Here is a 45,472-nt window from a genome sequence, read left to right as displayed (position 1 = left end):
GTCGATGATCGTTAGTGCTTCAGCACTTACGAGCATCCCACGCAGAGCGTCGAGCAGCGGAGCTGATCGATGCGGCGCGCCGGTTGAAGTACTGGCGACCTGCGTAGCAAGACGAGACAAGTTGGATTCTCGTGTGTGATACACACAACTCAAAATTACTGCTTCTTCCAAGATTGGTTGCGCTGCGAAGCAACGCAACAACCCCCTTTGCCTGATGACCATAGCGAGTCGGTCCCACCCCTTCCCATCCCGAACAGGACCGTGAAACGACTCTACGCCGATGATAGTGCGGATTCCCGTGTGAAAGTAGGTAATCGTCAGGCTGCCTAAGCCAGAAACCCCCGCCCGAAAGGCGGGGGTTTTTGCATTGGCGCGGCGGAAATGTTCGGTGTGCCTCGCGACACGAGCTGGGGCGTAAACGGCGTTATCAGGCCCGCTGGCCGGACTGATCCAACTCCGCTGTTTCCGCTGCAACCTCTGTTACCGCAGTCGGTAGCTCAATCCCATCAATTGCACGCGGTGAGCGATCTTGCTGCCATCTGCTCCTATCAGACCGGAATCCGCAAGATCGGAAAGAATCTACCCGGGATGACACCCGATTCTTTTTCGCCGATTTTTTCGGCTCCCAACGCCAGATAGAACGGTGCAGCATTGGGATCGGCTTCGATCACAAAGCGCTTAATTCCTCTCGCGGCGGCTTCGGTCCGAACTGATTCCCACAGAGCACGGGCGATGCCCTGGCCCATATGATCGGGATGAACGAACAGCCATCCGGGTGTCGGCAGATCCGAATCCAATGATGCTCGGATCCAGAACCCGATGATCGACTCGCCTGATTCCGCGACGTAGCCAATCGCCCCTTCGATCGTCTCCGGCGAAATCGTAAGATCTTTTTGCCACAAGTCGAGCCATTCCTTTGGATAGCCCCAGTGCGCTTTCGACAGGCGCGCCAGTCGCGCGAGTTCGTCCGCGTCCGCGGCACGCGCAGAACGCACGGCAAATAGGTTGTGCATTTCGTCTCTCATCACTGCCGACACCACGTCGGCCGGCGTCTTCATCAGTGCATCGTCAGAACCGCGGCGTAGCACTGCCCGATTGATGGCCAGCATGCTCGCGGGGGCTTTGCCCGACACTATTGATCCCCGCACGGCCGGCGCAATTACATGACCTGCGATGCATGTCCGGCAACGACCCGCCATTTGGCGTCCGATCGACGCCAAAGTCGCGTATAGGCAAACGTACCGGCGAATGCCGCGCCATCGAAATGGCCTGCGAGCTTCGCTCGCGTCGTGGTCAGGATCATCTCGTCGATCGCGCATGCACGCATTTCGTGGACGTCGAGTGTGTCGAGACGCAGAAGCTTCGCGCGATGCGCGGTGAGGTCGTCCTCCTTCGAGATGATCTGGCCGGTCGGGACAGTGAATACCAGATCGTCGTCCAGTAGCGCGTCGAGCGCTTCGACATCGTTGGCCAGCATCGCTGCGCGGAGCGCGGTTTCGCAGGGTTCGATGACGGTACGGATTGCATCCATGTCAGACCTCGCATCATTTCGGAAGGGAAGCGGCACGGCGGCGACAAACGCAGCCTACCGCGCATTTGACAACGACTGACGTCGGACCAGCATCACCAGGCAGATGCCGATCGACGCGATGAGATTGACGACCGGATAGAACGCGACCGCGACACTCCACGTGCTCAATGCCAGCAACGCCAGTGCGTACTTGAGCACGCACAGCGCGAAATAGGCGAAGCTCTCGCTCCACGGATCGCGGATCGTCTTGCGCACGGTCGGGCCAAGGCCGGCAAGCTCGATCAGCGTGACCAGACAGATCGACACCGTCGGATCGTCGGTCAGCATCCACAGCGGAATGGCCGACAGTGCCACGCACAGGAACAACCAGTCGAGGCCCGTCCAGCCACGCTCGCCGCGAAACAGGCTGGCGATCAGCGTCAAAAAGCACGTGACGGCAATCGCCGCCGTGCACCACGCGGACGGCCCCGCGCCCGCGACGAACTGGCCGGCGGCCGCGATCGCCGTGACGACCGACCACACGAGCCACGTGAACAGATGCGGGCGAACGGTGCGCCGGTAGATCGCGAGCGCGTAAGGGATCGCTGCCAGCAACGACACGGCCGTTCCGATCACGCCGAAGATCGAAGCGGCGCTCCCATCGACATTCACCATCGGCGCAACCTCGTTCAGACCGGCCGACCAGTATGTGGTCTGACGGATCGGGGTGCAACGTCATACGCGCGCTGCGGTGCGGCGAGCTTCATGCAGATTCGCACCGGAACGTGGGAGAAATCCGATCCAAACAAACGGCACCCGGACGGCGATGCTGCAGGCAAACCCACGGCGCATCGGCGCCTGCTTGACGTCAGCAATCGAATGTCCGCAGGCGCTCGGCGTGTTCTTCGAGCCCGTCGAGCCCGAGATAGTGGCTGAGCTTGCCGGCGCGAACCTTGCGGATGTCGGCCTGCAGCTTGTCCAGCAGTTTCTCGCTCGCCGCGCGGTAGGCAGCTGCTGTATCGACGCCATGGGCCGACAGCGCTGCGCCGATCAGCCGTGCGCTATCGGTGCCGCCGCCCGCGACGCAACGCGCCATTGCATCGGCATCCGGCTGCACGCCGGCGTCAAGCAGCATGCGCATCAGCGTGGCCGGTATGGCGCCGGACACGGATGCCAGCGCATCGGGCACGACCGGTGCGCCTGCTGCGAGCAACGCGGCGGCGGCGGAAAACTTCTGGCGTCGCAGCGCGTAATCCGTCGGAATCGAACTGCCGGCGAGCGCCACGCCGAGATCGGCGACAAGCGGCGCCAATCGCGCGATGAGTGCCGCATCGTCGTGATCGATCGCATGGCGCAATGCGTGACGTGCGAGCACCGGCTGCGCGCCGAGTGTGCCGTCGGCGAGCGGCGTGCGCCAGTCGATCACCGCTTGTCGATAGAACGCGATCAGCTTGTCCGCCAGCGATGCCGACAGGCCATGATCGTCGCGGCGTTCATCGACGTATTCGAGCAGCGTGACACCGGTGCCTGGTTCGCCGCCGGGCGCCAGCGGGTCGACATGAAGCTGCAGCGCGCCGAATGCCGCGTACAGATCGGGGGCGATCGTCGCGACACCGTCCTCGTGCATCGCGCCGCGCCACGCGGGCGGCAACCCCTGTTTCCACGCAAGTACATGGCCATAGTCGTGGGCGCCGGGCTCCGTCACGACGTAGATGCGGTCGCAATATTCGAAGCCGCCGAACGGCAGCGCACCGATTTTGCCGTTCCACGTGTGCGCGTTCTCTTCCGCGGCTTCTTCGGCCAGTTCGAGTTCATGGTCGATCCATCCCTGCAGGTCGCGGTAACCGTCGCTGCCGTTGTAGAACAACTCGCTCCAGCTGATCGCTTCGACATTGCCGTTCATCTCCAGCGTCAGGTCGTAGTCGAGGCTGCCGCCGGCCGTGACGCGCCATAGCTCGAGCAACGGGAGCGGAATGTCGCCGTGACAGCAGGCCTGCACGGCCGCGATCTGGTCGGCCGCCATCGCCGGTTGCGCGTCGAAGATCACGCGGCCGGCAAACAGCACGATACCGTGCGCGCGCAGAACGGCCAGTTCGGTGTCGGAAAAGTGGGTGGCTTGCATCGGAGCGTGAGCGGTGATGGTGGATCGGTGTTCGCCGCGGTCCGCGGACAACGGACGGCAGCCACGTGGGTGCATCGTATCAGCGGCGCGTGGCGAGACGCTCCGCGCCTGCATGCCACTCAAGACTCCGCGTTCGCCGCATGCACGTCGCGCCGAAATGCACCGGGGCTCGTGCCCGTCCATTTCCGGAACGCGCGATGAAACGCGCTCGGCTCGGTGAAGCCGAGTTCGGCCGCGATCTCCGCGACGCTGAGCGCGTGCCCGCGCAGCAGCGACTGGGCCAGCGCGCCGCGCAACTCGTCCTTGATCGCCGCGAAGCTTTGCCCTTCGCTGCGCAAACGCCGCCGCAGCGTCGCGGGCGTCGTGTCGAGGCGCGCGGCCAGCGTGTCGAAGTCGGGCCACTCGGCGGCCGGCAGCGCCTTCAGGTACGCGCGCGTCTTCGCGACCCAGCCCGTGTCGTGCCGGTAGCGCACGAGGAGGTTGCCGGGCGCGCCGCGCAGGAAGGTCTTCAGCGCCTGCTCCGAACGGATCGTCGGCAGCGCGAGATAGGCGGCGTTGAATGCGAGCCGGCTGTCGGGCCGGTCGAAATGCACGGGGACGCCGAAGAACTGGTGATAGTCGCTGCGCTGGCCGGGGCTCGGGCACGCGAAATCGATGCGCTGCAGCGGGATGCGCCGGCCGATCAGCCAGCACGCGACGCCGAGCAGGATCAGCCAGAACGTCCGGTATGCGAACGCCGGGTATGGCGTGCCCGATTGCGCCAGCACGATCTGCGCGTGTCCGTCGGCCACGACGAGCTCGCCGTGCGGTTCATCGAGCACGACCCGGAGGAACTGCAGCGCGCGCCGCAGCGCCTTATCGAGCGTGCCCGCATGCAGTACTGCGTGGCACAGCAGCGTGAAACTGCCGCGCCGCATCGGGCGCGCGGCGAGGCCGAAGAATTCGTCGTCGAGCACGCCCGCGATCGCGAGCCACAGTCGGCCGTACTGCTGCGGCGTGACGGGCTCGCGCACGACGGCCGGCAGCCCGGCGGTGCGCAGCACGGGCGCCGTCGGCAGGTCGCGCCGGCGCAGGCAGGCGAGCGCATCGTCGACGAAATCCGGCGAAATCATCTGCGGCCCCATTTTCCTGCGTCCTCCCGACATGGCAAAAACGATCACGATTCTAGATTCCGTTTGTCATTGATTGCAATGTATGGGCTGTCTACTATCGATGTATCCCCGTCGCGCCCCTGGCTCGCCGGCGGCCATAACGCACAGGAGACACGCATGCCAGAAGGAGCTACCGCCCGGGCGGTGCCGGCTTACGCCGACGCCGTGGCCCGATTCAGTATCGAGACCGCCGCCGCGCAACTGAGCGGCGACCTGGAGCGCGGTCTGAACGCGTGCATCGAATGCTGCGACCGGCACGCGAAGTCGGACGCTATCGCACTCGACTGGATCGACGCCGGCGGGCAGCACCATCGCTTCACGTTCGCGCAGATGCAGGCGCTCTCGGCCCGGATCGCGAACCTGCTCGTTGCGCAGGGCGTGAAGCCGGGCGACGTGGTGGCCGGGCTGCTGCCGCGCACGCCGGAACTCGTCGCGACGATCCTCGGCACGTGGCGCGCGGGCGCCGTGTATCAGCCGCTGTTCACCGCGTTCGGCCCGAAGGCGATCGAGCACCGATTGCGCATGAGCGATGCGCGGCTGATCGTGACCAACGTCGCGAATCGCGCGAAGCTCGACGAAATTGCCGAGTGCCCGCCAGTGGCGACGGTGCGCGAAGCAGGCGAGACGCTGTCGGCGCACGACATCGATTTCCGCGCGGCGCTCGACGCGCGGTCCGATACGTTCGAGCCCGTGCTGCGCAAGGGGTCGGACCTGTTCATGATGATGTCGACGTCGGGCACGACGGGCTTGCCGAAGGGCGTGCCGGTGCCGCTGTACGCGTTGCTCGCGTTCGGCGCGTACATGCGCGAAGCGGTCGATTTGCGCCCCACTGACCGGTTCTGGAATATCGCCGACCCGGGCTGGGCGTACGGCCTCTATTACGCGATCACCGGCCCGCTCCTCCTCGGCCATGCGACGACGCTCTACGAGGGCAGCTTCACGGTCGACAGCACGTATGACGTGATCGAACGGCTCGGCATCACGAGCCTCGCGGGTTCGCCAACCGCGTTCCGGATGCTGATGGCGGCCGGGCCGGAAGCGGCCGCGCGCATGAAGGGCCAGCTGCGCGTGGTGAGCAGCGCGGGCGAACCGCTGAATCCGGAAGTCGTGCGCTGGTTCCACGCGGCGCTCGGTGCGCCGATCCACGATCACTACGGCCAGACCGAGCTCGGAATGGTCGTGAACAACCATCACGGCCTCGCGCACGTGGTGCACGTCGGTTCAGCCGGCTTCGCGATGCCGGGCTATCGCGTCGCGGTGCTCGACGAAGCGGGCCGCGAGCTCGGCCCCGGCGAGCCCGGCAACCTCGCGATCGACATCGGGCGCTCGCCGCTGCTGTGGTTCCGCGGCTACTGGCAGCAGGACACGCCGGCGATCGCGGGCGGTTACTACCGGACCGGCGACAACGTCGAGCTGGAGCCGGACGGCGCCGTGAGCTTCATCGGCCGCGCGGACGACGTGATCACGTCGTCCGGTTACCGGATCGGCCCGTTCGACGTGGAGAGCGCGCTGATCGAGCATCCGGCCGTCAGCGAGGCCGCCGTGATCGGCGTGCCCGACCCGGAGCGCACGGAAATCGTGAAGGCGTTCGTCGTCCTGTCGAAAGGGTTCGACGGCACGCCCGAACTGGCCGAGGAATTGAGTCTGCACGTGAAGCGGCGGCTGTCCGCTCACGCTTATCCGCGCGCGATCGACTTCGTCGACGCGCTGCCGAAAACCCCGAGCGGCAAGATCCAGCGCTTCGTGTTGCGCAAGATGGAAGCCGAGAAGGCCGCTCAACCCTGAATACGGACTGCCAATGAATATCAAGGATCGCGTTTTTCTGATTACGGGCGCCGGTTCCGGCCTCGGCGCCGCGGTGGCGCGCATGGTCGTCGCGCAAGGCGGCAAGGCCGTGCTGCTGGACGTCAACGACGAGGCGGGAGCGAGTCTCGCCAACGAACTCGGCGCGGCCGCGCGCTTCGTGAAGACCGACGTGACGAGTGAAGCCGACGGTCAGGCGGCCGTCGCGGCAGCACGCGACACGTTCGGCCGCGTCGATGCGCTCGTCAATTGCGCGGGCGTCGCACCGGGCGAGAAGGTCGTCGGCCGCGACGGCCCGCATTCGCTCGACCGCTTCGCACGGGCGGTATCGATCAACCTGGTCGGCACGTTCAACATGATCCGGCTGGCCGCCGAAGCGATGTCGAAGCAGGACGCCGACGCGGAAGGCGAGCGCGGGGTGATCGTCAACACCGCGTCGGTCGCGGCGTTCGACGGGCAGATCGGACAGGCCGCGTATGCGGCGTCGAAGAGCGGCGTGGTCGGCATGACGTTGCCGATCGCACGCGAGCTCGCGCGCTTCGGCATTCGCGTCGTGACGGTCGCGCCCGGCATCTTCGCGACGCCGATGATGGCAGGCATGCCGCAGGACGTGCAGGACGCGCTCGGCAAGAGCGTGCCGTTTCCGCCGCGGCTCGGCCGCCCGGAAGAATTTGCGGCGCTGGTGCGCCACATCGCCGAGAACACGATGCTGAACGGCGAAGTCATCCGTCTCGATGGCGCGTTGCGCATGGCACCGCGCTGACACTGGAGGAAGCGAATCATGACGACTCAGGATCCGATCGTAATCGTGGGCGCGGCGCGCACGCCGATGGGTGGTTTTCAGGGCGACCTGGCGGCGGCCAGCGCCAGCGACCTCGGCGCGGTGGCGATTCGCGCGGCGCTCGAGCGCGCGAACGTGCCGGCCGAACGCATCGATGAAATCGTGTTCGGCTGCGTGCTGCCGGCCGGCCAGGGTCAGGCGCCCGCGCGCCAGGCCGCGCTGAAGGCTGGGCTGCCGCTCGCGGCGGGCGCGACGACGGTCAACAAGATGTGCGGTTCCGGGATGAAGGCGGCGATGTTCGCGCACGACCTGCTGCTGGCGGGTTCGGCGGGCGTGGCCGTGGCGGGCGGGATGGAGAGCATGACGAATGCGCCGTACCTGCTGCCGAAGGCGCGCGCGGGCATGCGAATGGGGCACGGGCAGGTGCTCGACCACATGTTCCTCGACGGGCTCGAGGATGCGTATGAAAAAGGCCGCCTGATGGGCACGTTCGCCGAGGATTGCGCGCAGGCTTACCAGTTCACGCGCGAAGCGCAGGATGCGTTCGCGATTGCGTCGCTGACGCGCGCGCAGCGCGCGATCGCGGAAGGGCATTTCGTGTCGGAGATCGCGCCGGTGGCCGTGAAGGCCGGCAAGACGGAAAGCGTCGTGTCGATCGACGAGCAGCCGGGCAAGGCGAAACTCGACAAGATTGCGACGCTGAAGCCGGCGTTCCGCGACGGCGGCACGGTGACGGCCGCGAACGCCTCGTCGATCTCGGACGGCGCGGCCGCGCTCGTGATGATGCGCCGCTCGGAAGCCGAGCGCCTCGGCCTCACGCCGAAGGCCGTGATCGTCGGGCATTCGACCTATGCGGACAAGCCCGGCCTGTTCGCGACCGCGCCGATCGGCGCGCTGCGCAAGCTGTCGGAGAAAACCGGCTGGAGCCTGCGCGACGTCGATCTGTTCGAGATCAACGAAGCGTTCGCGGTGGTGCCGATGGCCGCGATGCGCGACCTCGACCTGCCGCACGAGAAGGTGAACGTGCACGGCGGCGCGTGCGCGCTCGGGCATCCGATCGGCGCATCGGGCGCGCGCGTGATGGTGACGCTGCTGGCCGCGCTCGAAACGTACGGCCTGACGCGCGGCATCGCCTCGCTGTGCATCGGCGGCGGCGAAGCGACGGCGGTTGCGATCGAGCGGGTCGCGTAATACATCGCGTAACGCATCGCATCGCACGCACGCACGCTCGCACGCGGCATCACGGGCGGCGCGTATCGCACGGGACATCCCGTGTGGTGCGCGCCGCCCGTTTTTATTCGGCGGATCGTCGTGTCGCGCTACGGCTTCGCGTTCGGCGACACCGCGCCGCACGCACGAATCACGAGCTGCACGACCTGCTCGGTCTTTTCGTCGAACGCCTTCTTCGTGAACGCGCGCTTGCCGCTCAGCGCGCGAATCTGCGCATCGAAATCCGCATAGTGCTGCGTGGTCGCCCAGATCAGGTACATCAGTGCATGCGGGTCGATCGGCGCGAGCAGCCCGCGTGCGATCCAGCCTTCGATCACCTTCACGCGGGTGTCGAACCACGGCTTCACGCGTTGCGACAGGATGTCCTGCATGTGCTCCGCGCCGTGGATGATCTCGTTGGCCCACACCTTCGAGCCGAGCGGGCGTCGCTGCGACAGCGCCATCTTCGCGCGCACGTAGCCGCCGATCGCCTCGACCGGATCGTCGCCGGCCTCGAACGAGCCGGCCGCGCGATGCCAGTCCTCGAACAGGTCGTCGAGCACGCGGCGGTACAGCGCGAGCTTGGTCGGGAAGTAGTAGTGCACATTCGCCTTCGGCAGGCCGGCGCGCTCCGCGATCATCGCGGTGCTCGCGCCGGCGAGCCCGCGTTCCGCGAATACGGCCTCCGCGCACGCGAGCAGATGCGCTTCGTTGGACTCGCGGATGTGCGCCTTGCGTCGCCGCAAAGGCGCCGGCGTTTCGTCCCGGTCGGTGGCTTCGATCGTCGCCTCGTCATGTCTCATCGTTACCCTCGCGCGGCGGCCATGCCGCGTTGGGCTTCATTCTAGCCGCTGATTCGCGTCGCGCGCACGCAGATGGATGCCGCCACGCCGCGGGATGCTGCGTTGCGATGGCACGTTTCTCGCTCCGGTGCGTCGCGCAAGAAAGACGTTGCGCTGGTCATTTTGATCGTCTAAAACCTGTCCAATCGGACAGGATTTAACGCGTTTCGCGAACCGACAGGGCATGCACGGCATCCGGGCGGCGTGCCCCGAAACAGGTCTCACATGCACCGGCACAGACCGGGCCGACGACATCACCGACCCCACAGGAGCGATACGAATGAACGCGGTATCGGAAACAGTGAAACGGGCAGCTTTCGACACGTCGATCAAGGTCGACGGCAGGCGGTTGTGGGGCAGCCTGATGGAAGTCGCGAAAATCGGTGCGACCCCGAAGGGCGGTGTGTGCCGTCTCGCGCTGACCGATCTCGACAAGGCCGGCCGTGACCTGATCGTCGGCTGGGCGAAGGCCGCTGGCTGCACGGTGACGGTCGATACGATGGGCAACGTGTTCATGCGCCGCGCGGGCCGCGTGGCCGACGCGGCGCCGGTCGTCACGGGCTCGCACGCGGATTCGCAGCCCACCGGCGGGCGTTTCGACGGCATCTACGGCGTGCTCGGCGGCCTCGAGGTGATTCGCAGTCTGAACGATCACGGCATCGAGACCGAGCATCCGGTCGAGGTCGTGATCTGGACCAACGAGGAGGGTTCGCGCTTCGCGCCGGCGATGGTCGCGTCGGGCGTGTTCGCGGGCGTGTTCACGCTCGACTACGGGCTATCGCGCAAGGACGTCGACGGCAAGACGATCGGCGAGGAGCTCGCGCGCATCGGCTACGCGGGCGACGTGCCGTGCGGCGGGCGCAAGCTGCACGCGGCGTTCGAGCTGCATATCGAACAGGGGCCGATTCTCGAAGCGGAGTGCAAGACGATCGGCGTCGTGACCGACGCGCAGGGGCAGCGCTGGTACGAGATCACGTTCACTGGCCAGGAAGCGCACGCGGGACCGACGCCGATGCCGCGCCGCCGCGACGCGCTGCTCGGCGCGTCGCGGGTAGTCGATCTCGTCAACCGGATCGGCCTCGATCATGCGCCGTTCGGCTGCGCGACGGTCGGCATGATGCAGGTCCACCCGAACTCGCGCAACGTGATTCCCGGCCGCGTGTTCTTCACCGTCGATTTCCGTCATCCGGACGATGCCGTGCTCGCGAAGATGGACGCGGCGCTGCGCGACGGCGTCGCGCGCGTCGCGGGCGACATCGGGCTCGACACCGAACTCGAGCAGATTTTCTACTACAAGCCGGTCGCGTTCGACCCCGCCTGCGTGGCGGCCGTGCGTGATGCGGCCGACCGCTTCGGCTACTCGCATCGCGACATCGTGTCGGGGGCGGGCCACGACGCGTGCTATCTGGCGCAGGTCGCGCCGACGTCGATGGTGTTCGTGCCATGTATCGACGGCATCAGCCACAACGAGATCGAGGACGCGACGCCCGCATGGATCGAGGCCGGCGCGAATGTGCTGCTGCACGCGATGCTGTCGCGTGCGTGCGAGCCGGCTTCATGACGGATCGGGTATAGCGCGGCCAGTAGACCGCGCACAGTTCGACCGTAGCATTCCTAAGCATGACCGCCCCGACTGTGCATTCGTAGCCGGCGGGGACGGCTTTGTCTCCACCCAGTCGAAGGAACGCGTATGACCACCCAGCCAACCGGCGATATCGCCGCGCATCGCCTGTCGTCCACGCAACTCTCGTGCGAATTCGCCGATATCGCACCGCTGCTCGATCCGACCGCGGCGGCGGCTGCCGCCAGCCGCTGCCACTACTGCTACGACGCGCCGTGCGTGCACGCGTGCCCGACGCAGATCGACATCCCGAGCTTCATCCGCAAGATCGGCAACGGCAACCTGAAAGGCGCGGCGACCGACATCCTGTCCGCGAATCCGCTCGGCGGGATGTGCGCCCGCGTGTGCCCGACCGAGATCCTGTGCGAAGGCGCTTGCGTGCGCAACCATCAGGATGCTCAGCCGGTCGCGATCGGCGCGCTGCAGCGGCATGCGACCGACTGGGCGATGCAGACCGGCGCGGTGCAGTTCCGGCGCGCGCCCGAGACGGGCCGCCACGTGGCGGTGGTCGGCGCTGGGCCGGCCGGGCTCGCCTGTGCGCACCGGCTCGCGCTCGCCGGGCACCGCGTCACACTGTTCGACGCGCGGCCGAAGGCCGGCGGCCTCAACGAATACGGGATCGCCGCGTACAAGACCGTCGACGATTTCGCGCAACGCGAAGTCGAATGGCTGCTGTCGGTGGGCGGCATCACGCTGGAAACGGGTATGGCGCTCGGACGCGACGTCACGCTCGACGCATTGCGCGAACAGCATGACGCGGTATTTCTCGCGATGGGTCTCGGCGGTGTGCGCACGCTCGCGATCGACGGCGAGCAACTGGGCGGCGTGATGAACGCGGTCGATTTCATCGAGCAGGTGCGGCAGGCGGACGGGCTGGAGAACGTGCCGGTCGGGCGGCGCGTGGTCGTGATCGGCGGCGGCAACACGGCGATCGATGCGGCGGTGCAGAGCCGCAAGCTCGGCGCCGAGCGCGTGACGATGGTGTACCGGCGCGGCGTGGATGCGATGAGCGCGACGTGGGCCGAGCGCGAGTTCGCGCAGAAGAGCGGCGTCACGCTCGTCACGCACGCGAAGCCGGTGCGTATCGCAGGTACGGACGGGCAGGTCACGGGCGTCGAATTCGAGGCCGCGTCGGGGGAGCGTTTCAGCGTCGACGCGGACATGGTGCTGAAGGCGATCGGCCAGACGCTCGTGCCGGACGGCATCGCGGCGGAATTGCTGACCGCGGACGGTTCGCGTATCGCGGTCGATGCGGACGGGCGCACGGCGCTGCCGGACGTATGGGCCGGCGGCGACTGCGCGGCGACGGGCGGCATCGACCTCACGGTGCAGGCCGTGCAGGACGGCAAGCGCGCGGCCGCGTCGATCGACGCGACGCTCGCGGCGCGCGACGCGAAGGCGGCCTGAACGCGCGACGCACCGCACGCACACCGAACACGACCCCCTTCTCACGGAGCCGAACATGGCCGATCTCCGCTGCACCATCGCAGGCATTACTTCGCCGAATCCCTTCTGGCTGGCGTCCGCGCCGCCGACCGACAAGGCCTACAACGTCAATCGCGCGTTCGAGGCGGGCTGGGGCGGCGTCGTATGGAAGACGCTCGGGCTCGATCCGCACGTCGTCAACGTCAGTTCGCGCTATGGCGCGGTGCAGTGGAACGGGCAGCGCATCGCGGGGCTGAACAACATCGAGCTGATCACCGACCGTCCGCTCGACGTGAACCTGAGAGAAATCGCGCAGGTGAAGCGCGACTGGCCGGACCGCGCGCTGATCGTGTCGCTGATGGTGCCGTGCAACGAGCGCGACTGGAAATGGATTCTGCCGCTCGTCGAGGATACCGGCGCCGACGCGGTCGAACTCAACTTCGGCTGTCCGCACGGGATGAGCGAGCGCGGGATGGGCGCGGCGGTCGGGCAGGTGCCCGAATACGTGGAGATGGTCACGCGCTGGGTGAAGGAAGGCACGAAGCTGCCGTGCCTCGTGAAGCTCACGCCGAACATCAGCGACATCCGGATGGGCTCGCGCGCCGCATACAAGGGCGGCGCGGACGGCGTGTCGCTGATCAACACGATCAACTCGATCGTCGCGGTCGATCTCGACCAGATGGCGCCGATGCCGACCGTCGACGGCAAGGGCACGCACGGCGGCTATTGCGGGCCGGCGGTCAAGCCGATCGCGCTGAACATGGTCGCGGAGATCGCGCGCGATCCGGAAACGCCGAACCTGCCGATCTCGGGCATCGGCGGCATCTCGTCGTGGCGCGACGCGGCCGAGTTCATGGTGCTCGGCGCCGGCAGCGTGCAGGTGTGCACCGCCGCGATGCATTACGGCTTCCGGATCGTGTCGGATCTCGCCGACGGCTTGTCGAACTGGATGGACGAGAAGGGCTACGCGACGCTCGACGACATCCGCGGCCGCGCGGTGCCGAACGTGACCGACTGGAAATACCTGAACCTGAAGTACGACATCAAGGCGCGCATCGACCAGGACCGCTGCATCCAGTGCGGGCTGTGCCATATCGCGTGCGAGGACACGTCGCATCAGGCGATCACGGCGACGAAGGACGGCGTGCGGCACTTCGAAGTGATCGATTCGGCGTGCGTCGGGTGCAATCTTTGCATGCATGTGTGTCCGGTCGAGCAGTGCATCACGATGGAGCGCGTCGACGCGGGCGACTACGCGAACTGGACCACGCACCCGAACAATCCGGCGAGCGCGGAGGCGGGGCCGAGTGCAGGCGCCGCGGCGCCCGAGAAGCACGCGAAGCAGGCTGCCTGACCGGCGTCCGGCGATGCAGGGCATCCTGCACCGCCGCCTTTCGTTCCACCCGGGCCGGCATCGCACGATGCCGGCGTTGACGTTTTCGTGGAGTGTGTTCGATGAATCACGCAGCGATTCCCGCCGATCCCGACAGCGCCGCGGCGCACGGCGGTAGCCTGTACAACGACGACCTCGCGCCGACGACGCCGGCGCAGCGCACGTGGAAGTGGTACCACTTCGCGGCGCTGTGGGTCGGGATGGTGATGAACATCGCGTCGTACATGCTCGCGGCCGGGCTGATCCAGGAAGGCATGTCGCCGTGGCAGGCGGTGATGACGGTACTGCTCGGCAACCTGATCGTGCTCGTGCCGATGCTGCTGATCGGCCATGCGGGCGCGAAGCACGGGATTCCGTACGCGGTGCTCGTGCGCGCGTCGTTCGGCACGCAGGGCGCGAAGCTGCCGGCGTTGCTGCGCGCGATCGTCGCATGCGGCTGGTACGGGATCCAGACCTGGCTCGGCGGCAGCGCGATCTACACGCTGCTGAACATCCTGACCGGCAACGCGCTGCACGGCGCGACGCTGCCGCTCGTCGGCATCTCGTTCGGGCAACTCGCGTGCTTTCTCGTGTTCTGGGTGTTGCAGCTGTACTTCATCTGGCACGGCACCGATTCGATCCGCTGGCTCGAAAGCTGGTCCGCGCCGATCAAGGTCGTGATGTGCGTGGCGCTCGTGTGGTGGGCGACGTCGAAGGCGGGCGGGTTCGGCTCGATGCTGTCGGCGCCGTCGCAGTTCGCGGCGGGCGGCAAGAAGGCCGGGCTGTTCTGGGCGACCTTCTGGCCGGGCCTGACCGCGATGGTCGGCTTCTGGGCGACGCTTGCGCTGAACATTCCCGACTTCACGCGCTTCGCGCATTCGCAGCGCGACCAGATGATCGGTCAGTCGATCGGGCTGCCGCTGCCGATGGCGCTGCTGTCGGTGGTGTCGGTCGTCGTCACGTCGGCGACCGTCGTGATCTACGGCAATGCGATCTGGGATCCGATCGATCTGACGAGCCGGATGACCGGCATCGGCGTGGGCATCGCGCTCGTGATCCTCACGCTCGACACGATGTGCTGCAACCTCGCCGCGAATCTCGTCGGTCCTGCGTACGATTTTTCGAGCCTGTGGCCGAAGGCGATCTCGTACCGCACGGGCGGGATGATCACCGCGACGATCGCGATCGTGATGATGCCGTGGAAGATCCTCGCGACGACGGACGGCTATATCTTCACCTGGCTCGTCGGCTATTCGGCGCTGCTCGGGCCGGTCGCGGGCATCCTGATGGTCGACTATTTCCTGATCCGCGGCACGCAGCTCGACACGCGCGCGCTGTTCGACGAGCGCGGCGGCTTCAGCTATGCGCGCGGCTGGAACCCGGCCGCGCTCGTCGCGCTCGCGGTCGGCGTGCTGCCGAACCTGCCGGGCTTCCTGCATACGGCGTTTCCGGCGTCGTTTCCGAACGTGCCGGCGTTCTTCAACACGCTTTACACGTACGCGTGGTTCGTCGGCCTCGTGCTGGCGTCCGGCGTGTACGGCACCTGGATGAAGTGGCGCGCCGGACCGCGCGCGCAGATCGCGAGCGCATGACACGCGAGCCGGATGCGACTCGCGCGCGGCATGCGGCACCCGACAGTCAACGAGGAGGCAACGACATGGCAATCCTGATTCGTGGCGGCACCGTGGTCGATGCGGACCGCTCCTATCGCGCGGACGTGCTCTGCGCGGACCCGCAGGACGGCGGCACGATCCTGCAGATTGCGGAGCGGATCGACGCGCCGGCCGGCGCAACCGTCGTCGACGCGCACGACCAGTACGTGATGCCGGGCGGCATCGATCCGCATACGCACATGGAACTGCCGTTCATGGGCACGACCGCGAGCGACGATTTCTATTCGGGCACGGCGGCCGGGCTGTCGGGCGGCACGACGAGCATCATCGACTTCGTGATTCCGAGCCCGAAGCAGCCGCTGATGGACGCGTTCCGCGCATGGCGCGGCTGGGCCGAGAAGGCGGCTTCCGATTACGGTTTCCACGTGGCCGTGACGTGGTGGGATGAGAGCGTGCACCGCGACATGGGCACGCTCGTGCGCGAGCATGGCGTCTCGAGCTTCAAGCACTTCATGGCGTACAAGAACGCGATCATGGCCGACGACGAGGTGCTCGTGAACAGCTTCACGCGTTCGCTCGAACTCGGCGCGCTGCCGACCGTGCACGCGGAGAATGGCGAGCTCGTGTTCCAGCTGCAAAAGGCGCTGCTTGCGCGCGGGATCACGGGGCCGGAGGCGCATCCGCTATCGCGGCCGCCCGAGGTGGAAGGCGAGGCCGCGAACCGCGCGATCCGCATCGCGCAGGTGCTTGGCGTGCCGGTGTATATCGTGCACGTGTCGGCGAAGGACGCGGTGGACGTGATCACGCGCGCGCGTAGCGAAGGGCTGCGCGTGTTCGGCGAAGTGCTACCGGGGCATCTGGTCATCGACGAGGCCGTCTATCGCGATCCGGACTGGACGCGCGCGGCGGCCCACGTGATGAGCCCGCCGTTCCGCTCGGCCGAGCATCGCGAGGCGCTGTGGCGCGGGCTGCAGTCGGGGCAGCTGCATACGACGGCGACCGATCACTGCGTATTCTGCGCATCGCAGAAGGCGATGGGCCGCGAGGATTTCACGAAGATCCCGAACGGCTGCGGCGGCGTCGAGGATCGCATGTCGGTGCTGTGGCATCACGGCGTGAATCACGGCCGCATCACGCCGAACGAGTTCGTGCGGATCACGTCGACCAATGCCGCGCAGATTTTCAATCTGTATCCGCGCAAGGGCGCGGTGCAGGTCGGCGCCGACGCCGATCTCGTCGTGTGGGACCCGGCCGCGACCAAGACGATCTCGGTGAAGACGCATCATCAGCAGGTCGACTTCAACGTGTTCGAGGGGATGACGGTGCAGGGCGTCGCGACGCACACGCTCACGCGCGGCGCACTCGCATGGGCCGACGGCGACTTGCGCGCGGTGCGTGGCGCGGGCCGCTATCTGAAACGTCCGCCGGCGGCTGGCTACTACGAGGCCGCGCGGATCGCGAACCGGCTGCGCGAGCCGCATCCGGTCGAGCGCGCGGGTTGAACGATGCGTGTCGCGCGGGGCGTGTCCGTTCTGACGGCACGCCCCGCGCGTGTTTTAGCGGAGTAGATAGAACAACTGATCAAGTTCTCGAAGACGAAAACAGAAACGATCGATGCCATTGATCGCGGCGATTTTGGCGACGTTGCGGGCGTGCATATCGAGCGAGTAACATCCACCCACCCGATCACGCGGGTCGCGGGCACGGGCCGCCCGCCGGACAGTTCAAATAGTGAGAAAGGAGCACAAAGGTGGATATTCTGCGCAGTCTCCTCGGTATGCTGTTTCTGTTGCTGGTCGCGTATCTGCTGTCGAACAACCGCCGCGCGGTCAGCGCGCGGACCATGATCGCCGCGCTGCTCACGCAGTTCGCGATCGGCGCGCTCGTGCTGTTCGTGCCGTCCGGCCGCGCAGCGCTGGCCGCGGCCGCGAACGGCGTCAATCGCGTGCTCGACATGGGCAATCACGGCATCGCGTTCGTGTTCGGCGGGCTCGTCGACGCACGGATGTTCCAGTTGTTCGGCGATGGCGGGTTCGTATTCGGCCTGCGCGTGCTGCCGATGATCATCTTCGTCACCGCGCTGATCTCGGTGCTGTACTACATCGGCGTGATGAAGTGGATCGTCGCGATTCTCGGCGCGGGGCTCGCGAAAGTGCTGGGCGTGAGCCGCATCGAGGCGTGCTCGGCCGTCGCGACGATCTTCCTCGGGCAGAGCGAGATGCCCGCGCTCGTGAAGCCGTTCGTGCGCAACATGACGAGCGCCGAGATCTTCACGGTGATGGCGAGCGGGATGGCGTCGGTCGCGGGCTCGGTGCTGGTCGGCTATGCCGGCCTCGGGGTGAAGATGGAGTACCTGCTCGCCGCGTCGTTCATGGCGGTGCCGGGCGGGCTGCTGTTCGGCAAGCTGCTGTTTCCGACCGTCGAGCCGAGCCGCGTGGTGGTCGACGGCCTCGATTTCGACGACAAGCGCGCCGCCAACGTGATCGAGGCGGCTGCATCCGGCGCGTCGGTCGGCCTGCGCATCGCGATCAACGTCGGCGCGATGCTGATCGCGTTCGTCGGGCTCATCGCGCTGATGAACCTGATCGTCGGCGGCGCGGCCGCGTTCGCGGGCTTTCCGCAGGTCACGCTGGTCGGCATCATCGGCCACCTGTTCGCGCCGCTCGCGTGGATCATCGGCGTGCCGTGGCACGATGCGACGCTGGCCGGCAACTTCATCGGCGAGAAGCTGATCTTCAACGAATTCGTCGCGTACGGCGACCTGTCGCCGTACCTGAAGGGCGGCGCGCATGCGGCGGCGGCCGGCCTGCAGGTGCTCGACCCGAAGACGCTCGCGATCGTGTCGTTCGCGCTGTGCGGTTTCGCGAACTTCTCGTCGATCGCGATTCTCGCGGGCGGCTTCAGCGCGGTCGCGCCGGAGCGCCGCTCGGACGTCGCGCGGCTCGGCTTGCGCGCGCTGACGGCCGCGACGCTGTCGAACCTGATGAGCGCGGCGATTGCCGGCCTGTTCTTTTCGCTGCATTGACCCGTGCAGCAGACTCCGACCGTTTGACGCGAGGCAACGATGTTTCTACCGCAGGAATTCATTCGCAGGAAGCGCGACGGGCAGCCGCTCGATCGCGACGGGATGGCCGCGTTCGTGCGCGGCGTGACCGACGGCAGCGTGACCGAGGGCCAGGTGGCCGCGTTCGCGATGGCCGTGTATTTCAACGACCTGAGCACGGACGAACGCGTCGCGCTGACGCTCGCGCAGCGCGATTCCGGCGACGTGCTCGACTGGCGTGCGCTCGATCTCGGCGGGCCGGTGATCGACAAGCATTCGACGGGCGGCGTCGGCGATGTCGTGTCGCTGATGCTCGGGCCGATGGTCGCCGCGTGCGGCGGCTACGTGCCGATGATTTCGGGGCGCGGGCTCGGACACACCGGCGGCACGCTCGACAAGCTCAGCGCGATTCCCGGTTACGACGTGATGCCCGAGACGGACGCGTTTCGCCGCACGGTGCGCGAGGTCGGCGTCGCGATCATCGGGCAGACCGCGCGGCTCGCGCCGGCCGACAAGCGCATCTATGCGATCCGCGACGTGACGGCGACCGTCGAGTCGGTCGCGATGATCACCGCGTCGATCCTGTCGAAGAAACTCGCGGCAGGGCTCGACGGGCTCGTGATGGACGTCAAGGTCGGCTCCGGCGCGTTCATGCCGACCGCGGAGAAATCGGCGGAACTGGCGCGCAGCATCGTCGACGTCGGCAACGGCGCCGGCATGAAGACGACCGCGATCCTCACCGACATGAACCAGTCGCTCGCGCCGTGCGCGGGCAATGCGCTCGAAGTGGCGTGCGCGATCGACTACCTGACGGGCAAGTCGCGTCCCGCGCGTCTGCACGACGTGACGATGGCGCTGTCGGCCGAATTGCTCGTGACCGGCGGGCTGGCGCGCGATGCCACCCACGCACGCGAGAAGCTGCAGCAGGCGCTTGATTCCGGCGCGGCGGCCGAGCGTTTCGCGCGGATGGTCGTCGCGCTCGGCGGCCCGGCCGACCTGATCGACGCGCCCGCGCGGCATCTGGCGCGGGCGGCCGTGATCGTGCCGGTGGCGGCACCCGCGAGCGGCGTGGTGCAGCGCGTCGATTGCCGCGCGCTCGGGCTGGCGGTGGTCGCGCTCGGCGGCGGCCGCGCGCGCGCGGAGGACGCGATCGACGTCAGCGTCGGCTTGACGGCGCTTGCAGAGATCGGGCAGCGCATCGAGGCGGGCGAGCCGCTCGGTTTCGTGCATGCCCGCGACGAAGCGGCCGCGGCCCACGCGGCGGACGCCGTGCGCCACAGCTACGTGCTCGGCGAGACCGGCGAAGCGCCGCCGACCCTTTACCAGCAGATCGGCTGACCCTGCTCCCGGAGGCATCACCACGATGGAACGAGACGAACTGATCGAACAGGCGAAGGCGGCGCGCGAACGCGCGTATGCGCCGTATTCGCGCTTCAAGGTCGGCGCGGCGCTGCTGGCGCGCGACGGCACGGTGTTCCACGGCTGCAACGTCGAGAACGCGTCGTACGGACTGTGCAATTGCGCGGAACGTACGGCGCTGTTCGCGGCGATCGCCGCCGGCCATCGGCCGGGGGATTTCGCGCGGCTCGCGGTCGTCGGCGACACGGACGGCCCGATCGCGCCGTGCGGCGCATGTCGTCAGGTGATCATCGAGATCGGCAAGCCCGATATCGAGGTGATCCTCGCGAACCTGAAAGGGGCCGTCGAGGTCACGACGGCCAGCGCGTTGCTGCCGGGCGCGTTCACGCTGTAACGACACGCGCGGCGGCGAGCCGCCGCGCGTCGCATGCGTCACGTCACGCGCTGTCGCGCGCGTCGCGGATCGGGATCACGGTGCGCGCGCCGCACTGGCGCAGCAGGTCGCGCAGCTCGTTGATGACCGGAAACACCTCGTGGTTCCAGTCGGCGCCTTGGGCGTCGTGCGCTTCCTGCTCGCGCTCGACGATCCAGCGATCCTCGCGGAAGATCCGCTCGGTGAACCACACGAGCAGCGGCCACGCGAGATCGAGCGCGAACGGGATGCCGGGCTTGTGGATCGACAGCAGCCCGAACGTGCGGTTGGTGCGCTGTTCGGCGTCGAGCGGCACGTAGACGATCCACAGGTCCATCACGAGCGTGCCTTCGCTCGAGCGGATCTGCAGCGTCTGGTACGGGTAGCCGGTGCGCACCGTCATCACGCTCTTGTCGGACTGGTCGGCCGGCTTCTTGCTCGCGCCGAACACGAGCGCCTCGCCGACCGGCTGCTTGCCTTCCATCCGCGCGAACGTGTAGTCGACCTCGACCCAGTCGTCGCCGCGGCGGCGGCCCACGGAGCGCGCGCGCATCTGCCCCATCTGCTTGCGATGCAGGAACTGATGGTTCATGTCCATCAGGTTCTCGTGCATGAACGAGTAGTGGCACTTGACCTCGCGGCCGAAGCGGCGCGTCTTGTACGCGGGATTGTCCGCGGATTCGAGCGCGGGGAACGGCCGTTCGTCGGCGAGCGTCGCGTCGCCCGGGAACACGAAGATCAGCCCATGCGCTTCGCGGCACGGATACGCGCGCACGCCGTTGGGCAAGCGCTCGCGGCCGAGGTAGGGCACGTCGACGCAGCGGCCGCTGTCGCACGCGTAGGTCCAGCCGTGATAGCAGCAGCGCAGCGTTTCGCCGCTCACGACGCCCGCGTGCAGCGGCACCTGGCGGTGCGCGCAACGATCTTCGAGCGCATACACGGCGCCCGATTCGGTGCGCACGAGCACGATCGGATCGCCGGCGAAGCGCACGCCGAGCGTCTTGCCGCGCTTGAGCTCGCGCGACCACGCGAGCGGGTACCAGTGATCCGGGTGAATGGGCACGCGGCGCAGGTCGCGCACGACCGCGCCGGTGGACGGTTCTTCGAGGGTGTTGCTGTCAGGCAAAGGCACTGCGCGCATGCGTGACGCCTCCTGGCGGGACTGAATGTCGAACGCCGCAAGAAGCGGCGGGAATCAGGAGAGTCTACGCGAAGTTGCCGATCGCGGCGGATGCGATGCGGGTTTGCCCCGGCATCGCGTCCGCCGGTTCGTTGATCCGGCGCAAACGGGACGCCGCTGGTGCGTGGTGCCGGCGGCTCTGCCGGGCGACGGGCGGCAGCCCCGTCATGCCGCGAGCAGACGGTCGCAAGCGATTCATGAACGAATCATAAGCGGGCTTCGCGCCATAGCACCGGGTCGGCGCGGTACAGCGCCGGGAAGCGCTGCTTCAGCCCGGCGACCTTCGGCAGGTCGTTGAACGCGATATACGGCGCGTCGGGGTGCAGTTCGAGGTAGTTCTGATGATAGGCCTCGGCCGGATAGAAGCCCTTGTAGGCTTCGACACGCGTGACGACGGGCGCCGCAAACACATGCGCGCCGCCGAGCTGCGCGATGTACGCGGTCGCGACCGTGCGTTGCTGCGCGGTGGTCGGGAAGATCGCGGAGCGGTACTGCGACCCTTCGTCGGGGCCCTGCCGATTCAGCTCCGTCGGATCGTGCGCGACCGAGAAGAACACCTGCAGCAGCCGGCCGTACGTGACCTGGGTCGGGTCGTAGACGATGCGCACCGATTCCGCGTGCCCCGTCAGCCCCGAGCCGACGAGCGCGTAGTGCGCGGTTTCGGACGCGCCGCCCGCGTAGCCGGCGGTCACCTGCTTCACGCCCTTCACGTGCTCGAACACGCCTTGCACGCCCCAGAAGCAGCCGCCGGCGAACACGGCCGTCTCGTCGTGCGACGCGCCGGGCTTTTCGTCGAGCGTCGGCGCGGGCACGGTGCGCATCGGCTCGGCGGAATGGACGATGCGCTGGTAGCCGAACACGGCGGCCGCCGCGACGGCGATGGCGCCGATGCGGCGCAGCATGGCGGCGCGCCGGCGTCCGGCGGCATCGCGGATAGGGATCGGGTTCATGTTTTGCTCCTTCGGAATGCGTTGGGAAAAGCGGCGCCGGGATGGCGGTAGCGCGCGCGATCAGCCGAAAGTGAATGCGTACGCATCGACCCCCGGATCGAGAAACTCGATCGCGAACGTGCGGTCGGCGATCGTGCCGGTCTGCCGGACGAGCTGGTACAGGCGCTGGCCGGTGACGGTGCCGTAGCCCTGCGCGTCGACATCCGTGCCATGCGCGGCGCCGGGCGCGGCGCCGTCGAGCGTCACGCGAAAGCGCACGGGCCGGCCGCTCGTGCCCGGGCCGAGCACCAGGTGCAGGTCGCGTGCATGGAAGCGGTAGACGATCCGGCCATCCGGCGCGGCCAGCGACGCGCGCTCGGCGCCGACGTTCCACGTGCCCGCGAGGCCCCAGCCGTTCAGATCCGGGCCGGCCGGCGCGTCGTAGCGGTGCGCCGCATCGCGCACGACGCCGCCCGGCGACGCGAAGCTTTCCGCGCGCGCATAGCCGACATAGGTTTCGGGCGAGCGGACGTCCGCGCTGTCGGCCGCCGCGAGCGCACCCTTCGCGGGCGCGCCGGCGAGGCCGAGCGGTACGTTCAGCGCGTCCGGGTGGCCGGCTTCGGCGAGCAGCGACTGGATCGCGCGTTCCGATTGCGCGTATTCGCCTTCGCCGAAGTGGTGATGGCGGATCCGCCCTTGCGCATCGATGAAGTAGTGCGCGGGCCAGTATTCGTTGTTGAACGCGCGCCAGATCGAATAGCCGTTGTCGATCGCGACCGGGTAGTTGATGCCGAGGTCGTGCACGGCCTTCTTCACGTTGCCGATGTCGCGCTCGAACGCGAATTCCGGCGCGTGGACGCCGATCACGACGAGCCCGTACGGCGCGTACTTGCGTGCCCACGCAGTCGTGTACGGCAGCGTGCGCAGGCAGTTGATGCACGAATACGTCCAGAAATCGACCAGCACGACCTTGCCGCGCAGCCCGGCCGCCGTCAGCGGCGGCGAGTTCAGCCACTGCACCGCGCCGTCGAGCGACGGCAGCGTGCCTTCGACCGGCAGCGCGGACGCGGTGGCGCCGGCCGCGCGCATCATCGCGCTGCCGGCCATCGCACCGCCGCCGGCCGGTGCGCCATCGGCTGCGGCGGCCATCATCGCGCCGCCCGTCGCGTCGTCGGTAGCGGCGGTCGCAGCCGGCGCCGCCGGTGCCGGCGGCGCGCCGTTCGAGCGGCCGCCGAGGCGGTCGACGAGCTTCGTTTCGAGCCCGCCCGTGGTGACCGTCGACAGTTGCGCGAGGGCGCCGGTATCGAGGCCGAGCGCGATCGCGCCGACGCCGGCCAGGAGCGCCGCGCCGATCCCGCGGCGGATCCATTCGCCGGCACCGAGCGAGCGCTTCATCGCGGCGAACACCTTGCCGCCGATCACGAGCGCGACGCCGAGCGACGTCGCCGCGCCGGCCGCATATGCGACGAGCAGCAGCGTCGTGCCGACGCTCGCGCCGCGCAGCGCGGCGCCGGTCAGCACGAGGCCGAGGATCGGGCCCGCGCACGGCGCCCACAGCAGGCCCGTCGCGACGCCGAGCAGCAGCGACGACGCCGGGCCGGCCGGGCGGCCGTCGCGTTGCGCGAAGCCGGTGAGCCGGTTGCCGGCGGCGACGAGCGGGCGCGTCAGGTGTTCCGCGAAACGCGGCATCAGCAGCGTCAGGCCGAACACGGCGAGCAGCACGATCGCGATCCAGCGGCCGGCCTGGTTGGCCTGCGCGACCCAGCCGCCGCCGACGGCGGCGAGCGTCGCGACGACGGCGAACGTGAGCGCCATGCCGGCGAGCAGCGGCAGGCCGGTGCGCACGAACGGCTGGTCGGCGCGCGCGAATACGAACGGCAGCACGGGCAGGATGCACGGGCTCAGGATCGTGAGCACGCCGCCGAGATAGGCAAGGACGATGAGCAGCATGAGGCGTTCTCCAGTCGGATGGGCGTGGGGCCGGATCAGGCGGCAGCGGGGTGGAACGCGAGCGCGAGGCCGTTCATGCAGTAGCGCAGACCGGTCGGCGCGGGGCCGTCGTCGAACACGTGGCCGAGATGGCCGCCGCAGCGGCGGCAGTGCACCTCGGTGCGGACCATCCCGAACGACGCGTCGGTGTCGGTGCCGACAGCATGGTCGAGCGGTTTCCAGAAGCTCGGCCAGCCCGTATGGCTGTCGAACTTGGTGGCCGACGAGAACAGCGCGAGGTCGCAGCCGGCGCACGCGAACGTGCCGTGCCGGTGCTCGTCGTTCAGCGGGCTGGTGAACGGCCGCTCGGTGCCGGCTTCGCGCAGCACCGTGTATTGGGCGGGCGTGAGCCGGCGATGCCATTCGGCGTCGCTGAGCGTGATCTCGAACGGGGCGGCCTTCGGCGAGCCGGCCGGCGGCGCGGCGAACGCGCGGCCGACCAGCGCGCGGCGGCCGGCGGACGACAGCGCCGCGAGCGCGGCGAGGCCGGTGGCGCCGGCGAACAGCAGATGTCTGCGGGTGGGCATGATGGGCTCCTGGAAGCAGGTGCTGAAAACATGCGCCCATCGTAGGCGGCGGCCGGTGTCGAAGTCCTCACGGAAAGTTAAACGAATCGTGATTGTTTTTTGGGTGATCCGGCCAGGTCCGTTGAAATCCGTCAAAGCCCCATCCATCAAGGGGTTGCGGGAAGTTGGTGGTCCACCAACTTCTGCGGAAATTCTCCACGAGCCGCAACTTTTTAGTGTTTTTTTAGTGTTTGCGATGTGGGGTAGGCTCTGCGTAGAGATGCGCGGGCCAACCCGGTTGCAATATCAAAGGAGGGCGATCATGGGTGCTCTGACGGTTAGACAAATCGAAGCCGAGAAGGCGACCGGGAAGTTGTATTTCCTCTCGGATGGGCGCGGACTGTTCCTGCGCATCGGCCCGGATGGCTCGATGGAGCAGCCCCCTGAAACGCCGGACACAGTCACCCACTTACAATAACGGGTAGGCATAAGACTGTGTTTTTGACTAACACCAGGCAGGAAGTGATGGAAGTGTTGACGGGCCCGGGGCGTCGGCGGCGCTGGACGGCGGAGCAGAAGCTGGCGATGGTCCGCGAGAGCTTCGAATCAGCGATGGTGTTCCGATAGATTCGAGTTTCGCTGTGACAACGGCGAGCCGCTGCGCGTGACGTTTGCGCTGGACTGTTGCGATCGTGAGGCGATGAGCTGGGCGGCCACGACGGCAGGCCACAGCGGTGACATCGTGCGCGACGTGATGCTGGCTGCAGTGGAAAATCGGTTTGGCAACGAACTGCACACCCCGTCCGAAATCGAGTGGCTGAGTGACAACGGCTCGGGCTACACGGCCGACGACACGCGCCGGTTCGCAGTGGCCATCGGCCTGAAGCCATTGACCACGCCGGTGTGCGGCCCGCAAAGTAACGGGATAGCCGAGAGCTTCGTGAAGACGATGAAACGCGACTACGTCGCCTTCATGCCGAAGCCGGACGCAGCGACTGCCGCACGCAACTTGGCCATCGCGTTGGAGCATTACAACGAGAAGCATCCCCATAGCGCGCTGAAATACCGCTCGCCTCGCGAGTTCCGGCGCTCGATGGATTCAGCAACCTTAGTGTGATGCCGTGTCCGGTATTACAGGGGCAACTCCAGTTTTGACACCACCGAAGCCCAGAGGGCTGTCACGAGGGCCATAGTGGCTGCCCTCGCTTCATAAAATCGGCGGTGCTCAGGGCTTGCGTATTTCGAGCATTCTCATTTATTCGCCCCCGACTCGATAAATTCGAGATAAGCGTGCGCGGTGCCCGGTTAGAATCGGCGCGTCTACCTATGAGCACGGTACCGATTGACAGATCGGCGTGACCATCTGAAACGCGTATGGCCATCGAACCCGAGGATCTTCTACCGCATTTTGAGCGTGAGCTGGGTCTGCTGCGCCGTTCGACGCGCGCATTCGCCGAGCTTTACCCCAAAGTCGCGGCTCGTCTTGCGATGTCCGGTGAGCACTCGGATGACCCATATGTCGAACGGCTGCTGCAATCGTTCGCGTTGATGTGCGCTCGGCACGACATCCGACTCGAAGATGAGGTGCCGGAGTTTACGCACGCGTTGATTGACACGATCCACGGAGCGTTCCTGCGGCCGTTTCCATCTTGTGCGATGGCCCAATTTCGCGTGGATCGAGACAGCAAGCAGACTGAGCCGCGGCTTGTTCCACGCGGCACGCAGCTGGTGGCGCCGAATAGCCGTCAGGTGTTCCGCACCGCCGCCGACGTCACGTTGGTGCCGGTGGCTGTCTCCGGCGTACGTTACGCGACGTCGACCGTCGCGCCGATGCAAACCCCACTGCCGCCCGACACGACGGGGATTTTGTCTTTCACCCTTGAGCTCACATCGCCGTCAACCCAGTTCTCGGATGCTCCAGACATGCTGCGGCTGCATTTGGCGGGGGAGAGGGAGGTGGTGGCCGCGCTCGCCGACGGCGTGCTGTTGCACGCCAGGCGTGCCTTTGTTGAACTGGACGGCAACGGGCGCTGGCGTCGGGTGGACATGCCGCTGGCGGCCGCAGGTTTCGACGATGCCGACGCGCTGCTTCCGCCGCCTCCCGACAACACGATTGCTCCGTTTCATCTGTTGATGGAGTACGGCGCGTTTCCCGCTCGATTTGACAACCTCGATCTGAATTTGGCGCGGTTGAAACGGTTGGCGGTTGGCGCGCGCCGGATCACGTTGCATTTGGCCCTTGCCGGCATCCATCCGGACTCACGTCGCGCTCAACGGTTGGTCGGAGCGTCGGCCGACAATCTCCGGCTATTTTGCACACCAGTAGTCAACTTGTTCTCGAGCAATGCGGAGCCGATCGAAACGAAGGCCGGGCAAGCGTACTATCCGCTGAAACCGTTTTCGCTCAAGACCGCAGCTACGAGCGCGGTGTGGTCAGTTGACCAGGTTCGCATAACGACCGCCCGGGGCACCGCGATTTTGCCGCCCTTCGAATCTTTGCAGCACGCGTTTGGCGCAGCGCCAGGCCTGTATTGGGTTGTTTTGCGCGACGAAGCCAGGCGCGCGCCGAAGCCGCCTTCCGAGCCCGGGAAGACGGGACAGGAAACGCCGCGCGGACAGGCAACTGGAGCGCGCGCAGACGGGTTGCGTGGCTTGGAACTCGCACTTGTGAATGCTCGCGGCGAGCCCGTTGATCCGGCCGCGCAGCGCCAACTCGACATCGTGCTGTCTTGCACAAATGGCAACCTGGTGGACATACGCGAACGCCAGTTGGCCGTGCGCGATGGAGACGCCGGTGACGAAATCGAGTTATTGGCGCAGCCCAGCGCAAGTCCCGCGCCGATGCTTCGTCGCGGCGAGCTGTGGGAATTGATGTCGTGGCTGGTTCCGCAGGCAGTGCGGCTGAACGCCGAAGGCCTCAATGAATTCAAGCGGCTGTGCACCCGCTTCGGCAAGTTTGCCCCCGACGCCGGGCGGCGTTTCGACGCGCTCGTATCCCTGTCGACTGAACGGGTGCGGCGCTGGATGCCGGGCAAGCCGGCTTCAGCGTTCGTCCAAGGATTGGAGATCCGGCTCGTGATTGACGAGCCGCGTTTCGTCCAATTCAGTCTCGCCGGATTGGGGCGCGTGATGGATCGATTATTTTCCCCGTACGTTCCTGTCACCAGCTTCGTGCAAATCGTCTTGGTCTCGGCGGAGACCTGTGCGGTATTGCGACGCGGTGAACCCTGCGCCGGCACCCAACCACTTATTTGATTGGCGGGTGGAGAGGGTATCAGCAGGGAAATTGCAAAGGAATTTCAGGTATCTTTCGCTGGCAAACGTTTTGTCCTACAGTAGCGGGGCCTCAAGTTGGTGAGTCAATTGGGGACAGAACCTGAGACGAAAATAAAGGGAATTCAAATGAGTTTCGCCCCGAATGGCGGTATTCCGGCTGGTTCCGGCGGGAATCTGTTCGGCTCTCTGAGCGCGCTCGGCGGCCTTGCCGGGCCGGTTGCGTCCACGGTAGCAGGCCAGATTGGCCCGCTCGCCGGCGTCGCAAGTCATATCGACACCGTGCAACGCGCCGTCCAGCTCGCGCAGACCGGTTTCTCGCTGATGAACAAGACGCCGGCCGCGATTGCGGACGCGCTCAACAATGCGGCCGGCGGCGTTGCTCGACTGACTCAGCTAAATCGATACGTGACCATCGATTCGCCGCTCGGTCCGGACGTGCTGCTGGTCAGCACCGCGGTTATCGACGAACACGTCAATCGGTTGCCGGAGATCCACCTGGATTTGCTGTCACACCAGCATGATCTGGTGCCCGACCAACTGATCGGGCAACCGATCAAGATCCGATTCGACCAGAGCGCACGGCAGTCCACGCTTGAGCGCATCGTGTCGTCAGGCGCCACCGACAGCATCCGTTACTTCGACGGCTACGTCACGTCGTTCGATCGGGCGGGCAATCCGGGCAAGGTGACGCAATATCAAATGACGGTGGCGCCGTGGTTCTGGTTTCTGACGCGCTCGACCGACTGCCGGATTTTCCAGAACAAGACCGCGCAGGATATCCTCACCGAGATTTTCCAGGATCACGGGTTCACCGATTTCGAATTCGACATCCGGACTGCGCAGAAGCCGCTCGAATATATCGTGATGTATCAGGAGTCGTATTACAACTTCTGCGCGCGGCTGATGGAGCAGGAAGGCCTGATCTGGACGCACCGCTACGAAAAGGAAAAGCACTTCCTTGTCGTTGGCGATACGAATTTCGTTTTCCGTCCGATCGACGGGCTGGCCAATTTGCCGTATGCCGCCACTGCGGCGAGTGAAGACAACGGCATCGACCAGTTGCATGAAGGTCGGCGCTTCGGCGTCGGCAAGATCGCCTTTCGCGACTTCAATCACCAGAACCCATCGTCGCCGCTGATGCTGGTGCAGGCCGAGCCGGAGAATCTGCGGCATGCGGGGCTCGAGACAACGGAGCGTTTCGAACACCAGTCGTTGTTCGATCACGGCGATGATGGCGACCGTTACGCTCGCATTGCGATGCAAGCAGAAGAAGCAAGCGCGCATCGGTATACGGGCAGCGGCTATGCGTGGCGGATGACCACTGCAGGCAGCGTGACGGTGATGAACCATCCAGTCATGGCCAACAATCAGGAATACGCCATCCTGCATGTTCGTCACGAGGCCGTGAACGATTACACGGAACACAACGCAAAGCTGCCGTACCGCAATACATTTTCTCTGCTCCCGAAGAAGTTTCCGTATCGTTCACCCAGAAATACGCCGAAGCCCGTCATTCATGGCACGCAGTCGGCAATCGTGGTCGGCCCAAAGGGCGAAGAAATTCACACGAACGGCAGTGCCGTGAAGGTGCACTTCCTGTGGGATCGCCGCGGCAAGTTGGACGGCTCGGATTCGATGTGGATCCGCGTGTCCCAACCGTGGGCGGGTGACGGGTGGGGGGCGGCCGCCATCCCGCGGATCAATCAGGAGGTCTTGGTCGCGTTTAATCAAGGGGATCCCGACAATCCGGTCATTGTGGGCCGCGTCTACAACGGCCAGCAGGGCAACCCTTATCACGGTGCTGCCGGACAGACGATGGGGATCAAGAGCCAGACCCACAAGGGCGCGGGCTCAAACGAATTGCGATTCTCCGACGTGAACGGCGCACAAGAAGTCTTTCTGCACGCGCAGAAGGATATGAACACGGTCATCAAGGATTCGGAAACGCACACGGTCGAAGCCGGCGGTCGCACGGTGTCGCTGCTCAAGGGCAGCGAGACGAAGCAGATCGCGCAGGGCGGATTGAAGGAAACCATCGCGTTGACGCGCGACACCACGGCGAACGTGATCAATACGAAGGCCATCGCGAGCAAGGCCGGGCCCGGCATGCAAAGCCATCAGGCGAGCGACGGCATCGAGCATCGTGTCGGCGATGGCGTCGTGACAATGACGCCGGACAGCATCAAGCTGACCTTCGGTCCGTCAACGATCGTCATCAACGCGAACGGCATCTATCTCGACGGGCCTGTCATCCATCTGAATCGCGGCAGTGCGCAATCCGCGGAACAGGCGCTCGCGCTCGAGTGGGCGGCAGAGCAGGCGACGATCGCGAAGGGGCTGGCGAGCCCCGACCCGGCGACGCGCGCGGCGGCGGCCAAGCTGGCGAGCTCGCTGAAGGCGCAGCAACTGGCGAAACTCGCGGATCACGTGTATCACCCGAACGATCCGCCGCCGACCGGGTGGAAGATGGCGACCAACGATCCGGAAGCATTGAAGGCGTTCGGCCTCAAGCCGAGCGATTTCGAGAAAAGCGGTAGCAACTTCGGGTCGCAGATGTATATCCCGGATCCGAATGTCTTCGGCGACAGCATGAAGCCGACGATCGCGTTCAAGGGTACCCAGCAGCTCTTCGGCGAAGACATGAGCAACAACATGGCGCAAGGGCTCGGCGCCGATGCGCCGTACTACCGCAATGCGGTCACGATCGGCAAGAACATCGAGACCACGGGCGCGTCGGCCGGCGTCGATTTCACCGGGCATTCGCTCGGCGGTGGCCTGGCGTCCGCTGCAGCCGAGGCCAGCGGCGGTTCGGCTGTGACCTTCAATGCTGCAGGCCTCAATCCGGAGACGGTCGCGCAATACGGCGGAACAGCCCAGCCGGCCAACATCACGGCCTATCGCGTCGACGGCGATATCTTGACCGGCCTGCAGGAAGGCCGACTCGGGCCGATCAGCGACGGTACGGCGGCACTGATGCCCAAGGCGGTTGGCAGCCCCGTCACGCTCGACGGCGAAAGCGTGACCACGGTCGGCCGTCACCTGATGGGTGACGTGACGAACGGGATCAACCAGCAGGTCGCGAAGGATCAGCTCGACCTGGTCTCCCAACTGAATTCATCTCACTGATGCGATACAAGAAAGCGATAACCGCCGGCGCGATTGCCGCACTCGTTGGAGTGTCCTCGCCGCTGTGGTGGCCCACTCAAGCCCAAGGGACGAACATGACTGGCTTCAAGCGTTACGCACCGGAAGATTTCTTTTCGGGGCAGCAACTCACGTTGGCTCAGGCCATTCATGACGGCGATCTCACCCGCGTTCAGCAGCTCGCGCACAAGACCGATCTGAATGCGCCGGGCGCGAAGAATACGACGCTGCTGTCGTATGCAGTTCAGGAAATCGTTCCGGTCAAGAACGACGCGTCTAATCCGCGCTTCCAGATCATTTCGGTGCTCGTGAAGAACGGCGCGGACCCCAAGGCGCCGGTCGGTGCCAGCGGCGGATCGGTAGTCGACGTCGCATTGCGGGCCGATACGCCCAACCTCCTGCGCGTGTTGTTGAACAGCGGGCTCGATCCCAACTGGCAATACAACGGCGACACGCCGATGATTTTTGCAGTTGCAGAGAACCGGCTGCTGCCCCAGCTGAAGCTGCTGGTTGAGCACAAGGCGAACGTGAATGCTCGTGATTCGCTCGGAAAGACGGCACTCTTCGAGGCGACGATGATTCAGCAGTGGGATGTCGTCGATTACCTGCTCGCGCACGGCGCGGATCCGAAGATTGCCAGCCAGCTCGGCGTGTCGTACGGATGGGTGCTGCAGAACGAGTTGAAGAACCATACGTCTGCGGACTCGCCGGCGCGTACGCGTATCGAAGAGATTCGTCGCAAGATCGTTACGGCCGGCGCGCCCTGGCCGCCACTCGATCCGAAGGCGCAACGCTCAGCGATGCGCGCACGCGGCGAGAAGGTCGTGACACCTGCCGGCCAGACGGATTGAACGCATGCGCGACCGTTGAAGTGTCGTGCAATGGATTCGGGAAATGACGAACGTTCTTGATTCGACGCCGCGTGTCAGGCGAGAGGTGGTCCTCGGCGTATCCGGGGCGCTGTACGTGCTCTCGCTGACGATGCCGGCGATGCATTTCGAGAAAGAAGCGTCGCTTAGCGGGCTGTCGGTTCTCGCTCAGGGCTGGTGGGGACTGTTCATGCTCAATCCGGCATGGCTCGCCAATCCGCTCTACGTCGTTGCGGCTGTCCAGCTCGCCCGGAACCGATATACCCGCGCGAGTCAGCTTTCGGCCGCTGGGCTCGCGTGTGCGCTCTGTTCATTGTTCACGACAAAGTGGTACTTCAACGAAGCAGACGCGACGCCGATATCCGGCTACGGCGTCGCGTTTTACGTGTGGCTCGTCGCGCATATCGTATTGCTCGCGGGCAGTTTGCGCTTGCACCGGGAAAGCATCGTCGCGTTGCAGGGAAAATGAGCGTCGGCGCGTGTGCGCGTTGATTTCAACCCATTCCAACAACTACACATCACGAGAGAACCAGCATGACGGATTCCGAAAACCGTATTCGGATTCACGAAGGCAGCATCGTTCTGCCGGACGGTTTCGAGGATCGCACGACCAACCTCTTCGTGCCGGCCGATACGGCTGCGCAACCGAACCTCAGTGTCGCACGCGACTGGCTCAAGGACGGAGAGACCCTTGCGCCGTATATCGATCGGCAGATCGCGCTGCTCAAATCGAGGTTGCAGGGACACCGGGTGCTTTCGCGCCAGGCTGAACGGCTTGGACCTGAAACCGATGGAATGCCGGGGGAGCGCATCGACGCTGCCTATCGGAACGGCCCCAAGACCGTTTTTCAACGGCAAGGCGCATTCATTGTTGCCCCAGGACGCGTGCTGATCTTTACCGCTTCGAGCGCGAAGAGCTTCGGCGAAACGCTCGACGCATTGTGGCGCGACTGGCTCGACGGCTATCGTCCGGCAGAACAAGAGTCGGCATAACAACAGCAAAGGACCATCATCGTGTACGAAGCCGCACGAGTCACTGACCCGATCGATCACACCAGCGCGCTCGCGGGCTTTCTGGTCGGCGCCGTGCTGGGCATTGCCCTGATCGCCGCAGTCGCCTTCGCCACATTCACATGCGGATTCGGCGTGGCCTTGCTGGCCGGCATGATGGCCGGTATCGGAGCGCAGGCTCTCCTATCAATAGGGGAGTCGATCGGGAAGATGTTCAGCTCGCAATCCGGCAACATCATCACAGGTTCGCCGGACGTCTACGTCAATTCCCTTTCGGCGGCCTATGCGACGCTGAGCGGCGTGGCATGCAGCAAGCACAATCCCATTCCGCTTGTCGCGCAAGGATCGACGAACATCTTCATCAACGGGCGGCCAGCGGCGCGGAAGGACGACAAGATCAAGTGCGGCGCGACAATCTCCGGCGGTTCGCACGATACGTTCTTTCACGGCGGCACGCAGACTTACCTGCCGGTCGACGACGAAGTGCCGCCGTGGCTGCGAACGGCGACGGAATGGGCGTTCGTGCTGGCGGGGCTGGTCGGCGGCTTAGGTGGGTTGTTGAAGCAGGCTGGCGGGCTGTCGCGCGCGGTCCTTCCTTGCGCTGCGAAGTTCATCGGCGGGTACGTGCTCGGTGAGGCGTTCGGACGGTACGTCGCCGGGCCCGCGATCAACAAGGCGCTCGGCGGGATGTTCGGCAACCCAGTCGACGTCACGACCGGAAGAAAGATCCTGTTGGCCGAATCGGAAACAGACTTCGTGATCCCGAGCCCGATGCCGGTTGCGATCAAGCGGTTCTATTCGAGCAGCATTGACTATGCGGGGACGCTCGGGCGCGGCTGGGTCGCCCCGTGGGAGCTTCGTTTGCACGCTCGCGACGGACGCCTTTGGTACACCGACGCGCAAGGGCGCGAGAGCGGATTTCCGTTGCTGCGTGCCGGGCAAGCCGCATTCAGCGAGGCCGAGCAACGGTATCTGACCTGTACGCCCGACGGCCGCTACATCCTGCATGACATTGGCGAGACGTATTACGACTTCGGCCGATATGAGCCGGACTCCGGCCGCATTGCTTGGGTGCGCCGCATCGAGGATCAGGCGGGACAGTGGTGCCAGTTCGAGCGCGATAGCCGCGGCCGCGTCACCGAGATTCTGACGTGCGGCGGATTGAATGCCGTGCTCGATTACGAGCAGGAACACGGACGGCTTAGCGCGGTCACGCTCGTTCATGGCAATGAGCGCCGCCTGGCCGTCGCTTACGGATACGATGAGAACGGCCAGTTGGCGTCGGTGACGGATGCAAATGGAGCGGTTGTACGCCAGTTCGCATATACCAACGGCCTGATGGCGAGCCACGTGAACGCACTGGGTTTCACGTCCAGTTATGTGTGGTCGACGATCGAAGGACAGCCGCGGGTCGTCGCAACGCGCACCAGCGAGGGCGAGGACTGGTCGTTCGAATACGACGTCGATGGCCGGCAGACGCGCGTCCGGCACGCCGATGGTCGCACCGCGCACTGGCGCTTCGACGCACAGTTTCAGATTGTCGAGTACACCGACTTCGACGGGGGACTCTACCGGATCAAGTACAACGACGCCGGCATGCCGGTGATGCTGATGCTGCCGGGTGAGCGCACGGCCGAGTTCGAGTACGACGACGCGGGCCGGATCGTCGCCGAGACTGATCCGCTTGGCCGCACGACACGCACTCGCTATGACGGCAACAGCAGGCGGCCTGTGGAGATTGTCGGGCCTGACGGTGGTGCCTGGCGTGCAGAATACGATCCGCAGGGTCGGCTGCTGGTGAGTCAGGATCCGCTTGGCCGCGAAAACCGTTACGAGTATCCGAAAGGGCTGACCTCGCTCCCGCTCGTGCACATTGATGCACTGGGGGGACGTAAGACTCTGGAGTGGAATAGCCTCGGCGAGCTCGTCGCGCGCACTGACTGTTCCGGCAAAGCGACGCGAACCACTTTTGATCCGTTCGGTCTGCCGGTTATGCGTGAGAACGCGCTTGGTCAGCGCATCACGTACGATGTGCGTCCGACCGGCGAGCCGCGCCGCATCACATATCCCGACGGAAGTTCGGAGGCCTTCGAATACGATGCAGCCGGGCTTATGGTTCGGCACGTTGGCCTCGGCGGAAGGGTCCGACAGTCGCTGCGCAATGCGCGTGGCCAGGTCGTCGAGATAAGCGATCCAGCAGGGCGCCGGACCCGTTATCGGTACGATGCCGACGGGCGGCTTCGAGAGCTACTGCAGGACCGCGCATGCTATGCGTTCACGTACAGTGCCGGCGGTCGGCTCTTGACCGAGACGCGACCGGACGGCGTGGAACGGCGGTTCGGGTATGGGGACGCTGGCGAATTGCTCACACTTGATATCGTAGGGGCCCCGGTCAATGGCGCTAATGCGAATCGCCCGATTCGCACTATTCGCACTATTCGCTTTGAGCGCGACCGGATGGGCAATCTGAAGGTTCAGCATACGCCGACCGAGGTAACCCGCTTTGAGCGCGACAAGGGCGACCGGACTGTGAAAGTTGAGCGTACGCCAACTCCAGCCGGTATTGCGCTTGGCATCACTCCGGACGTCGTGAGTTTCGAATACGACAAAGCGGGTCGCCTTATGGCCGAGCACGGCGTGAACGGCACAGTGGAATATGTGCTCGATGCGCTCGACAACGTGACAAAGCTAGCGCTGCCGCACGACCAGAGCTTGCAGATCCTGCGGTATGGTTCAGGCCACGTTCACCAGATCCGTTGTGGCGATCAGGTGGTGAGTGACTTCGAGCGTGACGATTTGCATCGTGAAGTGATGCGCACACAGGGGCGGTTGACTCAGCGTTCCGCATACGATCCGCTTGGTCGGAAAGTCTGGCAGTCGGCAGGATTCCAACCCGAAGCGCTGGGTCGTGGGCGCGGGCACTTGTGGCGGAATTACGGCTACGACGCCGCTGGCGAGCTCATCGAGATGAGCGACGGCCTCCGTGGCAGTACGCAGTACAACTACGATCCTGCCGGGCAGCTGACCCGGCGGGTGAACACGATGGATCGGCAAGTTGAAGAATTCGCGTGGGACGGTGCCGGCAACCTGCTTGACGATGCGCAGCGCAGTAGCCGGGGGTACGTCGAAGGCAATCGCCTGCTCATGTGGCAAGATCTCCGTTTCGAGTACGATCCGTTTGGCAATCTCACGACGAAGCTGCGCGGAGCGAACCAGACGCAGCGGTTCACCTACGACGGGCAGAACCGACTGATCGCAGTCCGAACGCACGACGCGCGTGGCACGGTCGAATCTCGGTTCGAATACGACCCGATCGGGAGGCGGATTGCGAAGACGGATACCAGTTACGACCTGCGTGGCGTAAAACTGCGCAGCGAGACGAAGCGGTTCGTATGGGAGGGGCTACGGCTCGCCCAAGAGGTGCGCGAGACTGGCGTGAGCAGTTACATATACAGTCCAGATGCGTCGTACTCTCCAGCGGCACGCGTTGATGCGGTTATCGCGAACGCACTGGCGGCGGCAGCGATCGACACGGCGAAGCTGGCGTCGCGGATATACCACTTCCATACGGATCTGGTGGGCGCCCCATTGGAAGTTACAGACGAAGCTGGAGAGCTAGCGTGGGCGGGGCAATATACGGCGTGGGGCAAGGTCAAGCCGAACAGTGGAGAACTGACTTCGGCACGCACGGATCAGCCGCTCCGCTATGCCGGACAATATGCCGATGAAAGCACGGGCCTTCACTATAATACTTTCAGGTTCTACGACCCTGATGTAGGCCGGTTCATTAACCACGATCCGATCGGGCTGCTGGGTGGCGACAATTTGTATGCGTATGCCCCCAATCCTACAGGATGGATCGATCCGTGGGGCTGGTTTGGGGAGAAGCCGTTGAACTCTCCGGATGTGACGAAATGGCTTGAAAAAGGTGGTACCGTTCACGTTGAGGTGGAGTCGGGGACGTGGGTATATACCAACGCAAAAGGTACGGTTGTCCGTTATCCAAATGGTTATCCTGATTTCAAGCCGTATGAGGTCAGATCTGTAGACGTTGAGGGGCTGAAAGGAAATCACAGTAGGGCGCCAGCAGGGGACTTTGGATTGGCGGATGCAAAGGCAGGAAGCCCCGCCGACTACACGAAAAATACTTGGCACCACCACGAGAACATGGTAACGATGCAGGAAATTCCGAAGGATATTCACAGTGAATTCACCCATAGGGGTGGCGTCTCTAATTTGAAGAATCAATCGTCGTGTTAAGGAGGTAAGGTGCCAGTTCTGTATGGAGCAAAACCTGCACAGCCGCTCCTCGGTAAATTGGAGGCGGAACTCGGATTCGTTCTTCCGACGGATTACAAGGATTTTTTGAAGAAGTGGAATGGCATATTCATTGGCGGCGCCGACTATCTCGATTTTGATTTTCTTGGTGTCGATAATGGAATGATTTCCTTTGCTTCGCTTTTTGGAGTCGGAACGAGTAACGAGAATTTTGATTTAATAGAGCAAAACGAGCGTGTCAGAGGTGAGGTCGATTTTCTAAACGATTTCTTTGTGATTGGAGATGACCCGGGGGGTAATTACTACGCGCTGGCGCGACTCGATAGCGTTGAAAAGGTCCTGTATTGGGATAGAACGCATCTGCATGCGAATGACACAGCGAAGCCGGATATTGCAGAGGTGTCAGAATGTGGCAACCTCTACAATATAGCCGATGGATTCTCGGCATTTCTGGATATGATCGTCGCCGGAACAAAACAGATGCAGTTTGTCGCGGTCGACGACTGGCCTGGCTAAAATATGGATGTCATCGTCGCTGAGGTCTCGCACTAGGGCGGTATTTTCAATGATTAAGGGTTGAAGGCGATGAATGACGATTTTGAGCAAGCGCGAACGGCATTGCGATCATTCATGTTGGAAATGAATCAATGGGAAAAGGATTTTTACGAGAAAAAGCATAGTGCTCTGAAAAGTGGTGGCGATGTTTCTGGTATTGATGACCGTGCACGGAAAGATCTTTCTGCTATTTTAGAGAAATGGGCGTTCCAAGAAAAAACAAACCAAGGTCGTTTAATTGACTTGGGTTGTTCGGAGCCACCGACATACGATCCTGAAACCGACGTTGAAGATAGCATCGAATCCGTGAACGGAGAGGTAGTTTTCGCCATTCGCCAGACATTGGGAATGTTGACGATATCCCGATTCACGATGAAGGAAAAGGCGGGTAAATGGATGGTGAAGAAAAAAGAGTTTCTTAATTTTAACGACAAATGGCAGCGTTCAGTTCTCTAACAACGTCGTTCGCCCCGTTTTTCTGATTGGGCGTTGTCAAGCCGGACGGAATGGCGCACCCTTTGGTTCCGTGCAGAAAGGTAAATAGTATCGGTCTGGATGTCGTGGGTGCTGAGAGTAACACGCCGACATTTTTTCTTGAGCCGTGTGAGGCCGGGATGCACGAGGAGTTGCACCGCGCCATAATAGCTGATGGATTCTCGGTATTTATGGAATTTGGATGTGGGGCGGTGCGTGAGTAACGTTTACGGTTTGAGGCAGGATGAAGCATTTCAGCCTCTCGTTCAAGTCGATGATGACGGTGAAATCGCATATGACAAGAGCGTAGCTATACGAGCAACCGCTCTATGTGGGCGAGGGTTTGGCCAAGACTATGACCCCGTTAAGCTTACGTGGGGTACTTCGCGCAGAAAAAAGACCAGCGACGTTCATACGATGCTATCTCCGTTTCTCCTGTTTAGTGAGAGGGCGCTTGATGTATTGGCGCCGGTACTTCGTGGCAGCGGGGAGATATTGCAGGTCGAGGCCCCGATAAAAGACATGCTCGGATTTCATGTAACCCGGGTGATCGAGAATGCCGTCGATATGGACGCATCAAAATTCAAAGTCTACCCTCAGGCGACGGTTTTTAATAAAATATTCCTTCTGAAGAGTCGCATTGAAGGGGTTGATATATTTCGCCTAAAAGAAAGTCCTGCTTCAGTATTTGTATCCGAGCGTTTTAGGGAGCTTGTAGAGCAAAATGAATTAAAAGGGTTCGATTTCGGAGGGGTCATTTCGCAATCTGAGAAGTAGGATTTCGCAACTCCCGGTGACTGGTCAGAGAATGGCCCGGGTGTCCTCGATTTCACGAGAGTAACGTGTGAGAATCATACATCGGGGTGGTCGACTTCTCGGCCTCTATGCGGGGGTAGGCCCCGATAGGAATTTAGCGGAGCAGCAACGTTGTCACTCGATCAGTTGAAGCGAATGCGAGAGGCACTTCGTCCATACGGACTGAAGTTGCTGGAATCAGAATGGAAAGGTTGGCACGCGCAGTATCGATTTCGATGTCGCAAGGGACACGAGTCCAGCCGATGCGGCTCCTATCTGTTCTACACGATGGTCCAGTGTCCGGCATGTCGCGTTGACGAGATACTTCGTCAGATCCACCAACTCGCGCGGCAGGCCGGCGGGCGCTGTCTTTCGGAGCAGTATGCGGGCCGCGGCACACCACTCCAGTTTGTATGTAAGGCAGGGCACGTTTTCGAGAAGACCGCCGAGAATCTGCGAAAGGGCTCTTGGTGCGCGCTCTGCGCGAGGGCGCAACATTCGAAACGCATGGCCGATCCGGACGGGATGACACGCATGCGAGGGGCTGCAAACGCGAGAGGCGGCAAGTGTTTGTCGACCGGCTACACGAAACTGACAGCGCGCTATCGTTTCCGGTGTGCTGCAGGACATGAATGGGAGACTTCAGGTAGTGAGATCGTGCGGGGCGCCTGGTGCCGCATTTGCGCGGACCGAGAGAAGGTACACGCATATCGTCACAAGGACGGCCTGGCAAGGTTACGTGAACGCGCGAGGAGCCATGGTGGAGTCTGTCTCTCGAAGGTCTACGAGGGCAGCAAGGCCTACTATAGGTTCCGAGGTGGTGCAGACCACGAGTGGGAGACGCAAGGCGCGAGGATCTTTCGTGGCGCTTGGTGCCCGGAGTGTCAGCGGGAGGCAATGCGCTTTGGGATCGAGCGCATGCGCCTGTGGGCGAGGGAACTCGGCGGGCGGTGCTTGTCCGAAACATACCGAAACGCGGCGACGCGCCTGAAATGGGAGTGCGACACGGGCATCGCTGGGAGGCCGCTCCTGGGGCTGTTGTTCGGGGGCATTGGTGCCCAGTGTGCAGCCGCGACGGGTCCAGGCTTGGGCTCGAGCTGATGAAAAGCATTGCGCTTGAGCGTGGTGGGAAGTGTGTCTCAGCGACCTATGTGAATAGCGCGACCAGACTTGAATGGGAATGTGCCCGAGGACATCGATGGCTCGCCACACCGAATACGATTCGACGTGGCCACTGGTGTGCTCGGTGTTATTTCATCAGTATCACGACAACCGAAACGACTCGCCGCAAGCGGCGACATGAAGCGGTCGGGAGGTGAGCTATTCAACCAGATGTGCGGCGCGCCGGCGCGTTTCAGCTCAGTGAGGACGTCTTTGGCGGGCAATGACGCGATAGGATATGGGCCGTTGCTCAATCGCTCATGACGTCCTGTTTTGTTATGCTCTGGTGTGATCGTATGGAATCAGAGACGAACGATGCTCATTCGAGAACAAGGGCGCCTCATCAAGTTGCTTCGTGCCGTGCCGCCGAAGCGGCCTTCCATCAGGGCGCGGGCGCGCGAATGCGTCATCGGTACGTTTCGTGTCGATGAACCTGTCCCGACTGGGCTGCTTGACACTCTGTCCCGCGACGAGCGCAAGCTGCTCGAGCGATGGCTCGAAGCATATCGGGAAAGCAAGGCGCGCGATCAAGTGCGCCCCGTGCTGGCCGGCGCACCCGAACAGCTCGAGAGGCTCGTTGGTGCGCTCGAAGTGGCGGCCGACACTTTGTCGAGCGCCGAAGCAGATCAGATTTGGGCGCAGCTTCATGCGATTGCGCGCACGTTGAAGAGAGCGGGGCATCCGCGGCCGCGAGCAGCACGTCGGTCGCCGGCGGCACTGCCAGGGCAGCAGGACTTCTTTGGTGAATTCGACGAGCTCGAGCGGCTGGCCGAACAATGAACATGCGCCGCTTGATCTTCTCTGTGCGAGGCGGACGGGCATAGGCTGGAGGGCCGGTCGTCGTCTACAACAACGACATCTGGCTCGAAGTGCTTTCGTCGATCGTCTGACCGGTTTCCTTGGCGGGCCGGTTCCGCCGAGTTGCGGATTGCGCATGCCCGTTTGGCACTTCAATTTCGGTGATCTGCTGATACTTACGCGCCCAGTCGGCCCCGAGTACATCGGCGGAGAACACGACACCCGGCGCAATCTGAACAAACTGGCTCATCGGCAGGTCTTCCTAAGCGGACTGAACGTCGAAGTGCGCAGCGGCGTAGCGCGCGCTGCAGTTCCACACTTCGACGCCGTCACGGGTGAACGTAGCCCATCCATCTTTCACGATCATCTCTGCGTGCGGAAATACGTCGCCGTGACCGTTTGCCGAGGCCGCAAATACCGTCCGCTCCCGACATGTCGCCCAGTATGTCCCATCTGGTAAAGATGACGACATTGTGCCCAACTGCCGATCGGCTTACTGTTCGATCAAAAAGCGATCGCGGTTCTTCGCGTTCGCAATCCACTGGGGAGCCTTGCCACGGCCGCTCCAGGTTGCACCTGTCTTCGGATCGCGATACTTCGGCGCAATCGGCGCGCGAGGGCTCGGTGCAACGGCGCGACGTCGACCGAAAAGTTGTTCCGGCGTGATCCCGTATTCTGCAATCTGTTCGCGCATGGAGGAAATGATGGCGTCCAGCTCGGCAAGTCGAGCTTCTTCTGCTTGTTGTGCCAGCGCTTCTGCCTGCGCTTTGAGCTCGAGATATGTAGGCATGAGAGTGTAGGATCCTTTTTCGAAATGTTTCGGTAGGTTAATCGTTCCGAAGTCAGCGGTAGTCACGAAACTTCGGCTCACGAATTATATCCGCGATGGAGAGATAGCCGATCGCAATTGACCTCACGAGCGCACGCTCAATATTCTCGCGCGCTGGCTCGGACTGCCCCGACGTGTGAAGGTCGCCCAGACCTTGTCGCTGCCAATGCCCCGACAGAAAGCAGGAGAACGCGTATTGCAGTATCACGCGGCATTCCAGGCCCTGCGCATGGGTCGCGGCTCGGTGCATGGGGCTGGCTGTTCTACTCCAGCTGATTGTGCTTTGGGGCTTCATCAACGAAACCCCCACACGAATTGTGTGTCGAGGTCCCGCTGGCAACCGAACGCGGCATCAATGCAGCGCTCGAGTTGGGCAAGACGACGGATAACACGAGATGTCGAGCTGGTCGTGCAGTCCGCTCGGCGCCGACCGCGTCCCGCATTTCAGTTCCTGTGGTGTGTGAGATCGTGCCAGCGTTGCGAGGTACCGCTGACCCCGGACCAGAATTAATCCCGGTCGGACATGGAGATTTCCGGCCCCCAGCACGGCCGATCTATCGCGCAAGGTACAGGTAGCAACCAAACTCAGATTTGGCAAACCATTCTCCCGAGTTCGCTACAATTTTTCCGTAATCGCGTCGGAAGCAAACCAAATGTCCGCCCCGGCAATATCTGGAAAATTCTGGCCTTCCTGTCCGCCCAGGCACAACATGGGAATTTCTCCAATTTTGGACTAGACTATTTCTTGGACTAGGGTCCCACTTAGAATCATAATCAACACAAATCCTGCTCCGCTTGTTACTGGCCAGCAACGGAGAGGCAGGCGCCCGCAGTTTAGACATAAACACAACTGAGACGGATGTGAAATTTCGCCGCGCCCACACACGGCGGATCGCATTAATCTCTCTCACCACTAACGTTGTGCGGCACGGGGAATCGAATATGACATCACGTCTTTTCGCGACTATCGGCTCTCTTATTTTTCTCATCGCGGGTGCCGGCCCATCCGTGGGACAAGCACAATGTACGCTGCCAAACCAGTTGGTCAACGGCCAGACTGCTGACGCGTCTAAGGTGATGGATAATTTCAATACGGTGGCGGGTTGCGCGAATGCCGCCGTGGCGTCTTCAGGTGCTCCCGTGAGCGGGAATTTGGCGGTATTTTCTGGCCCCAAGTCCATCACCAGCGGCGACCTGTCCGGCGATTGCTCCACATCGGGGACGACGACCCTAACCTGCAACAAGGCATCCTCGGCGCAGTTCGGTGTCACCAAAGTCGACGGACACACCATTGTATCGAGCGGTGGTGTTATATCGGCCACTGGCGGGAACGCTGTTGAGGCTGCACGGACGCTTCCGAAGATCGCTCAATTCACCTGGAATAACCAAGGTTCAGCAGTCGCGACAGACGGCAAGGCATCTCTCATCCTCAATCCAGTCAATGCGACATCCAATGTTGAATCGCTCGAGCAGCCTGCACCAGACGCGCCATGGGACGTCTATATGCGCATCGAGGTGCCCGTTTTTCAGGCATCGAATAACCAAGCAGGCTTTTGGCTGCGTAATTCGTCGAACGGGCGGATGATATTTTTTGGTTACTACAATTCCGGCACAGCTTGGCCGGCCCAACTCATCGCGCAACGGTGGACGAATAACACCACTTGGTCCCAAACGCTGAGCGGCTTTCCAGCGTCGGCCGCAGCGTGGACACCCTGGCTCCGCGTGTCGAACGATGGAACAACACTCACGTTTTATGTCAGCTCGGACGGATACGATTGGGTTCCCGTGCCCGGAGGTTCTGAGCCACTTGGCACGTTCCTGACCGCACTTGGCGGGGGACTGGACATGGTGGGGCTTGGCGTCTGGGCACAAGGGCAATCCATCATGCTCGTTCAGTCGTTCAGCTTTACAGCACCGAACTGATAACCATCCAACCGTCGGAAATTGACCGTGATGATGCTCCGGTCAATCCTATTGGAGGCGGCGCATGTTCTCCAGAAATTGGCAACTCGCAATCTATTTCACGGTGATTGTCTTTGGTCTGTTCGGGAGCGTGCCCGTAGAAGCCGCGAGCGCCACCACGCAGTACACCTACGATCCGCTCGGACGAGTGACGACCGCGCTATACGACAATGGGATCTGCGTCGTCTATAGCTATGATGCCAACGGGAATCGGACCTCTCAAACCAATACTGCGGGCAATGGGGTGCCCCCAATGACGTGGGGGACCGGAGTATGGGGTTGCGTACCCTGGACACCCTCCTAACCCTACTTGCTTCGCTACTCCGTTTGCCAAACGGAAGACATTGCCTTCAGATAACGGCTGCATAGCCGCCGTTTCCGGACAAGACATCCGAGGTTGGGTATGAGAATAACGAATATGCGATACGTCGTCGCGCTCCTCGCCACAGTCTTTGCACTCTTGCCGCTCGCGGGCCACGGGCAATCGCACCCGGAGCAAGTTTTGCCAGGGGGAATCCAATCTGGCGGCTCCGATGCCATTCGCGTCGCGGGCTTGGCCGAGCCGCTTGTACGCGCTGGCGCTACAACACCGACCGAAGATGGTGCGTTGTCGAACGCATTGTCGACGTATCGGGCCCGCAGCGAGCCAGATGACATCCGCAGTTTGACGACGTTTCTCGCGCACTATCCACACTCCGGCTGGGCACCGGCCATCTACGCGAATTTGGGCTTTGCCTATCTGCACGATGGCTTCTTATCGAAGGCGATCGACGCCTGGCAGCAGGCATGGGCGCTCGGCAAGCGGGCGAACGATCCGCAAGCCAAGGCGGTTGTCGATCGCGCGGGTGCTGAGCTTGCCGCGTTGTATGCGTCGCTGGGCCAAATGCAAAACCTGTCGAATCTCTTCGATGACATGGGCGACCGTGCGATCGCGGGATCCGCGACCGAGCGAATCCAACAGGCACATGAGCAACTGGCTCTGGTGAACAAGGATCCGCGGCACCTATTCAATTGCGGCCCGGTCGCGCTGAGGCTGATGATCCTCTCGCGTAACTCGCACAATCGGCAAGCAGACCGGCTGCAATACTACCGAGCGGGCTCAAACGGGACGAATCTGGCGGAGCTCGAGCAGCTCGCCGGCAACGCGAAGTTTGCGTCTCGTGTCGTGTACCGCCAACCAGGCCAAGCGGTTCCGGTGCCGTCGATTGTTCATTGGAAGGTCGGACATTATGGGGCGATCCTTGGTCGCGCCAATGGCCGGTATCACGTGCAGGATCCTGTGTTCCCTGGTGACGGTCTATGGGCAAAAGACAAGGCTCTTGATGCCGAAGCGAGCGGTTATTTCCTAATTCCATCTAGTGTCCTGTTCCGCTGATTCGCGAGCAAAGTCGATGCAGCTTTTCGAGGATCGAATCGGCTGACGCGGTCCAGACGAAGGGTTTGCAGTTTTCGT

The 45,472-nt window shown here is 63.9% G+C and carries 37 protein-coding genes, 1 rRNA gene and 1 pseudogene; 26 read left to right on the top strand and 13 right to left on the bottom strand.

The genetic code is table 11. From position 1 onward, the window contains the following. Positions 1-210 precede the first annotated feature (210 nt). Positions 211-323: ribosomal RNA gene (gene rrf / locus HWX76_RS35095) — 5S ribosomal RNA — on the top strand. A 225-nt stretch (positions 324-548) separates the two neighbouring features. Here rrf and HWX76_RS35090 read toward each other — a convergent pair. The 5 genes from HWX76_RS35090 to HWX76_RS35070 all read right to left on the bottom strand — a co-directional run bounded on the left by HWX76_RS35090 (position 549) and on the right by HWX76_RS35070 (position 4,756). After that, complete coding sequence (locus HWX76_RS35090; protein ID WP_050016196.1) at positions 549-1,013, bottom strand: GNAT family N-acetyltransferase; 465 nt, start codon at positions 1,011-1,013, stop codon at positions 549-551. Between the two features lie 146 nt (positions 1,014-1,159). Next, positions 1,160-1,531 (bottom strand): nuclear transport factor 2 family protein, encoded by a 372-nt coding sequence (locus tag HWX76_RS35085; RefSeq protein WP_124557673.1) that lies wholly within the window; start codon positions 1,529-1,531, stop codon positions 1,160-1,162. 54 nt (positions 1,532-1,585) lie between these two features. Then, entirely contained in the window at positions 1,586-2,185 is a 600-nt protein-coding gene (locus HWX76_RS35080) for a hypothetical protein (protein WP_050016186.1), read from the bottom strand. Between the two features lie 193 nt (positions 2,186-2,378). Beyond that, the gene (locus HWX76_RS35075; protein ID WP_176017051.1) at positions 2,379-3,632 is read right to left on the bottom strand and encodes an SMI1/KNR4 family protein; all 1,254 of its coding nucleotides are present in this window, start codon (positions 3,630-3,632) and stop codon (positions 2,379-2,381) included. Positions 3,633-3,751: 119 nt separating this feature from the next. Next, the gene (locus HWX76_RS35070) at positions 3,752-4,756 is read right to left on the bottom strand and encodes an AraC family transcriptional regulator (RefSeq protein ID WP_124557670.1); all 1,005 of its coding nucleotides are present in this window, start codon (positions 4,754-4,756) and stop codon (positions 3,752-3,754) included. Between the two features lie 144 nt (positions 4,757-4,900). On the opposite strand from HWX76_RS35070, the gene HWX76_RS35065 reads away from it, so the two are divergent. From HWX76_RS35065 to HWX76_RS35055, 3 genes are read left to right on the top strand one after another with little or no spacing between them, the layout of a single operon-like run. Continuing rightward, a complete protein-coding gene (locus HWX76_RS35065; RefSeq protein ID WP_176017050.1) occupies positions 4,901-6,568 on the top strand; it encodes an acyl-CoA synthetase in 1,668 nt (555 codons plus the stop codon). Positions 6,569-6,581: 13 nt separating this feature from the next. Continuing rightward, positions 6,582-7,349: a 3-hydroxyacyl-CoA dehydrogenase gene (locus tag HWX76_RS35060; RefSeq protein ID WP_050016180.1), complete on the top strand. Its 768-nt coding sequence runs from the start codon at positions 6,582-6,584 to the stop codon at positions 7,347-7,349. 18 nt (positions 7,350-7,367) lie between these two features. Continuing rightward, positions 7,368-8,558, top strand: a complete 1,191-nt coding sequence (locus HWX76_RS35055) for an acetyl-CoA C-acyltransferase (RefSeq protein WP_050016178.1) — start codon at positions 7,368-7,370, stop codon at positions 8,556-8,558. A 128-nt stretch (positions 8,559-8,686) separates the two neighbouring features. On the opposite strand, the gene HWX76_RS35050 is transcribed toward HWX76_RS35055, so the two are convergent. Further along, positions 8,687-9,379: a TetR/AcrR family transcriptional regulator gene (locus HWX76_RS35050; RefSeq protein WP_050016176.1), complete on the bottom strand. Its 693-nt coding sequence runs from the start codon at positions 9,377-9,379 to the stop codon at positions 8,687-8,689. A gap of 319 nt (positions 9,380-9,698) precedes the next feature. Here HWX76_RS35050 and HWX76_RS35045 point away from each other — a divergent pair, with 319 nt between their 5' ends. The 8 genes from HWX76_RS35045 to HWX76_RS35010 all read left to right on the top strand — a co-directional run bounded on the left by HWX76_RS35045 (position 9,699) and on the right by HWX76_RS35010 (position 20,245). Continuing rightward, on the top strand, positions 9,699-10,979 hold the full coding sequence (locus HWX76_RS35045) for a Zn-dependent hydrolase (RefSeq protein ID WP_176017049.1): 1,281 nt from the start codon (positions 9,699-9,701) through the stop codon (positions 10,977-10,979). Between the two features lie 129 nt (positions 10,980-11,108). Next, positions 11,109-12,446, top strand: coding sequence for an NAD(P)-dependent oxidoreductase (locus tag HWX76_RS35040; RefSeq protein WP_050016172.1), 1,338 nt, complete (start codon positions 11,109-11,111; stop codon positions 12,444-12,446). Between the two features lie 55 nt (positions 12,447-12,501). Beyond that, positions 12,502-13,818: an NAD-dependent dihydropyrimidine dehydrogenase subunit PreA gene (preA, locus tag HWX76_RS35035; protein ID WP_050016169.1), complete on the top strand. Its 1,317-nt coding sequence runs from the start codon at positions 12,502-12,504 to the stop codon at positions 13,816-13,818. Between the two features lie 101 nt (positions 13,819-13,919). After that, entirely contained in the window at positions 13,920-15,428 is a 1,509-nt protein-coding gene (locus HWX76_RS35030; protein ID WP_176017048.1) for an NCS1 family nucleobase:cation symporter-1, read from the top strand. A 65-nt stretch (positions 15,429-15,493) separates the two neighbouring features. Then, positions 15,494-16,951 (top strand): dihydropyrimidinase, encoded by a 1,458-nt coding sequence (hydA, locus tag HWX76_RS35025; RefSeq protein WP_124631973.1) that lies wholly within the window; start codon positions 15,494-15,496, stop codon positions 16,949-16,951. Positions 16,952-17,199: 248 nt separating this feature from the next. Next, complete coding sequence (locus tag HWX76_RS35020) at positions 17,200-18,474, top strand: NupC/NupG family nucleoside CNT transporter (RefSeq protein WP_027786234.1); 1,275 nt, start codon at positions 17,200-17,202, stop codon at positions 18,472-18,474. Positions 18,475-18,513: 39 nt separating this feature from the next. After that, the gene (deoA, locus tag HWX76_RS35015) at positions 18,514-19,830 is read left to right on the top strand and encodes a thymidine phosphorylase (RefSeq protein WP_050016163.1); all 1,317 of its coding nucleotides are present in this window, start codon (positions 18,514-18,516) and stop codon (positions 19,828-19,830) included. A gap of 25 nt (positions 19,831-19,855) precedes the next feature. Then, the gene (locus tag HWX76_RS35010; protein ID WP_089490211.1) at positions 19,856-20,245 is read left to right on the top strand and encodes a cytidine deaminase; all 390 of its coding nucleotides are present in this window, start codon (positions 19,856-19,858) and stop codon (positions 20,243-20,245) included. A gap of 43 nt (positions 20,246-20,288) precedes the next feature. Here HWX76_RS35010 and HWX76_RS35005 read toward each other — a convergent pair whose 3' ends face one another. From HWX76_RS35005 to msrB, 4 genes are all read right to left on the bottom strand, one after another. Further along, positions 20,289-21,404, bottom strand: a complete 1,116-nt coding sequence (locus HWX76_RS35005) for an aromatic ring-hydroxylating dioxygenase subunit alpha (RefSeq protein ID WP_050016159.1) — start codon at positions 21,402-21,404, stop codon at positions 20,289-20,291. Between the two features lie 245 nt (positions 21,405-21,649). Further along, positions 21,650-22,393: a peptide-methionine (S)-S-oxide reductase MsrA gene (gene msrA, locus HWX76_RS35000; protein WP_176017047.1), complete on the bottom strand. Its 744-nt coding sequence runs from the start codon at positions 22,391-22,393 to the stop codon at positions 21,650-21,652. A 60-nt stretch (positions 22,394-22,453) separates the two neighbouring features. Beyond that, positions 22,454-24,322, bottom strand: a complete 1,869-nt coding sequence (locus HWX76_RS34995) for a cytochrome c biogenesis protein DipZ (RefSeq protein WP_176017046.1) — start codon at positions 24,320-24,322, stop codon at positions 22,454-22,456. A 35-nt stretch (positions 24,323-24,357) separates the two neighbouring features. Beyond that, positions 24,358-24,888 carry a peptide-methionine (R)-S-oxide reductase MsrB gene (gene msrB / locus HWX76_RS34990; RefSeq protein WP_027814013.1) on the bottom strand — a complete coding sequence of 177 codons (531 nt, stop codon included), beginning with the start codon at positions 24,886-24,888 and terminating at the stop codon, positions 24,358-24,360. A 55-nt stretch (positions 24,889-24,943) separates the two neighbouring features. Here msrB and HWX76_RS34985 point away from each other — a divergent pair, with 55 nt between their 5' ends. The 12 genes and pseudogenes from HWX76_RS34985 to HWX76_RS34925 all read left to right on the top strand — a co-directional run bounded on the left by HWX76_RS34985 (position 24,944) and on the right by HWX76_RS34925 (position 41,210). Next, the gene (locus tag HWX76_RS34985; RefSeq protein ID WP_124631976.1) at positions 24,944-25,345 is read left to right on the top strand and encodes an Arm DNA-binding domain-containing protein; all 402 of its coding nucleotides are present in this window, start codon (positions 24,944-24,946) and stop codon (positions 25,343-25,345) included. A gap of 123 nt (positions 25,346-25,468) precedes the next feature. Beyond that, positions 25,469-25,984: pseudogene (locus HWX76_RS34975) on the top strand (DDE-type integrase/transposase/recombinase); the annotation flags it as partial. A gap of 257 nt (positions 25,985-26,241) precedes the next feature. Beyond that, complete coding sequence (gene tssF / locus HWX76_RS34970) at positions 26,242-28,122, top strand: type VI secretion system baseplate subunit TssF (protein WP_124631879.1); 1,881 nt, start codon at positions 26,242-26,244, stop codon at positions 28,120-28,122. Positions 28,123-28,269: 147 nt separating this feature from the next. After that, positions 28,270-31,269 carry a type VI secretion system tip protein TssI/VgrG gene (tssI, locus tag HWX76_RS34965; protein ID WP_050016148.1) on the top strand — a complete coding sequence of 1,000 codons (3,000 nt, stop codon included), beginning with the start codon at positions 28,270-28,272 and terminating at the stop codon, positions 31,267-31,269. Beyond that, a complete protein-coding gene (locus HWX76_RS34960; protein WP_050016146.1) occupies positions 31,269-32,138 on the top strand; it encodes an ankyrin repeat domain-containing protein in 870 nt (289 codons plus the stop codon). The genes tssI and HWX76_RS34960 overlap by 1 nt, the downstream gene beginning before the upstream one ends. 43 nt (positions 32,139-32,181) lie before the next feature. Then, positions 32,182-32,625, top strand: coding sequence for a hypothetical protein (locus HWX76_RS34955; RefSeq protein ID WP_050016144.1), 444 nt, complete (start codon positions 32,182-32,184; stop codon positions 32,623-32,625). Positions 32,626-32,690: 65 nt separating this feature from the next. Further along, positions 32,691-33,149 carry a DUF1795 domain-containing protein gene (locus HWX76_RS34950; RefSeq protein WP_050016142.1) on the top strand — a complete coding sequence of 153 codons (459 nt, stop codon included), beginning with the start codon at positions 32,691-32,693 and terminating at the stop codon, positions 33,147-33,149. 21 nt (positions 33,150-33,170) lie between these two features. Beyond that, entirely contained in the window at positions 33,171-37,427 is a 4,257-nt protein-coding gene (locus HWX76_RS34945; RefSeq protein ID WP_176017045.1) for an RHS repeat-associated core domain-containing protein, read from the top strand. A 9-nt stretch (positions 37,428-37,436) separates the two neighbouring features. Beyond that, positions 37,437-37,961: an SMI1/KNR4 family protein gene (locus HWX76_RS34940; protein ID WP_080334338.1), complete on the top strand. Its 525-nt coding sequence runs from the start codon at positions 37,437-37,439 to the stop codon at positions 37,959-37,961. A gap of 69 nt (positions 37,962-38,030) precedes the next feature. After that, on the top strand, positions 38,031-38,456 hold the full coding sequence (locus HWX76_RS34935; RefSeq protein ID WP_080334341.1) for an NTF2 fold immunity protein: 426 nt from the start codon (positions 38,031-38,033) through the stop codon (positions 38,454-38,456). Positions 38,457-38,690: 234 nt separating this feature from the next. Next, positions 38,691-39,251: a double-CXXCG motif protein gene (locus tag HWX76_RS34930; protein ID WP_235356264.1), complete on the top strand. Its 561-nt coding sequence runs from the start codon at positions 38,691-38,693 to the stop codon at positions 39,249-39,251. Between the two features lie 1,494 nt (positions 39,252-40,745). Next, positions 40,746-41,210, top strand: coding sequence for a hypothetical protein (locus HWX76_RS34925; RefSeq protein WP_050016137.1), 465 nt, complete (start codon positions 40,746-40,748; stop codon positions 41,208-41,210). 64 nt (positions 41,211-41,274) lie between these two features. Here HWX76_RS34925 and HWX76_RS34920 read toward each other — a convergent pair whose 3' ends face one another. Genes HWX76_RS34920 through HWX76_RS34915 form a run of 3 tightly spaced genes read right to left on the bottom strand, consistent with a single transcriptional unit; the run spans position 41,275 to position 42,018 of the window. Then, positions 41,275-41,478: a hypothetical protein gene (locus HWX76_RS34920; protein ID WP_050016135.1), complete on the bottom strand. Its 204-nt coding sequence runs from the start codon at positions 41,476-41,478 to the stop codon at positions 41,275-41,277. 12 nt (positions 41,479-41,490) lie between these two features. Next, the gene (locus HWX76_RS36875) at positions 41,491-41,700 is read right to left on the bottom strand and encodes a hypothetical protein (RefSeq protein ID WP_080334336.1); all 210 of its coding nucleotides are present in this window, start codon (positions 41,698-41,700) and stop codon (positions 41,491-41,493) included. A 21-nt stretch (positions 41,701-41,721) separates the two neighbouring features. Then, positions 41,722-42,018, bottom strand: coding sequence for an H-NS histone family protein (locus HWX76_RS34915; protein WP_060733711.1), 297 nt, complete (start codon positions 42,016-42,018; stop codon positions 41,722-41,724). 981 nt (positions 42,019-42,999) lie between these two features. On the opposite strand from HWX76_RS34915, the gene HWX76_RS34910 reads away from it, so the two are divergent. Further along, on the top strand, positions 43,000-43,980 hold the full coding sequence (locus tag HWX76_RS34910) for a hypothetical protein (protein WP_124631880.1): 981 nt from the start codon (positions 43,000-43,002) through the stop codon (positions 43,978-43,980). Positions 43,981-44,437: 457 nt separating this feature from the next. Then, a complete protein-coding gene (locus tag HWX76_RS34905) occupies positions 44,438-45,394 on the top strand; it encodes a cysteine peptidase family C39 domain-containing protein (protein WP_176017044.1) in 957 nt (318 codons plus the stop codon). Positions 45,395-45,472 lie beyond the last annotated feature (78 nt).

This window comes from Burkholderia sp. BCC0398, assembly GCF_902833245.1.
Classification (GTDB): Bacteria; Pseudomonadota; Gammaproteobacteria; order Burkholderiales; family Burkholderiaceae; genus Burkholderia; species Burkholderia sola.
Note: the sequence above shows the minus strand (reverse complement) of the source record. Positions and strands in the feature narration are given on the sequence as shown.

Bases quoted from the DNA above. Each gene is read 5' to 3' on its own strand.
- HWX76_RS35040 (WP_050016172.1), top strand. From the start codon at position 11,109: ATGACCACCCAGCCAACCGGCGATATCGCCGCGCATCGCCTGTCGTCC.
- HWX76_RS35075 (WP_176017051.1), bottom strand. From the start codon at position 3,632: ATGCAAGCCACCCACTTTTCCGACACCGAACTGGCCGTTCTGCGCGCG.
- HWX76_RS35065 (WP_176017050.1), top strand. From the start codon at position 4,901: ATGCCAGAAGGAGCTACCGCCCGGGCGGTGCCGGCTTACGCCGACGCC.
- msrB (WP_027814013.1), bottom strand. From the start codon at position 24,888: ATGCCCACCCGCAGACATCTGCTGTTCGCCGGCGCCACCGGCCTCGCC.
- HWX76_RS34910 (WP_124631880.1), top strand. From the start codon at position 43,000: ATGACATCACGTCTTTTCGCGACTATCGGCTCTCTTATTTTTCTCATC.
- msrA (WP_176017047.1), bottom strand. From the start codon at position 22,393: ATGAACCCGATCCCTATCCGCGATGCCGCCGGACGCCGGCGCGCCGCC.
- HWX76_RS34950 (WP_050016142.1), top strand. From the start codon at position 32,691: ATGACGGATTCCGAAAACCGTATTCGGATTCACGAAGGCAGCATCGTT.
- HWX76_RS35070 (WP_124557670.1), bottom strand. From the start codon at position 4,756: ATGGGGCCGCAGATGATTTCGCCGGATTTCGTCGACGATGCGCTCGCC.
- HWX76_RS35055 (WP_050016178.1), top strand. From the start codon at position 7,368: ATGACGACTCAGGATCCGATCGTAATCGTGGGCGCGGCGCGCACGCCG.
- HWX76_RS35010 (WP_089490211.1), top strand. From the start codon at position 19,856: ATGGAACGAGACGAACTGATCGAACAGGCGAAGGCGGCGCGCGAACGC.
- HWX76_RS34995 (WP_176017046.1), bottom strand. From the start codon at position 24,322: ATGCTGCTCATCGTCCTTGCCTATCTCGGCGGCGTGCTCACGATCCTG.
- preA (WP_050016169.1), top strand. From the start codon at position 12,502: ATGGCCGATCTCCGCTGCACCATCGCAGGCATTACTTCGCCGAATCCC.
- tssI (WP_050016148.1), top strand. From the start codon at position 28,270: ATGAGTTTCGCCCCGAATGGCGGTATTCCGGCTGGTTCCGGCGGGAAT.
- hydA (WP_124631973.1), top strand. From the start codon at position 15,494: ATGGCAATCCTGATTCGTGGCGGCACCGTGGTCGATGCGGACCGCTCC.
- HWX76_RS34955 (WP_050016144.1), top strand. From the start codon at position 32,182: ATGACGAACGTTCTTGATTCGACGCCGCGTGTCAGGCGAGAGGTGGTC.
- HWX76_RS35030 (WP_176017048.1), top strand. From the start codon at position 13,920: ATGAATCACGCAGCGATTCCCGCCGATCCCGACAGCGCCGCGGCGCAC.
- HWX76_RS35050 (WP_050016176.1), bottom strand. From the start codon at position 9,379: ATGAGACATGACGAGGCGACGATCGAAGCCACCGACCGGGACGAAACG.
- HWX76_RS34920 (WP_050016135.1), bottom strand. From the start codon at position 41,478: ATGAGCCAGTTTGTTCAGATTGCGCCGGGTGTCGTGTTCTCCGCCGAT.
- HWX76_RS34915 (WP_060733711.1), bottom strand. From the start codon at position 42,018: ATGCCTACATATCTCGAGCTCAAAGCGCAGGCAGAAGCGCTGGCACAA.
- HWX76_RS35090 (WP_050016196.1), bottom strand. From the start codon at position 1,013: ATGCACAACCTATTTGCCGTGCGTTCTGCGCGTGCCGCGGACGCGGAC.
- HWX76_RS35005 (WP_050016159.1), bottom strand. From the start codon at position 21,404: ATGCGCGCAGTGCCTTTGCCTGACAGCAACACCCTCGAAGAACCGTCC.
- HWX76_RS35045 (WP_176017049.1), top strand. From the start codon at position 9,699: ATGAACGCGGTATCGGAAACAGTGAAACGGGCAGCTTTCGACACGTCG.
- HWX76_RS34960 (WP_050016146.1), top strand. From the start codon at position 31,269: ATGCGATACAAGAAAGCGATAACCGCCGGCGCGATTGCCGCACTCGTT.
- HWX76_RS34925 (WP_050016137.1), top strand. From the start codon at position 40,746: ATGCTCATTCGAGAACAAGGGCGCCTCATCAAGTTGCTTCGTGCCGTG.
- HWX76_RS35080 (WP_050016186.1), bottom strand. From the start codon at position 2,185: ATGGTGAATGTCGATGGGAGCGCCGCTTCGATCTTCGGCGTGATCGGA.
- deoA (WP_050016163.1), top strand. From the start codon at position 18,514: ATGTTTCTACCGCAGGAATTCATTCGCAGGAAGCGCGACGGGCAGCCG.
- HWX76_RS34935 (WP_080334341.1), top strand. From the start codon at position 38,031: ATGAATGACGATTTTGAGCAAGCGCGAACGGCATTGCGATCATTCATG.
- HWX76_RS36875 (WP_080334336.1), bottom strand. From the start codon at position 41,700: ATGTCGTCATCTTTACCAGATGGGACATACTGGGCGACATGTCGGGAG.
- HWX76_RS35085 (WP_124557673.1), bottom strand. From the start codon at position 1,531: ATGGATGCAATCCGTACCGTCATCGAACCCTGCGAAACCGCGCTCCGC.
- tssF (WP_124631879.1), top strand. From the start codon at position 26,242: ATGGCCATCGAACCCGAGGATCTTCTACCGCATTTTGAGCGTGAGCTG.
- HWX76_RS35060 (WP_050016180.1), top strand. From the start codon at position 6,582: ATGAATATCAAGGATCGCGTTTTTCTGATTACGGGCGCCGGTTCCGGC.
- HWX76_RS34905 (WP_176017044.1), top strand. From the start codon at position 44,438: ATGCGATACGTCGTCGCGCTCCTCGCCACAGTCTTTGCACTCTTGCCG.